This window comes from Kosakonia sp. HypNH10 (genome assembly GCF_029850615.1).
GTDB lineage: Bacteria > Pseudomonadota > Gammaproteobacteria > Enterobacterales > Enterobacteriaceae > Kosakonia > Kosakonia cowanii.
Map to the genome: position 1 here is coordinate 1 of NZ_JAOTIU010000010.1, position 57,671 is coordinate 57,671.

Sequence of the window (57,671 nt, forward strand, 5' to 3'; positions counted from 1 at the left end):
GGACATTAAGAATCCATGTCACCTGAGTGCCCACACAGATTGTCTGATAAATTGTTAAAGAGCAGTGCCGCTTCGCTTTTCGCAGCGGCGCGGGGTGTGCATATTACGCTTTCCCGCCGTGAAGTCAACTGATTATTTTCAGAATTCTTCACCTGACAGGCCGGTGTGTTTGCCGTTGTGCCGTGTCAGTGGAGGCGCATTATAGGGAGTTAATTCTCCCTGACAACCCCTAATTTCAAAAAACTTTTCAACCGTCTCTTTTTTGCTCAAAACAGCCCTAAACGGCCAGTTTTTCGAGCCTTTCGAAGCCATAGCGCTGCAAAACGGGCAGTAATTGCGCAGTTTCCGGCGTCAAAGCCATGCAATAGGCAATATTACTGTCAGACGATTTAGCCTCCGGCGCTTCATGCTCCAGCAGCCAGGCGGTACGCCGCGCAATAGCCGAACCGGAATCAATCAGCCGCGTCCCTTCCGGCAGCACCTGCAACAGCTCTTCTTGTAATAGTGGGAAGTGGGTACAACCCAGCACCACGGTATCCGGTGGCTCCTTCATCCGCAGCCACGGGCGCAGAATACGGCGCAACTCATCAAGCGGCACAGGTTCGCCGTGCAGTTTGCCCTCGGCCAGTTCCACCAGCTCAGCGGAACCCAGCATTTCGATCCGGCACTCATTGGCAAAGCGCGCGATCAATTCATGCGTATAAGGACGCTTCACCGTCCCGCGCGTCGCCAGCAGGCCCACGATGCCGTTTGCCGTTAACCGCGCCGCAGGTTTGATCGCCGGCACCACACCCACTACCGGGAAGGTGAACTTCTCACGCAGCGCGGGCAGCGAAACGGTGCTTGCCGAGTTACAGGCAATAATGGCCAGAGAGAGGGGATAACGTGCCTGAACGGCGGAAACAATCTCGACAACACGCTCAACGATAAACTCCTCGCTCTTCTCCCCATAGGGAAACGCGACGTTGTCGAAGGTGTAGATATAGTGCAAGTCCGGCAGGAGCTGCCGGATCTCGTCATACACGGAAAGCCCACCGACACCGGAGTCAAACACCAGCACGGTGGGCCGCGCGTCAGAAGGTGTAGCTGCCAGACAAGGTGTATTCCCGTCCTGCAGTTTGGTAACCATATGCTGTCTCGTACTCTTTATCGAACAGGTTGGCGATTTTACCACGAACTGTCAGGTGAGAGGTTACAGGATATGAGGCAGAAAAATCGACGGTGCTATAACTTGGCAGAATACGTTGCTGCGGATTGTAGGCTGACGAACCGTTATCGTAACGACGACCGAAATACTCCCAGGCCACGTTCATATCTACATTGAAGAGAGACCAGTCCAGCTCATACTTCGCCTGACGCTTGGCGCGGCGCGGTAACACTTCATTGGTCGCATCATCACGCGGATCTATATATTGCAGCGTAATACGGTGAGAGAAAATCCCCGTATCAATGTTGCCTGTCCATTCCACCCCTTTAATGGTGGCCGAGTTGACGTTGTAATAGGTCGTATTGCTATAACTAATGAGATTATCTATCTCATAGCGGTACGCCGAGAGGCGCCAGTCCAGCGGACCGGTAAGCCCTTCAATGCCCGCTTCCCACTGTTTCGACTCTTCCGGCTTCAGGTCTGGATTCGACGCAATGCCAAACCGCTTCGCGCCGAACTGCTGGCCCAGCGACGGCGCAAGGAAACCCGTGCCGTAAGAGAGAGTGAGACGATAGTCCGGTACAAACTCCCACCCTGCCGCCGTCTGCCAGGTGCCGTGCCAGCCAAACGTATCATCTTTATCTTCGCGACCGGACGCCTCAAGCGTCACATCGCCTAACTGCTTCATCCCCGTCAAATAGAGCCCGGTGTTATCGCGATCGTAGGCATCGCGGCTGGTCTCGTTGGACGACACCAGGCGCTCCTGCTTCCAGTCTACGCCTGCGCCAACCGAGCCTTTGCCGATATCAACGTTATTAGCCCACTGAATGTAGCGCTGCTCCAGCTCATCCAGCGTTGTACCCGTATGGTATCGGCCATAGATGCTGCTGTAGTTGTAGTCTTTGCTTTTTTGATAGCTCGCCAGCAGTTGAGAAGAGTAAATGCCCTGGCGGAAGTTGAGCCCGGTATCCCAGCCCTGGGCATAGAGCTGACGCTCATCGGCGCTGTACTCCGGCGAAAATGGCGGGCTGCCGAGGTCATAGTCCACGTTATTGCTGAAGTCATACCCGCGGAAGAAGCCGTCAAAATTGTCGTTAAACGTATGCTGAACGCTGCCCCAGAAGGTTTTGTTCCGGTAGCCGTCGCGATCCTCGTCATGATCCCAGCTTGAACCGGGCTGAACGTTAAACCCGCGCGTGCCGGTATAGGAGGCCGCACCGGTCACCACCGTGTCGCCAAAACGCTGGCGCACCGTACCGTCGTAGGTTTGATATCCCTTCGAACCGATGCCAGCGTTAATCTGAGATTTCTGATCGCCCGTCAGAGTAATGATGTTTACCACGCCACCAATCGCGCCGGAGCCATACACCGTCGAGCGCGGCCCGCGGATGTACTCCACGCGCTGCACCAGCGAGAGCGGGATCTGGTTGAGTTCGGGGCTGTTGCTGATACCGGAACGACCAACCGGCACACCGTCAATCATCAGCAGGAGATGTTTGGCTTCCGTACCCCGCACATAGACAGAAGAGAGCTGCCCAATACCGCCGCTTTGCGAAACATCGATGCCCGGAAGACGGCGCAGAACCTCTATCAATGAACGCGACTGCCAGCGATCGATCTCTTCACGCGTAACAATTTCCGTCGGCGCCAGCACGGTTTTAAGCGGTTGTTGAAAACGGTTTGCTGTCACCACTAACTGATCCTGACCGCTATCCTGCGCCCAGCCGGAAAACGCCGTGACGGAGAGCGCCGTCAGCAGCGAAGCTTTTTTTATCATTATGTAAGCATCCACATAATAAGAAGGATGCCGCAGGTTCCATCAATAGCTCGCGATGATGACAACCAGATGCGACGTATGCCGGCAGGTCTTCGGGCTCGGAGGTACTACGAAAGGCGACTTCCCACCCGCAGGCAGTGTCTGGCCTCTCACCTTTATCCTTACCGCTGCGCGTCAGCCCCAGATTTGCACTGGGTTCCCTTTTAACTCACAGGACCGGAAAAAGGATGCTACATTCCGTTACATATAGATGTCCAGACTGCCACGAGACTATTTCGTTACGCCGCGGGCTGGACATCCCGTGAGCAATCCCTACAATCCCCGCGTTATTCATAATCTCTCAGGAAGCATCATGACCCCAGAACACCTGCCGACAGAACAGTACGAAGCCCAGCTGGCCGAAAAAGTCGTACGTCTGCAATCGTTGATGACGCCCTTTTCCGCGCCGCTTCCGGAGGTGTTCCGCTCACCCGTCAGCCATTACCGCATGCGCGCCGAGTTTCGTATCTGGCACGATGGGGACGATCTCTACCACATCATTTTCGATCAGCAGACCAAATCGCGTATCCGCGTCGACAGCTTCCCGGCGGCCAGCGAGCTGATTAACCAATTAATGTCGGTGATGATCGAGGCGGTGCGCGACAACAAAACCCTGCGCCATAAACTCTTCCAGATTGATTACCTGAGCACCCTGAGCAACCAGGCGATCGTCACGCTGCTCTATCACAAGAAGCTGGATGCCGAGTGGCAGGAAGAGGCCACGCGCCTGCGCGATGCGTTACGCGCGCAGAACCTGAATGTGCAGATCATTGGCCGCGCCACCAAAACCAAAATCGAGCTGGATCAGGATTTCGTCGATGAGCGTCTGCCGGTTGGCGGTCAGGAAATGATCTACCGCCAGGTAGAGAACAGCTTCACCCAGCCGAATGCGGCGATGAATATTCAGATGCTGGAGTGGGCGCTGGATGTCACGCGTGGGTCGAAAGGCGATCTACTGGAGCTTTACTGCGGCAACGGCAACTTCTCGCTGGCGCTGGCGCGTAATTTCGATCGCGTGCTGGCAACAGAAATTGCTAAACCTTCGGTTGCGGCGGCGCAGCACAACATCGCGGCGAACCACATTGATAATGTGCAGATTATCCGCATGTCGGCGGAGGAGTTTACCCAGGCGATGAACGGCGTACGCGCCTTTAACCGCTTACAGGGCATTGATTTGCAGAGCTACCAGTGCGAAACGATTTTCGTCGACCCACCGCGCAGCGGGCTGGATGCGGAAACTGAGAAGATGGTGCAGGCCTACCCGCGCATCCTTTATATCTCCTGCAACCCGGAAACGTTGTGCAAAAACCTGGAAACATTAAGCCAGACGCATACGGTTTCACGCCTGGCGCTGTTTGACCAGTTCCCCTACACGCACCATATGGAGTGCGGCGTCCTGCTGACGCGCAAGTAATCGCGATGCCGGAGGTGATAAAACGCCCTCCGGCTTACCGCTTACTCGGAATCGGAAGCTTCGTACTGACGGCTGCGGTTGCGCAGGCGAAAGCCAATCCAGAAGACCAGAATTACCGCCAGCAGCGCGGGCAGGAAGTTGGAGCCCATATCCGGATACTCCGCGCGCACCACGGCGCTATAAAGCAGCACACCGAGAATAAAGCAGGCAGCTGAAAGACCCGGTAAACCTACCGGCATGGTGCGATTCTGGTAGCGCTGATGCAGACAGTAGATCGTCAGCACCAGCGAGATAATCGGAAAGAGCGAAAAGGGTACGAGGGAGCTAAACACGGCGGTAAACGTGCCGTTAATCGACAAACCGGCGATTAGCGCCAGCAGCAGCGTACCTTTCTCTTGACCTGACTGTTTCATCATTCATCCTTCACTCGTCGGTTGTTGCGCCATTTTTTCCTGTTCGCGGCGATACCAGTAATATGCGCCTTTTGAAATCATACGCAGCTGTAAAACCAGCCGCTCTTCCAGCTGTTTGCGCTGCTCAGCGCTCACGTCCAGCGCTTCCGCACCGGCGTTAAAGACGATGGTGACCATCGCTTCCGCCTGCGCTTCCGTAAAGGCGCGCGGCATGTGATTTTCGAGTTCTAGGTAATCGGCAAGTTCCGCAATGAAGTGCTGGATCTCGCGCGCGACCGCTGCACGAAACGCGGCTGACGTTCCGGAGCGTTCACGTAAAAGTAGCCGAAAGGCGTTCGGGTTATTGCCGATAAACTCCATAAAAGTGGAGACCGACGTGCGGATCACGCTGCCGCCTTTGGCAATTCGCTGACGCGCCTGGCGCATCAGCTGGCGCAGCATCAGGCCGCTCTCATCGACCATCGTCAGGCCGAGTTCATCAACGTCGCGGAAGTGCCGGTAAAATGACGTTGGCGCGATGCCCGCTTCACGAGCCACTTCCCGCAGGCTCAGGCTGGTAAAACTTCGCTCAGCGCTCAGTTGGCTGAATGCGGCTTCAACCAGTGACCGCCGCGTTCTCTCTTTTTGTTGCGCTCTTACACCCATCACGATGTTTGAATCCTTCCAGGGGCCCGCTGGCACTATACCAGAGAATAAATCCAAACCGATTGTACTGGATTGTGACGGATTGTTTACGCGCAGATTCTTCTTTTTCAGCGGAAAAAAGCACAGTGATAATTGGGTTATCCCGTGGTTAATGTTAGTATTATGTTGCTTTTATGTATAAGAACAGGTAAGCCTTACCATGCCACATTCCTACGATTACGATGCAATAGTGATAGGCTCCGGTCCCGGCGGCGAAGGCGCAGCCATGGGCCTCGTTAAACAGGGAGCCCGGGTAGCGGTTATTGAGCGCTACCACAATGTCGGCGGCGGCTGTACGCACTGGGGCACCATTCCCTCAAAAGCGCTCCGTCACGCAGTCAGCCGTATTATCGAATTTAACCAAAACCCGCTCTACAGCGACCATACCCGCCTTCTTCGCTCCTCTTTCTCCGATATCCTGAACCACGCCGAAAGCGTGATTAACCAGCAAACGCGTATGCGTCAGGGTTTCTACGAGCGTAACCACTGCGACATTCTGGAAGGCAACGCGCACTTTATTGATGACCACACGCTGGGGCTGGAGTGCCACGATGGCACCGTTGAAACCCTGACGGCGGAGAAGTTTGTCATCGCCTGCGGCTCGCGCCCTTATCACCCGGATGATGTCGACTTCGCGCACCCGCGCGTCTACGACAGCGACTCGATTCTCGATATGCACCATGAACCTCGCCACGTGATTATCTATGGCGCAGGGGTTATCGGCTGTGAATATGCGTCCATCTTCCGCGGTATGAATGTGAAGGTCGACCTGATCAACACCCGCGACCGCCTGCTGGCGTTTCTCGATCAGGAGATGTCCGACTCCCTCTCCTACCACTTCTGGAACAGCGGCGTGGTGATTCGCCACAACGAAGAGTATGAGCGCATTGAGCCATTAGATGATGGCGTCATCATGCATCTGAAATCGGGTAAGAAGCTGAAAGCGGACTGCCTGCTCTACGCGAACGGCCGCACCGGAAATACCGACAGCCTGCAGCTTGCCAATATCGGGCTGGAAGCGGATAGCCGTGGTCAGCTGAAGGTCAACAGCATGTACCAGACCGCGCTGCCGCATATCTATGCCGTAGGCGATGTGATTGGTTATCCGAGCCTGGCATCAGCGGCTTACGATCAGGGGCGTATCGCCGCGCAGGCGATGATCAAAGGTGAAGCCACCGCGCATCTGATTGAGGATATCCCGACCGGGATCTACACCATTCCGGAGATCAGCTCCGTCGGGAAAACCGAACAGCAGCTCACCGCCATGAAAGTGCCTTATGAAGTGGGCCGTGCGCAGTTTAAACACCTTGCGCGTGCGCAAATCGTCGGCATGAACATTGGTACGCTGAAGATCCTCTTTCACCGCGAAACGAAAGAGATTTTGGGGATCCACTGCTTTGGCGAGCGCGCGGCCGAGATTATTCATATCGGCCAGGCGATTATGGAGCAGAAAGGTGGCGGTAACACCATTGAGTACTTCGTTAACACCACCTTCAACTACCCAACCATGGCGGAAGCCTATCGGGTAGCGGCACTGAACGGCCTAAACCGCCTGTTTTAAGCCATTGTCGAAATGGCCATCCATCGCGCCGCGGATGGCCTCTGCCAGCTGCTCATAGCGGCTGCGCAGCGGCGAGCCCGGTCGATAAACCAGCCCAACCGTACGCTTCGGCTCCGGCTTAATGCACGGTAAGTAGACCACGCCGTCACGTTTACGCTCGCGCGGTACGGCAAGCGCAGGCAGCAGCGTGATGCCGCTCCCGGCGGCGACCATATTGCGCAGCGTTTCCAGGCTGGTTGCGCGGAAATGGGTATCCTCATCCGCGCCCGCTTCAAAGCAGAAGCCCATCGCCTGATCGCGCAGGCAGTGCCCATCTTCCAGCATCAGCAGCTTTTCACCCGCCAGATCGGCCATCGGCACGCAGTCGCGGTTCGCCCAGGCGTGATCTTCATAAATCGCCAGCATCATCGGCTCGTCAAACAGCGGCACTTCAATAAAAGCTTCACTCTCTTTGACCAGCGCGAGGATCGCGCAGTCGAGCTTGCCGCTATCAAGCTGCGCCAGCAGCTGCTGCGTCTGCGCTTCGTGCAGATACATCTCAAGTTTCGGGAAGGTTTGATGCAGCAGCGGAATAATATGCGGCAGCAGATAGGGGCCTACGGTCGGGATCAGCCCGATATGCAGCGGGCCGGACATGGCTTCACCCTGCTGGCTTGCCATCTCTTTCAGCACCTTGACCTCGCGCAGTACCGTGCGCGCCTGGTCCACCAGCAGCAATCCAGCCTGGGTAAAGAGAACTTTGCGGCTGGTGCGCTCAAGCAGCATTACGCCCAGTTCATCTTCCAGTTTGCGGATCTGCCCGCTCAGCGTAGGCTGGCTGACGTGGCACGAGTCGGCTGCACGGCGAAAATGGCGGTGTTCCGCTAACGCCACCAGGTATTCAAGATCACGAATATTCATCTTCATCCTCCGTCGCCACGATAGTTCATGGCGATAGATAGCATAGCAACGAACGATTATCCCTATCAAGCCTTCTGTACAATAATTGGCTCCAGGAAACGTAGCGGTACTGTGTTCTACCCTAACCAGTCACCCTTTTCACTACCGTTTCTCTCTGTACAACTAAAGCCAACGTGAACGTTTTGCGGACCCCGTGTCCGCTTTTTTTTGCATAAAAAAGCCCGGCGTTACGCCAGGCTCACTCTGTTTCCACGCTTATCTCACACCAGGCGCGCTTTCGCTTCAGCAATCGCCCGCGCAACCTGCGTCGGGGAAACGCCCCCTTTCGCCGCGCGTTTATCGAGGCACGATTGCAGAGCAAGGATTGGGTAAACATCGTCGCCAATCACCGCATTGAACTGTTGCAGGTCAGCAAGCGCCAGCTCCTCCAGCGGTTTACCCTGACGAATCGCCTCTACCACAGCCTCACCAACAATATGGTGCGCTTCACGGAACGGCACGCCTTTGGCGACCAGGTAATCTGCCAGCTCGGTCGCATTGGCGTAACCCTGCTGCGCCGCTTCCTGACAACGCGGGCGTTTCACCTGAATACCATCCAGTACCAGCGTCGCCATATGCAGGCAGTCAAGCCAGGTATCGAGCGCGTCGAACAGCCCCTCTTTATCTTCCTGCATATCCTTGTTGTAGGCCAACGGCAGCCCTTTCAGCGTCATCATCATGCCGGTCAGCGCGCCCTGAACACGGCCACATTTGCCGCGGATCAGCTCCAGCGCATCCGGGTTTTTCTTCTGCGGCATCAAAGATGAGCCGGAAGTAACGCGATCGGAAAGCTCAACAAAGCCCGCTTCGCCGGAGTTGAAGAAGATCAGATCTTCGGCAAAACGCGACAGGTGCACCATGCCAATCGAGGCATCGGAGAGCAGTTCAAGTACGTGATCGCGGTCGGAGACGCTGTCGAGGCTGTTACGGGTAGCCGACGCGAAACCTAACCAACCCGCCAGCTGTTCGCGATCGATCTCATAGGCGGTGCCCGCCAGCGCGCCGCAGCCCAGCGGGCTGACATCCAGGCGCTTCAGGGCATCCTGCAAACGGCTCTCATCGCGGGCCAGCATCTCAACGTAGGCCAGAGACCAGTGCGCAAAGGTAACCGGCTGGGCGCGTTGCAGGTGCGTATAGCCCGGCATGACGGCATCCTGATTGTTCTCTGCGGTCACTACCAGCGCGCTCTGCAACTGACGGTTCGCCAGCAGCAGTTCGCTGATGGTCTCTTTGCACCACAGTTTTAAATCCGTCGCGACCTGGTCGTTACGGCTACGGCCGGTGTGCAATTTCTTGCCCAGCTGGCCCACTTTGTCGATCAGCTTACCTTCCACCCAGCTGTGAATATCTTCCGCATCGCTTTGCAGGATCTGCTCCGGGTTGGCGCGCACCTCTTCCAGCAGGGTGTTCAGCGCCTCTTCCAGCTGCTGCTGTTCGGCTTCCGTCATCACGCCAACGGTGACTAACGCTTTGGACCAGGCCACAGAGCCAACGATATCCTGCTCCGCCAGGCGGTAGTCAAAGCGCAAAGAGTCGTTGAACTGTTTGAATCGTTGATCCGCTGCCTGAGTAAAACGCCCGCCCCAAAGTGCCATAATATGCTTCCTTCTTTTTCTACGTTTTGCCGGATGGCGCCTGCGCTAATCCGGCCTACATAAGTGTGTCTGTGATTAAGCCAGAATACGGGTGCCGATCGGCGTGCCGTTAAACAGCGCCGGCAGTTGCTCGGCGTGACGCCAGGAGGCGATATCCACCGGACGACCCAGCGTGCGCGCCGCATCCAGCGCTGCATTCACTTTCACGATCATGCCATCGGTAATAATGCCCTGCGCAATCAGCTGTTCAGCTTTAGCCGCGGTCATCTCGGCAATGCGCTGGCCTTTGCCATCAAGAATGCCGCTCACGTCGGAGAGCAGAATCAGATCCGCGCCAAGGGTCGCCGCCAGCGCCGTTGCTGCCTGATCGGCGTTAACATTCATCAGCTTGCCTTCATCGGTCACGCCGATGGAACTGACGACCGGCAGGAAACCGCCCTCCAGCAGGGTGTTAATCAGCTTCGGCGAGCCAGGCTGCGCTAAACCGACATGGCCAAGCTCTTCATCCAGCTGGGTAACGCTGACGCTGTCGCCATCGCCGAGGAACAGACCAACCGAGGCGATATGGTGTTTCTTCGCCCACGCCAGCAGCGTTTTGTTGGCGGTGCCCGCCAGCGCGCCGGTAATGATGTCAATCTGATCGGCAGGGGTTACGCGCAGGCCATTCTTCTTCTTCACCGGCAGATTGAGCTGCTTCATTAACTCATCCACCACGCAGCCGCCGCCGTGAACGATCACCAGCGGGCGCTGATGGGCTTCGCGGTACTGCACCAGGGCGGTAAATAAACGCTCCAGCGCTTCTTCGCTATCCAGCAGTACGCCACCGAGCTTAATAATTAATGGATTCATCATCACGCCTGTTCGATTAGATAAGAGACTGGGTTTCAGCATAGCCGAAACGAATATTGGCACACTGCATCGCCTGCGCCGCCGCGCCTTTCAGCAGGTTATCTTCCGTCGCCACCACAATCAGGTGCTCGCCCTGCACGGCAAAGCCGATGTCGCAGAACGGCAGGCCGACCACGTTTTTCAGCGCCGGGACACCTTTTTCATACAGACGCACCAGCGGTTTGCCATCGTAAGCCTGTTTGAACACGGCGGCGATTTGCGCATGGGTCACGCCCGGTTTTAAGCGGCAGGTGATGGTTTCCAGGATCCCACGCGGGAAGCTTGCCAGATGCGGCGTGAAGATCACGTCCGTACCGAGATGCGTGGCGATTTCCGGATGGTGGCGATGGTTGAAGATGCCGTACGGTTGCAGGCTCACTTCACAGAAGCTGTTAGAGAGCGCGGCTTTGCGCCCTGCACCGCTGACGCCGCTGGTGGCATTGATCACCGGCCACTGATTAAGATCCAGCAGGCCCGCATCGATCAGCGGTTTTAACGAGAGCTGCGCCGCTGTCGGGTAGCAACCCGGCACGGCAACCAGCTGCGCCTCTTTGATTTTGTCATGGTTCCACTCCGCCAGGCCGTAAACCGCTTTTTCGAGCAGATCGGCATGCTGATGGGTAAAGCCATAGAAGGTTTCATAAAACGCGGGATCGTTCACGCGGAACGCGCCAGAGAGATCGAACACCACGCAGCCAGCCGCCAGGCAATCCGGTACCAAATCGTGGCTCACTTCGTGGGCGGTTGCGAGGAACACCACATCCACACCGGTCAGAAAATCCTTGATATCGGCCATCGGCTGCAGCGGCAGATCGACAATGCCCTTCAGCTGCGGATGTAAATCGGAGAGACATTTTCCTGCATCATTACTTTGCGCAGAAACCGTCAAAGCGGTTATGTTCATATGAGGATGGCGATTTACATAGGACACAAGTTCTGCGCCGGCGTAACCGCTGGCACCCACAATTAATGTGTTCAACATCGGTGCGGTCTACCTTCTTACGTCATGTTCGGATCTGGAAGGGTGCGTTCTCCCTCCCGCGTCGCTGAGCAAAGTCGCCTTACGGGTTCCCATACGCTCAACATTATTGTATTTTTATGCACATTTACTGCATGAATATTGATACTATCACGAACTCAGGTATGTCAACAATGAAAATGAATTTGCCGCCATTTATCGAGATCTACCGCGCCCTGATTGCTACTCCGTCGATCAGCGCAACGGAAGAAGCACTCGATCAGAGTAATGCGTCTTTAATCAATCTGCTGGCAGGATGGTTTGGCGATCTTGGGTTCACTGTTGAAGTGCAGCCGGTACCCGGCACACGTAACAAATTCAATATGCTTGCCAGCGTCGGCAGCGGCGCAGGCGGGCTGTTATTGACCGGCCATACGGACACCGTACCGTTTGACGACGGGCGCTGGACGCGCGATCCCTTCACCCTGACCGAGCACGACAACAAGCTCTACGGCCTCGGCACAGCAGACATGAAAGGCTTCTTCGCCTTTATTCTTGATGCCCTGCGTGACGTCGATGTGACAAAACTGAGCAAGCCGCTCTACATCCTCGCCACCGCCGATGAAGAGACCAGCATGGCGGGCGCGCGCTACTTCTCTGAGAATACGCAGCTGCGCCCGGATTGCGCCATTATCGGCGAGCCGACCTCACTGCAGCCGGTTCGCGCCCATAAAGGCCACATCTCCAACGCCATTCGCATTCTCGGCCAGTCCGGCCACTCCAGCGATCCGGCGCGCGGCGTTAACGCTATTGAGCTGATGCACAATGCCATCGGCCATATCCTGACTTTGCGCGACAACCTGAAAGAGCGTTATCACTACGAGGCGTTCACCGTTCCCTATCCAACCCTTAACCTCGGTCATATTCATGGTGGTGATGCGGCAAACCGAATCTGCGCCTGCTGTGAATTACATATGGATATTCGTCCGCTGCCAGGGATGACGCTTGACGATCTCAACGGTCTGCTTAATGAAGCGCTGGAGCCGGTCAGTTCGCGCTGGCCGGGCCGCCTGAATGTCTTTGAACTCCATCCGCCAATCCCCGGTTATGAATGCCCGCCGGATCATCAGCTGGTGGAAGTGGTGGAAAAACTGCTTGGCGTTGAAACGGAGGTGGTGAACTACTGTACCGAAGCGCCGTTTATCCAGACTCTCTGCCCGACACTGGTCCTCGGCCCTGGCTCCATTAACCAGGCGCACCAACCGGATGAATACCTGGAAACGCGCTTTATTAAGCCAACGCGCGAGCTTATTACCCAGGTTGTGCACCATTTCTGTTGGCATTAAGCGCGACAAAACAGATGAATACTCCCCTCTGCTGAGGGGATTTTTATGCGCCAAAATAGTGCATTTCATAAGCGAAACTTATCTGCAGCGAAGGGTGTTAACTTTCATAAATTCCCGTGATTTATTCGTTTGCTGAACCGATTTCGCCGCAATTGACGTAGTGAGTTTTACGTGGCTTTATAAAAGACGGTGTCTTATATCTGCTCAACGGCGGGTATAACAAAACAAAATGAGATGGGGTGTCTGGGGTAACATGAACGAACAATATTCCGCGTTGCGTAGTAATGTCAGTATGCTCGGCAAACTGCTGGGAGATACCATCAAGGATGCACTGGGCGAGAACATTCTTGACCGCGTCGAAACAATCCGTAAGCTGTCCAAATCTTCTCGCGCCGGCAACGAAACCGACCGCCAGGCACTGCTCACCACCCTGCAGAATCTCTCTAATGATGAGCTGCTGCCGGTGGCCCGCGCATTCAGCCAGTTTCTGAATCTGGCGAATACCGCCGAGCAGTACCACAGCATTTCAGCGAAAGGCGAAGCGGCCAGCAACCCGGAAGTGATTGCCCGCACCATCAGAAAGCTGAAAGACCAACCTCATCTCAACGAATCCACCATTATCAATGCGATTGAATCCCTCTCGCTGGAGCTGGTACTGACCGCCCACCCGACGGAGATCACGCGCCGAACCCTGATCCACAAGATGGTGGAAGTGAACGCCTGTTTAAAACAGCTCGATAACAGCGATATCGCCGATTATGAGCGCCACCAGCTGATGCGCCGTCTGCGCCAGCTGATCGCCCAGTCCTGGCACACGGATGAGATCCGCCGCAACCGCCCAAGCCCGGTAGATGAAGCGAAGTGGGGCTTTGCGGTAGTGGAAAACAGCCTGTGGGAAGGGGTGCCGAACTACCTGCGCGAGCTGAACGAACAGCTGGAAGAGAACCTCAATTACAAGCTGCCGGTAGATTTTGTCCCGGTGCGCTTTACCTCCTGGATGGGCGGCGACCGCGACGGCAACCCGAACGTCACCGCCGATATCACCCGCCACGTTCTGCTGCTTAGCCGCTGGAAAGCGACCGATCTCTTCCTGAAAGATATCCAGCTACTGATTTCCGAGCTGTCGATGGTTGAGTGTACCGACGAGCTGCGCGAGCTGGCCGGTGCCGAAGGTGCCCGCGAACCGTATCGTTACCTGATGAAAAAGCTGCGCGGCGATCTGATCGCGACGCAGAGCTGGCTGGAAGCGCGCCTGAAAGGGCAGAAGCTGCCGAAGCCTGCCGGGCTGCTGACGCAAAACGAGCAGCTGTGGGAGCCGCTCTACGCCTGTTATAAATCCCTGCAAGCCTGCGGCATGGGCATTATCGCCAACGGCGAACTGCTTGATACCCTGCGCCGCGTGAAGAGTTTCGGCGTGCCTTTAGTGCGTATCGATATTCGCCAGGAGAGCACCCGCCACACCGAAGCGCTGGGCGAGCTGACCCGCTATCTCGGCATCGGCGATTACGAAAGCTGGTCAGAAGCCGACAAACAGGCCTTCCTGATCCGCGAACTCAACTCCAAACGTCCGCTGCTGCCGCGCCAGTGGGAGCCAAGCGAAGAGACGCGTGAAGTGCTCGACACCTGCCGGGTGATCGCCGAAGCGCCGCGCGGATCGATTGCCGCCTATGTGATCTCGATGGCGAAAACGCCGTCCGATGTGCTGGCCGTACATCTGCTGTTGAAAGAGGCCGGTATCGGCTTCGCGCTGCCGGTGGCACCGCTGTTTGAAACCCTCGACGACCTGAACAACGCCAATGACGTGATGAGCCAGCTGCTCAATATCGACTGGTATCGCGGCTTTATTCAGGGCAAACAGATGGTGATGATTGGCTACTCCGACTCCGCAAAAGATGCGGGCGTGATGGCTGCAAGCTGGGCGCAGTACCAGGCGCAGGACGCATTGATCAAAACCTGTGAGAAAGCGGGCATTGAGCTGACGCTGTTCCACGGTCGCGGTGGCTCTATCGGTCGCGGCGGCGCACCAGCGCACGCGGCGCTGCTCTCGCAACCGCCTGGCAGCCTGAAAGGTGGTCTGCGCGTCACCGAGCAGGGCGAGATGATCCGCTTTAAATATGGTCTGCCGGAAGTAACCATCAGCAGCCTCTCCCTCTATACCAGCGCGATTATGGAAGCCAACCTGCTGCCGCCGCCGGAGCCAAAAACCGAATGGCGTCACATCATGGATGAGCTGTCGGCCATCTCCTGCGAGATGTACCGTGGTTATGTGCGCGAAAACAAAGACTTTGTGCCCTACTTCCGCTCGGCAACACCGGAGCAGGAGCTGGGCAAGCTGCCGCTGGGATCGCGTCCGGCAAAACGTCGCCCAACCGGCGGCGTCGAGTCGCTGCGTGCTATTCCGTGGATCTTCGCCTGGACGCAGAACCGCCTGATGCTGCCGGCCTGGCTCGGCGCGGGCGCGGCGCTGCAAAAAGTGGTGGAAGATGGCAAACAGAGCGAGCTGGAGGCAATGTGCCGCGACTGGCCATTCTTCTCTACGCGCCTTGGCATGCTGGAGATGGTCTTCTCGAAAGCGGATCTGTGGCTGGCGGAGTATTACGATCAGCGCCTGGTGAAACCAGAGCTGTGGCCGCTGGGTAAAGAGCTGCGTAAGCTGCTGGCGGCCGACATTAAAGTGGTGCTGGATATCGCCAACGATTCGCATCTGATGGCCGATCTGCCATGGATTGCTGAATCTATCCAGTTACGCAATATCTACACCGACCCGCTCAACGTCCTGCAAGCCGAGCTGCTGCAACGCTCGCGTCTGGCAGAAGAGCAGCAAAAAGAGCCTGATAGCCGCGTCGAGCAGGCGCTGATGGTGACTATCGCGGGCGTCGCCGCCGGGATGCGTAACACCGGCTAATCCTCTTACGCCACTTTTGTTAACCGATTGCAGCATTTTTATCTTTTGGGTAAAAATGCTGCAAATTATGGTTGTCATATATCCTTCACATTCCTTATATTCCTCGCGACATTCTCACGCTTTGATGAGTTTCTCTACAACTTATCCGCCTGAATGATGAGATTCAGGTTTGCTTAAGCTTTAGCCGCTATGTTTTAGCGCTATTTATTCGCACAGGCACTTCGTATGCGCTCCACACAAACTCATGCTAAACAATCGTTTAGTGTGAAAGCCCTTGGATGGGCTCTGCTCTATTTTTGGTACTTCTCCACGGTTCTGCAGGTCGCTATCCTGGTTAGCGGATACAGCGGCACCAATGGTTTTCGCGACTCCATTCTCTTCAGCTCACTGTGGCTGATCCCGGTCTTCCTCTTCCCACGCTATACGCGCGCCATTGCCGCAGCCATTGGCGTGGTGCTGTGGGCCACCTCGCTGTCGATGCTCTCCTACTACGTCATCTACGGGCAGGAGTTCTCGCAAAGCGTGTTGTTTGTGATGTTCGAAACCAACACCCATGAAGCGAGCGAGTTTTTAGGGCAATACTTCAGCCTGAAGCTGGTGCTGATTGCGCTGGCCTACACTGCGGGCGCGATCTTCCTCTGGACTCGCCTGCGTCCGGTTTACATTCCTAACCCGTGGCGCTGGGTCGTCTCGTTCGCCCTGCTGTATGGGCTGATCCTCAACCCAATTGCGATAAACATGCTGAAATATAAGCAGGAGCTCGCTAAGGCTGCTTCAGGATTAGCCTCCAAGCTGGAGCCTGCCGCGCCGTGGCAGCTGGTGATGGGTTATGTGCAGTATCGTAACCAGTTGAGCAGCCTGAACAGACTGCTCGACAGCAACCACGCCCTGCCGCCGCTGGCAAACCTGAAAGATGAGTCGGGCGATGCACCACGCACGCTGGTGCTGGTGATTGGTGAATCGACGCAGCGTGGCCGCATGAGCCTGTATGGCTATCCGCGCGAAACCACGCCGGAGCTGGATGCGCTGCATAAAAGCGACCCGCGCATGAGCCTCTTTACTAACGTAGTGACTTCGCGCCCCTACACCATTGAGATCCTGCAACAGGCGCTGACGTTCGCCGATGAGCAGCATCCCGATCTCTATCTGACGCAGCCCTCGCTGATGAACATGATGAAGCAGGCCGGGTACAAAACCTTCTGGATCACCAACCAGCAGACGATGACCGAGCGCAACACCATGCTGACCGTCTTTTCAAAACAGACGGATGTGCAGTTCTACATGAACCAGCAGCGTACGCAGAGCGCCCGCGAATATGACACCAACGTGCTGAAGCCGTTTAAAACCGTGCTCGCCGATCCTGCACCGAAGAAGTTCATCATTGTGCACCTGCTCGGCACGCATATTCGCTACGACTTCCGCTACCCGCAGGGCTGGGGCAAGTTTACGGATAAGCACGACCATCAACCGCCGGGGCTGGATGCCGATCAATCCGAGACCTACAACAACTATGACGATGCTAACCGCTTTAACGATCATGTTGTCTCCTCGCTGATTAATGACTACAAGGCGACCGACCCGAATGGCTTCCTGCTCTACTTCTCCGATCATGGCGAAGAGGTGTATGACACGCCGCCGCACAACATTCAGGGGCGCAACGAAGCGGAGCCGACGCGGCATATGTACACCATTCCGTTTATCCTCTGGACTTCGGATAAGTGGCAAGCGGCGCATCCGCGGGATTTCTCCGCCGATCTCAACCGTAAATACAGCAGTTCGCAGCTGATCCACACCTGGTCTGATTTAGCAGGCCTGCGCTACGACGGCTATGACGCCACGCGCTCGGTAGTCAGCCCGCAGTTCGTTGAAGCGACGCGTTGGATCGGTAACCCGTATAAGAAAAACGCGTTACGGGATTACGACGCGCTGCCGTACGGCGATCTCCCCGCCAACCAGTAAGCGTGTAAAGCCATCCCATCGGGATGGCTTTTTTTTTAGCCTGGCGCTATGGTGAGCCTGTTTTTTTGTCGCAGGAACATCATGAGCCACGATATTGCGTCTCTCCTCTCCCGACTGATCCACGGCCCGACAACGGTTGGGCAGATTCGCTTTGCGGCTGTGAATGCAACCGCGCCTGCGCTTGCCTGCCAGGTTGATTTCCCACGCCTTGAAATTGTGCTTGAAGGGGCGCTGACCGATTCGGCGATCGCTGGCGAAACGGCATTAATGATGCAGCATGATGTGCTTTACGTTCCCGCTGGCGGCTGGAACTGCCCGCGCTGGCTGGCCCCGGCTAGGAGCTTAAGCGTGCTGTTTGGCAAACAGCAACTCTGCTTTAGCCTTACGCAGTGGGATGGCGCAGCACTGCAGACGCTGACCCGGCAGCATGTAGCCCGGCGCGGCCCGCGCGTAGGCTCCTTTCTGCTGCAAACGCTGCATGAAATGCAGATGCAGCCGGATGAGCAGCACACGGCGCGGTTGATTGTCACCAGCCTGCTGAGCCACTGCCACGACCTGCTCGGCAGCCAGATCCACACCGCATCGCGCAGCCAGGCGCTGTTTGAAGCCATTCGTGATTATATCGACGAACATTACGCCATGCCGCTCACCCGCGAGTCAGTCGCGCAGGCGTTCTACATCTCGCCCAACTACCTCTCCCATCTGTTCCAGAAAACCGGCGCGGTCGGCTTTAGTGAATATCTCACCCACACCCGGCTTGAGCATGCGAAAACGCTGCTTAAAGGCTACGACCTGAAAATCAAAGAGGTGGCGCACAGTTGCGGGTTTGTCGACAGCAACTACTTCTGCCGCCTGTTCCGTAAAAACACCGAACGCTCGCCCTCGGAGTATCGCCAGCACTACCACAGCCAGCTACGAAACAAATAACTCCTGCACTGGATTTTTGTACGCTTTTCTACCCGCTTCTGCTCTACGCTCCGCGCCTGAAGCCGCTTTTCATCAGGCTGCACTGCATTTTGTGAGCGCTGTCGCACTTCATCCGCATGCATACATTTGTCCAGTGTTTGGCAGAAATGTTATATAGCCGCCGCCGCCCCGCAGACCGTATGCTTTCGCCAGATCATATTGATGAGGAAGCAGGATGGAACTCTATCTGGATACGGCCGATATTGTGGAAGTGGAGCGCCTTGCGCGCATCTATCCGCTGGCTGGCGTTACCACCAATCCGAGCATTATCGCCGCTGGTAAAACCCCGCTCTGGGAGGTATTACCGCGCCTGCAACAGGCAATAGGTGCGAACGGGACGCTTTTTGCCCAGGTGATGAGCCGCGATGCAGAGGGCATGGTGAGCGAGGCGAAAAGGCTTCATCACGCGCTGCCGGGTATCGTGGTTAAAATCCCGGTGACGGGCGAAGGGCTGGCGTCGATTAAGCAGTTGAAAAAAGAGGGGATCGTTACGCTCGGCACGGCGGTCTATAGCGCTGCGCAGGGCTTACTGGCTGCGCTGGCCGGAGCCAAATATGTCGCGCCCTATGTTAACCGTGTCGATGCCCAGGGCGGCGATGGTGTGCGTATGGTGCAGGAGCTGCAAACCCTGCTGAGTTTGCATGCGCCGGAGAGCAAAGTGCTGGCGGCGAGCTTCAAAACCCCGCGCCAGGCGCTCGACTGTCTGCTGGCCGGGTGCGAGGCGATTACCCTGCCGGTCGATGTGGCGAAACAGATGCTCAATACGCCCGCCGTTGAATCCGCCGTCGAGAAGTTCGAGCAGGATTGGCAAAGCGCGTTTGGCAGCCTGAGCCTGTAATTTCTCCGTACTAGACGGCAACGTTACAGGCCGGGCGCACGCCGAGGGTGTGGCAAATGGCATAGCTCATTTCGGCGCGGTTCAGGGTATAGAAGTGGAAATCTTTAACCCCTTCGCGGCTGAGGATCTTCACCATATCCATCGCGATATTCGCGCCGACCAGCTTGCGGGTTTCCGCATCGTCATCCAGCCCGGCGAACATTTGCGACATCCACGCCGGGATGCGCACGTTGGTCATGTCGGCGAACTTTTTCGCCTGCTTAAAGTTGGAGACCGGCAGAATGCCGGGGATGATCTCGACGTCGATACCGGTTGAGGCGCAGCGATCGCGAAAGCGCAGGTAGCTCTCAACATCGAAGAAAAATTGCGTGATCGCGCGGCTGGCACCCGCATCGACTTTACGCTTCAGGTTGAGCAAGTCGGCCTGCGCGCTTTTCGCTTCCGGGTGCACTTCCGGGTAAGCCGCGACGGAGATATCAAAATCCGCCACCTCTTTTAACAGGCCCACCAGATCGGCGGCATACATTTCAGGCTTTCCGCCGCCCGGCGGTAAATCGCCGCGCAGGGCAACGATATGGCGAATGCCGTTGTTCCAGTAATCCTGCGCGATGTTGCGCAGTTCATCGCGGGTGGCGTCGATGCAGGTCAGGTGCGGCACCGCTTCCAGCCCGGTGCGATCTTTAATCCCTTTAATAATGCTGTGCGTGCGGTCGCGCTCGCCGGAGTTCGCGCCGTAGGTGACCGAAACGAATTTCGGCTTCAGGCTGCTTAAGCGATCGATGGAGCTCCATAAGGTCTGTTCCATTTCACTGGTGCGCGGCGGGAAAAACTCAAAGGAGACGTTAATCTGGCCGTGAACTTCCGCCAGGCTCTGATTCAGGGCTTCCCGCTGATTGGCGTGAAAAAAGCTCATACCTTACCTCATCAATCACAAGTCATTATTCAGGGTGAGTGAACTTCTATACGTTTAGACGTCCAGATGTAAAAATGACGGAAATCGTACAAAGCGTCAACAGAAATATCTCGATTGTGTGTGAGGAGTTTTCAGCGAAGATGAAAAAGATTCATGAGGCGGGAAAAACTCCTCTCCCGGTGCGGGAGAGGAGTTACAGCGAGGGCTACAGCAGCTGCGCGAGGCGGTTAATATCGGACTGAATAGCGCCCGCGGTGACATCCCGGCCTGCGCCCGGCCCGCGGATCACCATCGGGTTATCGCGATACCAGCGGCTCTCAATAGCAAAGACGTTATCGCACGGCAGCAGCGCGGCCAGCGGATGCTCCGGGCGCACCGCTTCAACGCCAACGCGCGCTTTGCCATTGGCATCGAAGCGGGCGACGTAACGCAGCACCAGACCCAGCTCGCGGGCGGCTTCAAGGCGCTGGAGCATCTGCTCATTTAACGCCTCGCCATTCTCAAAGAAGTGATCGACGGATTCTGCTTCGCAGCCCGGCGGCACCAGAGACTCGACGCGCACCTGATCCGGCTCGATGTCATACCCCGCTTCGCGGGCAAGGATCACCAGCTTGCGCATCACATCTTTACCGGAGAGATCGACGCGCGGGTCCGGCTCGGTCAGCCCCTGCTGCCACGCCTGATCCACCAGCTCGGTGAAGGGCACGCTGCCATCAAATTGCAGGAACAGCCAGGAGAGCGTACCGGAGAAGATACCGCTGATCGCCAGAATCGAATCGCCGCTGTCGCGCAGATCGCGCACGGTGTGGTTAACCGGCAGACCCGCGCCGACGGTGGCGTTATAGAGCCAGTGGCGGCCGGTTTTTTCAAAGGCGTCATGGATTTGGCGGAAGCGATCGCTTTTGCTCGCGCCCGCCAGCTTGTTAGCACTGATGACATGGAAACCGTGGCTGGCGAAATCGAGATACTGCTCCGCAAGCTGCTCGCTGGCGGTGACATCCAGCACCACTAAATCATCATACGGATGGGCGCGCATCCACAGGAATAGCGACTCCTCATCCTGCTCTACCGCTTCATCATTGAAGAAAGCAAGCGCGCGGCTGGCATCCAGCCCGTCGTAGCTCAACAGGCTGCGACGGCTATCAACCACGCCGGCCAGCACAAACTCAAACCCGGTGCGCGCCGAGAGCGCGCTCTGCTCGCGGGAGAAAAGCTCAAGCCAGCGCGAGCCGATATTACCTTTACCAAACAGCACCAGACCAATGCGTTTTTCCGCGCGGAACAGCGACTGGTGCAGGCCCTGGATCAGGCTCTCGGTCGGGCCGACGCGCAGCACGGCCACCAGGCTGATCCCTTCGTCCGATTGCCAGATAAACTCGACCGGCTGCCCTTTTAACTGCTGCCAGAAGCGGTGGCTGTGAAGCGGATTGCGGCATACGCCCGCACCGACCATCGCCACCAGCGCCAGGCCCTGGCGTAAACGCAGCTCGCCCGGCAGACCCGCCTCATCAAGCAGTTTAAAGACGCTGTCGACCACTTCGGAGGTGTAGCAGAGTTGCAGCAGATTGCGGTCAGAGTGAACACCGACCGCCAGCGGGCGCACCTGCGCGCGCTTGAGAATAATGTCGATCTCTCTGTGCGCCAGCTTAAAGTCCTGCCCTGACGGCACAAGGAACTCAATCAGGCAGACATCATCATGGCTGGTAACAATGCGCGCTCCGGTACCGGAAGCGAGCACGCGCTCAATGCGTGTTGACCCCTGCTCGGGGTTGTAACTGCAACGCAGTTGCAGATCGATATTGCTGCCGGAAACCGGCTGTAACGTGCGGGCATGCAGCACCGGCGCGGCCAGGCGCGCCAGCTCGCTTGCTTCATCAAGACGCAATAGCGGCAGCAGACAGGCATCTTTGACTTTGCGCGGGTCAGCGCTGTAGACCCCGGCGACGTCGCTCCAGATGGTCACACGCGAAACATCGCCCAGCGCACCAATTTGCGTTGCCGAGTAGTCGGAACCATTACGGCCAAGCAGTACGGTTTCGCCCGCGTCGTTACGGCTGATAAAGCCGGTCACCACAATTCGTTTACCCGGATGCTGCGCCAGCTGCTGCTGGAGTAAAGGGTAAGAGGCCCCTTCATTAACCTGCGGCTGCGCGCTGCGCTCGGCGCGCAGGAAGTCGCGGGCATCGAGCCAGGTAGCGTCAAGTTCCTGCTGATTCAGCACCGCCGCCATTAAGCGCGCGGACCAGATTTCACCGTGACCCACCACTTCGGCATAGACGGCATCGTTGATGCCGCTGTCGAGCAGCGCGGCGAGGTGCTCCAGATCGTGAATAAAGGCGCTGGTCAGGCCATCGGCTACATCGGCAGGCAACAGGCCGTTAATCAATTCGAGCTGATAGCGGCGCAGCGATTGCTGCACCTGATGCGCAGAGAGGCGATCGGTCTGGCTCAGTTTAAGCCAGCTGATCAACTGGTTGGTGGTGCTACCGGCGGCCGAAACCACCATCATGTCGCCCGGCTGCGAGTACTCCGCCATGATCCCTGCTACGCGCAGATAACACTTCACATCCGCCAGACTACTGCCACCAAATTTGTGCAGTTGACGAGCCTTCGTCCCTGCCTGCGCAATCACACTCATGTTTACCCCTCAGCGGCGATCCGGAAGCCATTTTCCAGATCGGCAATCAAATCTTCACTATCTTCAATACCGGTTGAGATGCGCAGCAGCGTCTCACCGATCCCGGCGGCGGCGCGTGCTTCCGGCGCCATGCCCGCGTGGGTCATGGTCGCGGCGTGGGAGATTAAACTCTCAACCCCGCCTAACGATTCCGCCAGTGTAAACAGCGACAATCCGCTCAGGAAACGACGCAGCGTCTGCTCATCGCCATCCAGTTCAAAACTCAACATCGCGCCAAAGCCCTTTTGCTGACGCGCCGCAATCTCATGCCCCTGGTTATCAGGCAGAGAGGGATGGTACAGCTTTTTCACCAGCGGCTGAGTCTGCAAAAAGTCGACAATCGCCTGCGCGTTACGCTGCGCCACTTCCATGCGCGGCGACAGGGTGCGCAGCCCGCGCAGCAGCAAATAGCTGTCGAAAGCGCTGCCGGTGACGCCAATATTATTCGCCCACCATGCCAGTTCGGTGACGGTCGCCTCATCCTTCGCAATCACCACGCCGGCTACCACATCGGAGTGGCCGTTGAGGTATTTGGTGCAGGAGTGCAGCACCAGATCCGCTCCCAGCGCCAGCGGGTTTTGCAACGCCGGGCTCAGGAAGGTGTTATCCACCACGCTTACCGCTCCCGCTTCCCGCGCAAGCCCACAGATTTTCGCAATATCTACGACGCGCAACAATGGGTTACTTGGAGTTTCTACCAGCACCAGCTTCGGTTTTTCCGCCAGCGCCGCTTTCAGCGCCTGCTCATCGCCCTGATCGACAAACTTCACGCGGTAGCAGCCGCGCTTCGCCAGGCTATCAAACAGACGATAGCTGCCGCCGTAACAGTCGTGCGGTGCCACCAGCAGATCGCCAGGCTTGAGGAACACCGTGGTCACCAGGTGAATTGCCGACATGCCGGTATTGGTCATCACCGCGCCTGCACCGCCCTCCAGCTCCGCCAGCGCGCGCTGCACCACATCACGCGTAGGATTACCGCGACGCGAGTAGTCGTGGGCGCGAGGTTCGTTAAAACCGGTGAAGTTATAGGTACTGGAGAGGTGAATCGGGGGGACAACGCAACCGTACTGCTCGTCATCGTTCAATCCGCTACGCACTGCGATGGTGGCCTGTTTACGCGTCATGGTGAAGGCTTCCTGGCTTAATGGATGAAAAGTCAGGTCACAGAGTAAACACTGGAATAATAGACGTCAATACATCTGGACATCTAAACTTCTTTGCGTATAGATTGAGCAATCGCATAATAGCCGTTAAAATTATATGCTTTCGTACGATATTGCAGAGCGATACACGGTGTCACCCCGATGACTCTACGGTAAACTACGCGCAATTACGGCCCGGCGCGACCGGGTATAGATCAATGACTGAGAGGATTAAAGGTATCTCATGGCTGAATGGAGCGGCGAATATATCAGCCCATACGCTGAGCACGGCAAGAAGAGTGAGCAAGTAAAAAAAATTACGGTGTCCATTCCTCTTAAGGTGTTAAAAATCCTCACCGATGAACGTACCCGTCGTCAGGTGAATAACCTGCGCCACGCCACCAACAGCGAACTGCTGTGCGAGGCGTTTTTACATGCGTTCACCGGCCAGCCTTTGCCGAATGATGAAGACCTGCGCAAAGAGCGCAGCGATGAGATTCCGGAAGAGGCGAAAGTGATTATGCGTGAAATGGGCATCGACCCGGATACGTGGGAATACTGATTGCAATAAAAAGGGCGGAAATCATATTCCGCCCTTTTTAACTTATCGCACCTGCTTATCAGAAACGCGTCACTTCCGGATGCACTTCTGCCAGTGAGAGCAGGTAAGACATAAATACGTTTTTCATTGCTGTCAGCATACAAATGTTCCTTTTACGCTCAAATAGTGTGAGGAGATGTATGGCGACAGAATATGCCTGTTTTTTGACCAGAGCAATATTTTTGTGAAACCCATCACAAAAATAGCGCCCCTGAGGCAAACCGCAGAGACAAAAAAAGCGCCTTTCGGCGCTTTTTTCTTTGGCAACTTACTTGCTGCCCGGGATGCTGAAGCGTTTGTTGAAACGGTCAACACGGCCACCAGTTGCAACATCACGCTGCTTACCGGTGAAGAACGGGTGGCATTTACCACACACGTCCAGGTTCAGATCGTGACCCAGAGTAGAGTGGGTTTCGATCACGTTACCGCAAGAACAGGTTGCAGTAATCGCTACGTAATTCGGGTGAATACCTTTTTTCATGGGGAAACCTCAGTTTAAGGCCGCGTCGCTCTTCCAGCCCTAACGCCAGACACCACGCGAGTTGATATGTAAGTGAATCTTTGACGCCGCAATGAGCATCAAAGGCGGCGAATCATACAGAAATTAACCAGCGTATGCAAACTGATCCGCTCGACCGTCTTAACAATGTGTATACTAACCCGCCACTTTTCAAGTCAGGATGATGAAATGCCCGTCGCCCACGTTGCGCTCTCTGTACCGCTGCCCCGCACTTTCGATTACCTGCTGCCGGAGGGAACACCCGCCAGCGCTGGTTTTCGCGTGCGCGTGCCGTTCGGTAACCAGACCCGCGTCGGGATTGTGGTGGCGGTCAGCGACAAAAGCGAGCTACCGCTGGCGGAGCTGAAAAGCGTCGAAGAGGTGCTCGACAGCGAGCCCGCGTTTTCAACGCCCGTCTGGCGAATGCTGCTCTGGGCAGCTGACTATTATCATCATCCAATTGGCGATGTGTTATTCAATGCCCTGCCCGTTCTGCTGCGCCAGACCAAACCGGCCAGCGCCGAGTTTCAGGGCTACTGGTTCGCCACCGAACAGGGGCAGGCAACCGATATCAACCGCATCAAGTCGCCAAAACAGCAGCAGGCGTTATCGGCGCTGCGCAAAGGCAAAGTGTGGCAGCATCAGTTAGCGGCGTTAGATCTGAAAAGCGTCACCCTGCAAGCGCTGCGCGCAAAAGGGCTGGTGGAGATGAACAGCGAAGCGCCGACGTTTACCGACTGGCGCAGCACCTTTTCCGTCAGCGGCGATCGCCTGCGGCTCAACACCGAACAGGCCACCGCCGTCGGCGCGATCCACAGCGCGGCGGATCGCTTCTCCGCCTGGCTGCTGGCGGGCGTCACCGGCTCCGGCAAAACGGAAGTCTATCTGAGCGTGCTGGAAAATGTGCTCGAACAGGGCAAGCAGGCGCTGGTGATGGTGCCGGAAATTGGCCTGACGCCACAAACCATCGCCCGTTTTCGCGAGCGGTTTAATGCCCCCGTTGAAGTGCTGCACTCTGGCCTTAACGACAGTGAACGCCTGACCACCTGGCAGAAAGCAAAGAGCGGTGAAGCGGCGATTGTCATCGGCACGCGCTCCTCGCTCTTCACTCCTTTTAAGAATCTTGGCGTCATCGTTATCGATGAGGAGCACGACAGCTCCTATAAACAGCAGGAGGGGTGGCGTTACCATGCGCGCGATCTGGCTGTTTACCGTGCGCACAGCGAGCAGATCCCGATAATCCTCGGTTCAGCGACGCCAGCGCTGGAGACGCTGCACAATGTGCGGGCGCGGAAATACCACATTCTGCGTCTGACCCGCCGCGCAGGCAACGCACGTCCGGCGATGCAGCACGTGCTGGATATGAAAGCCCAGCCGCTGCAGGCGGGTCTGGCCCCTGCCTTAATCAACCGCCTGCGTCAGCATCTGCAAGCGGGTAATCAGGCGATTCTTTTCCTTAACCGGCGCGGCTTCGCCCCGGCGCTGCTCTGCCATGATTGCGGCTGGATCGCCGAGTGCGCGCGCTGCGATCACTACTACACCTTCCACCAGGCGCAGCAGCATCTGCGTTGCCACCACTGCGACAGCCAGCGCCCGGTGCCGCGCCAGTGTCCGTCGTGCGGCTCCACCCACCTGCTGCCGGTTGGACTTGGTACCGAGCAACTGGAGCAGGCGCTGGCTCCGCTGTTTCCCGGCGTGCCGATTTCGCGCATCGACCGCGACACCACCAGCCGCAAGGGCGCACTGGAGCAACATCTTGCTGAAGTACACCGCGGCGGTGCGCGCATTTTGATCGGCACCCAGATGCTCGCCAAAGGACACCACTTTCCGGATGTCACGCTGGTAGCATTGCTCGATGTTGACGGCGCGCTCTTTTCCGCCGACTTCCGCGCCGCAGAGCGCTTTGCTCAGCTCTATACCCAGGTTTCCGGCCGCGCCGGACGCGCAGGCAAACAGGGCGAAGTGGTGCTGCAAACGCACCATCCGGAACACCCGCTGCTGCAAACGCTGCTGCATAAAGGCTACGACACCTTTGCCGAGCAGGCGCTGGCCGAGCGCCAGACACTGCAACTGCCGCCGTGGACCAGCCATGTGCTGATCCGCGCAGAAGATCAGAACAACCAGCACGCCCCGCTCTTCCTGCAACAGCTGAAAAACCTGCTGCAGGCGAGCCCGCTGGCAGATAACCAACTCTGGATCCTCGGCCCGGTTCCGGCGCTGGCGGCCAAGCGCGCCGGGCGCTACCGCTGGCAAATCCTGCTGCAACACCCCTCCCGCATTCGCCTGCAACACATTGTGCACGGCGCGCTGGCGCTGATTAACACCCTGCCCGATGCCCGACGCGTAAAATGGGTGCTGGATGTCGATCCGATCGAAAGCTAATGCTGCGAGCCAGCACGTAAAATAGAATGCTTGTCACATTTTTTGTGAAATTTCTGTAACCGATGCGCTTAACTATCTGATAAAAATGTGGCTACGCCTGCGCCGTGCATGCGAGGAGAACAAGGTGAAACCGAAAAATCAGGTTGCGGCAGCAACCATGAAAGATGTTGCCATGAAAGCAAAGGTTTCTACGGCAACCGTATCTCGTGCATTAATGAACCCGGAAAAAGTGTCACAGGCGACCCGCAACCGCGTTGAGCAGGCCGCCATGGAAGTGGGCTACCTGCCGCAGTCGATGGGCCGCAATGTGAAGCGCAATGAGTCCCGTACCCTGCTGGTGATTGTGCCGGATATCTGCGATCCCTTCTTCAGTGAGATTATTCGCGGCATCGAAGTGACCGCTGCGGAGCATGGCTACCTGGTGCTGATTGGCGACTGCGCCCATCAAAATCAGCAGGAAAAGACCTTTATCGACCTGATCATCACCAAGCAAATTGATGGCATGCTGCTGCTCGGTTCACGTCTGCCGTTTGACGCCAGTATTGAAGAGCAGCGCAATTTACCGCCGATGGTGATGGCTAATGAGTTCGCGCCGGAGCTGGAGCTGCCGACGGTGCACATCGACAACCTGACCGCGGCCTTCAACGCCGTCACTTATCTGCAAGAGCAGGGGCATCAGCTGATTGGCTGTATCGCCGGCCCGGAAGAGATGCCGCTCTGCCACTACCGTTTACAGGGTTACGTGCAGGCGCTGCGCCGCGCGGGTGCGACGGTGGATAAGGACTATATCACCCGCGGTGATTTTACCTTCGAAGCCGGAGCGCAGGCGCTGGAACAGCTTCTCAACCTGCCGAAACCGCCGACTGCTCTCTTCTGCCACAGCGATGTGATGGCGCTTGGTGCGCTGTCGCAGGCAAAACGCCGGGGCCTGAAGGTGCCGGAGGATCTGTCGATTATCGGCTTTGATAACATCTCGCTGGCGGAGTATTGCGACCCGCCGCTCACCACCGTTGCGCAGCCGCGCTACGACATTGGGCGCGAAGCGATGCTGCTTCTGCTGGAGCAGTTGCAGGGCCACACGGTAAGCAGCGGCTCGCGACTATTAGATTGTGAATTGATCCTGCGTGGCTCAACGCGAGCGCTAACGTAAAGCCGGGGGCTTTCGGACGCCCTCTTCTGGTCAAAACCCCGTCGCTTAAGTAACATGGCGGGCTGTTAAACGAATATGAATACAGCGAAACGATAGTGGCCCAACGAGATTATGTACGCCGCAGCCAGTCGACTCCTGCGCGGCGAAAGAAGAGCACCTCAAAGAAAAAGCAGCGCAGCGCGCCTGCGGTCTCGCCAGCAATGGTCGCGATAGCGGCCGCCGTGCTGGTCGCCTTTATCGGTGGTTTGTACTTTATTACGCATCATAAGAAAGAAGAGTCAGAATCCCTGCAGAACCAGAAAGTGACCGGTAACGGCCTGCCGCCGAAGCCGGAAGAGCGCTGGCGCTATATTAAAGAGCTGGAGAGCCGCCAGCCTGGCGTACGCGCGCCGACCGAGCCGACAGCCGGGGGCGAAGTGCAAAAACCGGAGCAGTTAACCGATGAACAGCGCCAGCTGTTAGCCCAGATGCAGGCAGATATGCGCCAGACGCCGACGCAGCTCAACGAGGTGCCGTGGAACGAGCAGACGCCGGAGCAGCGCCAGCAAACGTTGCAGCGTCAGCGCCAGGTTCAGCAGATGCAGCAACAACAGCAGCAGTCTCAGTGGACGCAAAGCCAGCCGGTTCAGCAACCGCGTACGCAGCCGCGCACCGTAGAACAGCAACCTGCGCGCGTCGCCACGCCGCCGCGCCAGACGCAGCAAGCGCAGCAGAAACCGGCCACAAATTCGCAGCCCTATCAGGATCTGCTGCAAACGCCGCCGCACAGCAACGCCGCGCAGCCAAAAACGCAGCAGGCCGCGCCGGTAACGCGCGAAGCGGAAACGGCGAAGGCGCAGCCGACAGAGAAAAAAGATGAGCGTCGCTGGCTGATCCAGTGCGGCTCATTCAAAGGCCAGGAGCAGGCGGAAACCGTCCGCGCGCAGCTGGCGTTTGAGGGCTTTGACTCGCGCATCACCAGCAATAATGGCTGGAATCGCGTTGTGATGGGCCCGCTGAAAGGCAAAGAGAGCGCTGAAGCCACCCTCGGCAAGCTGAAACTGGCCGGTCACGCAAACTGCATTCGACTTTCCGCCGGGGGTTGAAACCCCCAAAATCTCCCCCATCTATAAATGCATTCTGCCCCGTACGCTGTGCGGGGCGCTGTATGTGCTTTTGTAACCAAGGGGTCTGCTCGTGACAACAATCGTAAGCGTACGCCGTAACGGCCATGTCGTTATCGCCGGTGATGGCCAGGCCACACTGGGCAACACCGTGATGAAGGGCAACGTTAAAAAAGTTCGCCGTCTCTACAACGACAAAGTCATTGCAGGCTTTGCGGGCGGCACAGCGGATGCCTTCACGCTGTTTGAGCTTTTTGAACGCAAACTGGAAATGCACCAGGGTCATCTGGTGAAAGCCGCCGTCGAGCTGGCAAAGGACTGGCGTACCGATCGTATGCTGCGCAAGCTGGAAGCGCTGTTAGCGGTCGCCGACGAAACCGCGTCGCTGATCATCACCGGTAACGGCGATGTGATTCAGCCGGAAAATGACCTGATTGCCATCGGCTCCGGCGGACCATACGCCCAGGCCGCTGCCCGCGCACTGCTGGAGAACACCGAGCTTGGCGCGCGCGACATTGCTGAGAAGGCGTTGGGGATCGCAGGCGATATCTGCATCTACACCAACCACTTCCATACCATCGAAGAATTACCCGCTCAAGCGTAAGGATCTCCCATGTCTGAAATGACCCCACGCGAAATCGTCAGCGAACTGAATAAACACATCATCGGCCAGGACGCGGCAAAGCGCTCTGTGGCGATTGCTCTGCGTAACCGCTGGCGCCGTATGCAGCTCGATGAAGAGCTGCGTCACGAAGTGACCCCGAAAAATATTCTGATGATCGGCCCCACCGGCGTCGGTAAAACCGAAATCGCCCGTCGTCTGGCGAAGCTCGCCAACGCGCCGTTTATCAAAGTGGAAGCGACCAAGTTCACCGAAGTGGGCTATGTCGGGAAAGAGGTGGATTCGATTATCCGCGATCTGACCGATGCCGCCGTGAAAATGGTGCGCAGCCAGTCAATTGACAGAAACCGCTACCGCGCCGAAGAGATGGCGGAAGAGCGCATCCTCGATGTGCTGATCCCGCCGGCGAAAAACAACTGGGGCCAGCCGGAACAGGCGGCGGAACCCTCTGCGGCGCGTCAATCCTTCCGTAAAAAACTGCGCGAAGGCCAGCTGGATGACAAAGAGATTGAGATCGATCTCGCCGCTGCGCCAATGGGCGTCGAAATCATGGCCCCTCCGGGCATGGAAGAGATGACCAACCAGTTGCAGTCGATGTTCCAGAACCTCGGCGGGCAGAAGCAGAAGCCGCGTAAGCTGAAAATCAAAGACGCGATGAAGCTGCTGATCGAAGAGGAAGCAGCAAAGCTGGTTAACCCGGAAGAGCTGAAAGAGGAAGCGATCGAAGCCGTTGAGCAGCACGGTATCGTCTTTATCGATGAGATCGACAAAATCTGTAAGCGCGGCGGTAACACCTCCGGCCCGGACGTCTCCCGCGAAGGCGTACAGCGCGACCTGCTGCCGCTGGTTGAGGGCTGCACCGTGTCGACCAAACACGGGATGGTGAAAACTGACCATATCCTGTTTATCGCGTCCGGCGCGTTCCAGGTTGCCAGCCCGTCAGATTTGATTCCGGAATTGCAGGGTCGTCTGCCAATCCGCGTTGAACTGCAGGCGCTGACTGCGGAAGACTTCGAGCGCATCCTCACCGAGCCAAACGCCTCTGTGACCGTGCAGTACAAAGCGCTGATGGCAACCGAAGGGGTGAATATCGAATTTACCGACGACGGCATTAAGCGTATCGCGCAGGCCGCATGGCAGGTGAACGAAAGCACCGAGAACATCGGCGCACGCCGTTTGCACACCGTGCTGGAGCGTTTGATGGAGGATATCTCCTATGACGCCAGCGATCTGGGCGGCGAAACCATTACCATTGATGCAGACTATGTGAGTAAACACCTTGATGCTTTAGTGGCGGATGAAGATCTGAGCCGTTTTATCTTATAATCGCGGCCAGACTCTTTTCATCACACTCGATGGGGGCTTATGCCCCCATTTTTATTGGCCGGACTTATGAACGATACGCACTCTCTTAGCCTTACCCAGGCATGGCTGGAAAGCCTGCGACCGAAAACGTTGCCGCTGGCCTTTGCCGCTATCGTGGTGGGAACCGTGCTTGCCTGGTGGCAGGGCTACTTCGATCCGCTGGTCGCGGCGCTGGCGCTGATCACCGCCGGTTTGCTGCAAATCCTCTCTAACCTCGCAAATGACTACGGCGATGCCATCAAAGGCAGCGATAAGCCGGATCGCATCGGACCGCTGCGCGGGATGCAAAAAGGGGCGATCTCCCTTGGGCAGATGAAGCGCGCGCTGCTTATCGTCATTGTGCTGAGCTGCGTGTCCGGGCTCTGGCTGGTAAGCGCCGCGACCCAGACGATGGCGGATTTTGTCGGCTTCCTCGCACTCGGCGGGCTGTCGATTATCGCCGCCATCACCTATACTGTCGGCAAGCGGCCGTATGGTTATCAGGGGCTGGGCGATATTTCGGTGCTCACCTTCTTCGGCTGGATAAGCGTGATGGGAAGCTGGTATTTGCAAGCGCATACGCTGATTCCGGCGATCTTCCTGCCCGCGACCGCCTGCGGTTTGCTGGCGACGGCAGTGCTGAACATCAATAACCTGCGCGATATCGATAGCGATCGCGAGAACGGCAAACATACGCTGGTGGTACGTTTAGGCCCGGTAAATGCCCGCCGTTATCACGCCGGTTTGCTGGCGGGCGCGCTGCTCTGCTTTGCGCTCTTCAACCTGATTTCGCTCCACAGCCTCTGGGGCTGGCTGTTTTTGCTTGCCACACCGCTGCTGTTTAAACAGGCGCGTTATGTGCTGCGCGAGCGCGATCCGCGCGCGATGCCGCCGATGCTCGAACGCACCGTGAAAGGCGCGCTGCTGACTAATCTCCTGTTTGTACTGGGGATTATTTTGAGCAAGACGCTCGCCTGAGTGCCAAAAAACAATTAAAAATTGATGCTTTTGCCAACAGCGCGCGATGCGCGATATACTTACGGCTCTCGCAGCAACTGAACGTAAATCCTATGAAATACGATACTTCTGAGCTTTGTGACATCTACCAGGAAGAGGTCAACGTCGTCGAACCGCTGTTCTCCAACTTTGGCGGTCGCTCCTCTTTCGGCGGGCAAATCATCACGGTGAAATGTTTCGAGGATAACGGGTTGCTTTACGATCTGCTCGAACAGAATGGCCGTGGTCGCGTGCTGGTAGTCGATGGCGGCGGTTCTGTTCGCCGCGCCTTAGTCGACGCCGATCTCGCGCGTCTGGCGGCGCAAAACGAGTGGGAAGGGATGGTGGTCTACGGCGCGGTGCGCCAGGTGGACGATCTGGAAGAGCTGGATATCGGCATTCAGGCGATGGCCGCGATCCCGGTTGGCGCAGCGGGCGAAGGCATTGGCGAAAGCGATATTCGCGTCAACTTCGGCGGCGTCACCTTCTTCTCCGGTGACCATCTTTATGCCGATAACACCGGCATTATTCTCGCCGAAGATCCTCTCGATATCGAATAAACGAAAGGGCACCTGAGGGTGCCCTTTTTTGTCGCTGCCGAATGCAATGGCGCTTAACTATTTTGCTTAATACGCGAAAGATTTCGTGTTGTGGCAAGGCGGCAAGCAAGTGAATCCCCGGGAGCACAGATAACTATGTGACCGGGGTGAGCGCGCGCAGCCAACGCCGCTACGGCACGAAAGATAAAGCGTAATTACACTTCTTCCATGCGGCCCAGCAGCGCCTGCAGACGCTCCTGCCAGCCGTGCTGCTGCTCGCGCAGCTGTTGGTTTTCGCGCTCCAGCTCTTCACGGCTCTGGTGTGCAGAGTGAACGTCCTGCGACAGGCTGTTGTTCTTCTCTTTCAGTTCTTCGATTTCCATCTGCAGCAGCGTGATGGTATCAATCGCCTGCTGTACTTTTGCTTCCAGTTTCTCAAACACTTCTAATGACATAGTCATACTTCTCCTGAGTGGCAAGGCGTTGATGGACTTACACCTCATTATTCGCCAGACAAATAGGTAACCCCTCTGCCCGCTAAATTATGCGTGTCTTTAAGCGTCCTCGTCCCGCAGAGCGGCGACGCCTTAATACAATGAGCGGATTTCGCTTGTTAACGATTGTATGAATCGCGCCAGCCCCTGTCCAGCGTGGAGCGGCGCTGTTTGCGCTTTGCAACACTTTTCGTCCTCATCCTGGTGCAATCCGCTTCGCTACCCCGTAATTGTTAATGCCCGGGTTACAAAAATGATTCAGCTCTCATTTCGTATTGGTGCAAAAACGCGCGCCACCGCTCGTAAACGCTCATTTTATTGACGCAGTACACACATTTTGATTTCGATATTTCTCGTTTTTGCTCGTTAACGATAAATTAACACTATGTCTACACGACATCATGGGGGTGCTGTTTCCCTCATGCCTACAATAACCATTAAACTTCTGCAGGATCCGATTATGAGTCAGACACCAACCGTAAAAGGCCAGTGCATTGCCGAGTTTCTCGGTACCGGGTTGTTGATTTTCTTCGGCGTGGGATGTGTTGCAGCGTTAAAAGTGGCGGGTGCCACCTTTGGCCAGTGGGAAATCAGTATTATCTGGGGTTTGGGCGTGGCGATGGCCATCTACCTGACCGCAGGGGTTTCCGGCGCGCATCTTAATCCGGCTGTAACCATTGCACTTTGGCTCTTCGCGAGCTTTGACGGACGCAAAGTTGTTCCTTTTATTTTTTCTCAATTTGCCGGCGCGTTTTGCGCGGCTGCACTTGTTTACGGGCTTTACTACAATCTTTTCCTCGACTTCGAACAGACGCACAATATGGTACGCGGCAGCGTCGAAAGTCTTGATCTGGCTGGTATCTTTTCAACCTACCCCAACCCGCACATCAATTTTGTGCAGGCCTTCGCTGTTGAGATGGTAATTACCGCTATTCTGATGGGCGTGATTATGGCGCTGGGCGATGATGGCAACGGCGTGCCGCGCGGCCCAATGGCGCCGCTGCTGATCGGTCTGCTGATCGCGGTCATTGGTGCTTCCATGGGTCCGCTCACCGGCTTTGCCATGAACCCGGCGCGTGACCTGGGACCGAAGACCTTCGCCTGGCTTGCTGGCTGGGGTAACGTCGCCTTTACCGGCGGCAAAGATATTCCCTACTTCCTCGTGCCGCTGTTTGGGCCGATTGTAGGCGCGGCGCTTGGCGCGTTCAGCTATCGCAAACTGATCGCCCGCCATCTGCCGTCTGGAACCAGTGAGGCTGCGAAAGAGAAAGGCACCGCCTCCACCACGGCTCAACAAAAAGCTTCGCTGTAATGTGACTACGGGATCATAACCATGACTGACAAAAAATATATCGTTGCGCTCGACCAGGGCACTACCAGCTCCCGCGCCGTTGTGATGGACCACGATGCCAACATCATTAGCGTTTCACAGCGCGAATTTGAACAAATCTACCCGAAGCCAGGCTGGGTTGAGCATGACCCGATGGAAATTTGGGCATCACAAAGCTCCACGCTGGTCGAAGTGCTGGCGAAAGCGGATATCAACTCCGACGAGATTGCCGCCATCGGCATCACCAACCAGCGCGAAACCGCGATTGTCTGGGAGCGTGAAACCGGCAAACCGATTCATAACGCCATCGTCTGGCAGTGCCGCCGCACCTCTGAGATCTGCGAAAAGCTCAAACGCGACGGCATGGAAGATTACATCCGTAGCACCACTGGCCTTGTGATCGACCCCTACTTCTCCGGCACCAAGGTGAAGTGGATCCTCGACCATGTTGAAGGTTCGCGCGAGCGTGCTAAACGCGGCGAACTGCTGTTCGGCACCGTCGATACCTGGCTTATCTGGAAAATGACCCAGGGGCGCGTACACGTCACCGACTACACCAACGCCTCACGCACCATGTTGTTCAACATCCACACGCTGGAGTGGGACGACAAAATGCTGGAAGTGCTGGATATCCCGCGCGCAATGCTGCCGCAGGTGCGTAAGTCGTCCGAAGTGTACGGCCAGACCAACATCGGCGGTAAAGGCGGCACGCGTATTCCTATCGCCGGTATTGCGGGCGACCAGCAGGCGGCGCTGTTTGGCCAGCTCTGCGTAAAAGAGGGGATGGCGAAAAACACTTACGGTACCGGCTGCTTTATGCTGATGAACACCGGCGAGCAGGCAGTGAAATCCGATCATGGTCTGCTGACCACCATCGCCTGCGGCCCGAAAGGCGAAGTGAACTATGCGCTGGAAGGCGCAGTGTTTATGGCTGGCGCATCCATTCAGTGGCTGCGCGATGAGATGAAGCTGATTAACGACGCGTTCGACTCCGAATACTTCGCTACCAAAGTGAAGGATACCAACGGCGTCTACGTTGTTCCGGCCTTCACCGGCCTGGGCGCGCCGTACTGGGACCCGTATGCACGCGGCTCCATCTTCGGCCTGACCCGCGGCGTCAACGCAAACCACATCATTCGTGCAACGCTGGAGTCGATTGCCTTCCAGACCCGCGACGTGCTGGAAGCGATGCAGGCTGACTCCGGCATTCGCCTGCACGCGCTGCGTGTCGATGGCGGCGCGGTGGCGAATAACTTCCTGATGCAGTTCCAGTCAGACATTCTCGGCACGCGCGTTGAGCGTCCGGAAGTGCGCGAAGTGACCGCGCTGGGTGCCGCTTACCTGGCGGGTCTGGCGGTTGGTTTCTGGCAGAACCTGGATGAGTTGCAGGAGAAAGCGGTGATCGAGCGTGAGTTCCGTCCGGGCATCGAAACTACCGAGCGTAACTTCCGCTACACCGGCTGGAAAAAAGCGGTGAAACGCGCGATGGCGTGGGAAGAACACGAAGAGTAACCGCTCCACTTATGCCCTCTCCCTGCCGGGAGGGGGCATCTGCCTCACCCCCCTCCTCTTTTCACTGTGTTAAACTTCGCGCAATTTCTTTCAAAACTGAGTGTGTGATGAAACGAGAACTTGCCATCGAATTCTCCCGTGTTACCGAAGCTGCGGCGCTGGCTGGCTATAAGTGGCTGGGGCGCGGCGATAAAAACACGGCGGACGGCGCAGCGGTACACGCTATGCGCATTATGCTCAACCAGGTCAACATTGACGGCACGATTGTCATCGGCGAAGGGGAGATCGACGAAGCGCCGATGCTCTTTATCGGTGAGAAAGTGGGCACCGGCAAAGGCGACGCGGTGGATATTGCCGTCGATCCGATTGAAGGCACACGCATGACGGCGATGGGCCAGGCCAACGCGCTGGCGGTGTTGGCGGTCGGTGACAAAGGCTGCTTCCTCAACGCGCCGGACATGTATATGGAAAAGCTGATCGTCGGCCCCGGTGCCAGAGGCGCTATCGATCTCAACCTGCCTTTAGCCGATAACCTGCGTAATATCGCCGCCGCGCTCGGCAAACCGCTCAGCGAACTGACGGTCACCATTCTTGCCAAGCCGCGCCATGATGCGACCATCGCCGAGTTACAGGCGCTGGGCGTGCGCGTGTTTGCCATTCCCGATGGCGATGTCGCCGCCTCGATCCTCACCTGCATGCCCGACAGTGAAGTGGATGTGCTCTACGGGATTGGCGGCGCGCCGGAAGGCGTGGTGTCGGCGGCGGTGATCCGCGCCCTGGATGGCGATATGCAGGGTCGCCTGCTGGCGCGTCACCAGGTGAAAGGCGACAGTGAAGAGAACCGCCGTATCGGCGAGCAGGAGCTGAAACGCTGCCGCGGTATGGGCATTGAAGCGGGCAATGTGCTGCGCCTCGATGAGATGGCGCGCAGCGATAATGTTATCTTCTCTGCTACCGGCATCACCAAAGGCGATCTGCTGGATGGCATTACGCGCAAAGGCAATATGGCAACCACCGAGACGCTGCTGATCCGCGGTAAATCGCGCACCATTCGCCGGATTCAATCGATCCATTATCTGGATCGTAAAGACCCGGACGTACAACGACATATACTGTAAGTCTATTTGTTCAATTGAGCTTTCCGGCCCGCGCGGGCTGGAAATCTCAGGCGACAACCACCAGGATAAGGCAACGTTACAGAACAGGAGAGAACCATGGCGGATTGGGTAACAGGAAAAGTCACAAAGGTGGAATTCTGGACCGATGCACTCTTCAGCCTCACCGTACATGCCCCCGTTCAACCTTTCACTGCCGGACAGTTCGCTAAGCTTGGGCTGGAGATTGACGGCGAGCGCGTGCAGCGCGCTTACTCCTATGTCAACGCGCCGAGCAATCCCGATCTTGAGTTCTATCTCGTCACCGTTCCGGAAGGCAAACTGAGCCCGCGCCTGGCCGCCCTGCAACCGGGCGATGAGCTGTTAATTGTCAGCGAAGCCGCCGGCTTTTTCGTGCTGGAAGAGGTGCCGGAGTGCGAGACGCTCTGGATGCTGGCGACCGGTACGGCCATCGGGCCTTATCTGTCGATGCTGCAAGAGGGGAAAGATCTCGAACGGTTTAAAAATATCGTCCTGCTGCATGCGGTGCGCTACGGCGCGGACTTAAGCTACCTGCCGCTGATGCTGGAGCTGCAAAAGCGCTATGAAGGAAAGCTGCGCATTCAGACGGTGGTCAGCCGCGAGACGCTCTCCGGCTCTTTAACCGGGCGCGTTCCGGCGCTGATTGAGAGCGGCGCGCTGGAGGAAGCGGTCGGTCTGCCGATGAGCGCCGAGACCAGCCATGTGATGCTGTGCGGCAACCCGCAGATGGTGCGCGACACCACACAGTTACTGAAAGATACCCGGCAGATGGCCAAACACCTGCGCCGCCGTCCGGGGCATATCACCGCTGAGCACTACTGGTAATCAGCGGAACTTCACCTCAAGCGTCTCATTGCCAAAACGGTTTTTGCCCTGGGTGCCGAGCATCGCGCCCAGGTCGATCATCATTACCACGATAATCGCCACCGGGATCAGGCGTCCCACCGCCCACGCCAGCGTACCGTCGAGGATCGCCCAGTTACCTGACAGCAGCATCCACGCCAGCACCATCAGCAGCGCCCAGCCGCCGTGACGACCGCGATCGTGCAGCCGTTTGACCATCACGCAGGCGGTCGGCCAGATCAGGCAGACGAGGATAAACGCCGCCGTCTGAAAATCGAGCATGCCATTATTCGCCAGCACAAACAGCAGGGTCATGCTTATCACCCACAGCACCATCCAGATCCAGAAATCGCGGCGTCCAATGCGCCCCTTAAACGAAAACAACCACTGCTGTATGCCCATGTAAGGTTCCTTATTATCGTAATAGCGGCTAGTGTACCCTGGCGGCGGGAGTTTTTGACAAGGCCGCCCAATCTCGTTTTAATCGTCAGCACACTCTACAGAGGGCGATGTGAATGAAAGCACGGCGTTACCACTTTTGGCTGCTCTTTTCCGCGCTGGCGTTCTGCGCGCCGGGTTGGGCAGAGGAGGCGCCAGCCGCCGTCACTGCGCCCTACTTACTGCCGGGCGCGCCTACCTTTGATGAATCTATCAGCCAGTTCCGGGAGAAGTTTAATACCGACAATCCCACCCTTGCGCTGAACGAGTTCCGCGCCGTCGACAGCCGCAGCGATCGTGCCAACCTGACGCGCGCGGCGACGCGTATCAATGATTATCTCTATGCCTCCACGGCGCTGGAGCGCGGCACGTTAAAGATCAAATCGATGCAGATCACCTGGCTACCGGTGCAGGGGCCGGAGCAGAAAGCGACGAAAGCGAAGGCGCAGGAGTATATGAGCGCCTTTATTCGCGCCTTCTCTCCGACCATGACCGCAGCGCAAAGCATGCAGAAACTGCAAAAAGTGCTGACCAACGGCAAAAACAAGGCCTACTACGCTGAGACGGAAGGCGCGGTGCGCTATGTGGTGGCAGACAACGGGGAAAAGGGGCTAACCTTCGCGGTTGAACCGATTAAGCTAACGCTATCTGAACCTCTGGAAGGGAACAATAAATGACAAAAAGCAAAGCCTTTCAGGGGAGGGATCTCTATACTGTTTCTCAGACCATGCTGCCCTGAGGGGCGGCCATTTTCATTAATTCGCCAAGCGCGTGGAGAGTAAAAATGCGACATCCTTTAGTGATGGGTAACTGGAAGTTGAACGGCAGCCGCCACATGGTAAACGAACTGATTGCCAACCTGCGTACCGAACTGGCGGGCGTTTCAGGCTGCGGCGTGGCGATTGCGCCGCCGAACCTCTACCTGGATCTGGCAAAACACGCCGCTGACGGCAGCCACATCATCCTTGGCGCGCAGAACGTTGATACCAACCTCTCTGGCGCGTTCACCGGCGAAACCTCCGCTGAAATGCTGAAAGATATTGGCGCAAAATACATCATCATCGGCCACTCTGAGCGTCGTACTTACCACGCTGAATCCGATGAGCTGATCGCGAAAAAATTCGCCGTGCTGAAAGAGCAGGGTCTGGTTCCGGTGCTGTGCATCGGTGAAACCGAAGCGGAAAACGAAGCGGGTAAAACCGAAGAAGTGTGCGCTCGCCAGATCGACGCCGTGCTGAAAACGCAGGGCGCGAGCGCGTTCGAAGGCGTGGTTATCGCGTACGAACCCGTTTGGGCGATCGGTACCGGCAAATCCGCTACCCCGGCGCAGGCTCAGGCCGTGCACAAATTTATCCGTGACCACATTGCTAAAGCCGACGCGAAAGTGGCTGAGCAAGTGATCATCCAGTACGGCGGTTCTGTTAACGCCAGCAATGCGGCAGAACTCTTTGCCCAGCCGGATATCGACGGCGCGCTGGTTGGCGGTGCTTCCCTGAAAGCCGACGCCTTCGCAGTGATCGTTAAAGCTGCTGAAGCCGCTAAACAGGCGTAATGCTGCTACCCTCTCCCGCCCGGGAGAGGGTCTCTTCTACAATTTCCCCAGTACTTTAAACCACGCGTAATCAAGCGGCAGCAACAGCAGATAACTCACCAGCGCCAGTGCCAGACAGAGCAGCATCCCCGCGCGCGCAGGCACTTTACCGAGCGCCATCGCCACCACAATCGGCGAAGCCTGATAGGGCAACAGCGGCGTCGAATACCCCAGCACCTGAATCATAATCACCGACAGCAGCGGGAAACCGGTCGCGTCGGCAAAGCTTTGCGCCAGCGTGGTAAACAGCGCCGGGACGCCGTTGGCGGTCATAATAAAATTGAGCGCGGTGGTAATGCCGGTGAGCGCGAGAAAACTGGTGAACGGGCGTTCGGCATCAAGCGGCATCACATGCAGCAGCGCATCGCCCACCGCGCTACCGATACCGGTTTGCGTCACGGTGATCGCCAGCCCCAAAATCCCGGCGACATAGATGCAGGTGCGGATATTTACCCCGCTGGAGAACTCATCGCCGGAGATAAAGCCAACGCGCGGTAGCAGCGTAACGAAGGCGGCTGCCAGCCCGGTCCACGCCGGGCCAATGCCGTGCCAGCTCTCCGTTACCCACAGCGTCAACACCACTGCCAGCAGCCACGCGAGCCGCTTCTCATCCCCGCTCATCGGCGTAGAAGGCAGCGCTTCGCGCATCGCCTGCGGTTTACCGGGAAAGAGCCAGCAGATCAGGCCAATCAGAATTGCACCTTTCAGGATCCCCAGCACCGGCGTGTGCAGCAGCAGATAAGGCAAATAGTTGAGATGGATACCGTAGGAGCCTTCCGCCGCGCCGCTCATCACCAGATTGGGAACGTTGGCAGGCAGAATGGTTGCCGAAAGTTGAAAAGTGCCGAAGCCAACCGCCAGCGCCAGGCCATACCACGCGCGTGTGCCCTCATTGATGCCAGCGCGTGCCGCCATCGCCGCGACAATCGGCATTAACAGCGCAATTCGCCCCATGTTGGAGGGCATAACAAACGCCAGCGCATAGCTGAGCAGCACCACGCTTGCCACCATCTGCGGCCAGGAGCCGGTCATCTTTGCCGACAATGCCCGCGCCGCGCGATCCGCCAGCCCGGTTTTGCGAATGGCGACGCCAAGCACAAAACCGCTAAACACCAGCCAGAAAGCGGACGAGGCAAAGCCGCCAAAAATCACCTCCGGCGGCGCGATTTTCGCGATCATCGCAGCGGTGAAAAAGAGCAGCGCGGTGATGAACTCCGGCAACAGCGACGTCGCCCAGAGAATAATGGTGATACCGACAATAACAGAGGGAAGGAACAGAGGGTGTGAAAGCCAGAGCGACATGCCTGTCTCCTGTAGATTTTTTCAGCAAGTCTACGGGGACAGGCAGAGTGAGTAAATGCGAATTATGGTGGGGTTATTTGAGGATCTCGCACTGATGATCCTGAATCTCTTCCGCCGATGCGCGGTTTAATGCCAGCAGATTTCGCTCTGTCGCCAGCAGCACAAACGAGCCGTCCGACTGCTGCGCCAGCGCCAGTGCAAAGCGTCCCATATGCTCTTTCGCATCCGGCACCTCTTCCGCCAGCATCAGGAAGGGGCTGCGCTGCGCCAGCTCTGCCGCCGTTACGCGCCGGGCTAAATACTCATGGCCAAGCAGCCCGCCGGGGAAGACCAGCCACTGGCTGCTAATGCGCCCGGCATTCTCATTAAGCTTTTCGCGCACGTCGGTACGCAGGCAGGAGATATGAATATGGAAATGGTTCTGGGTGCGGCCAGAGCGGGAGTTAATCGCCAGCGAGACCGCCTCATCCGGGATCGGGCTGCCGCGCCGGGTGCTCATCACATCCCGTGATTGCCAGGACTGCCAGAAGAAGTTCGGCGTCGCAGGCTTAAGTAGTACCGGGCTTTCGGTGCCGTTAACCAGGTACGTGGGCATTAACAAGTACTGCAACGGGCCGTTGCGGTCCTTCATTAACACATAGCCGTTTTTGAAATTAACCTGCTCGCAGGGTGCGGGGTTGTTGTGATTACGCATATTGGGCAGGCACTGCTGAAAGACGATTTGGCGCAACGCGTCCGGGTTGCTGGTGAACTTCATCCAAATCCATACACCTGCGGCTGCAACAATAATCAGGACCAGCAGGGCAATCATAAGACGTTTAACAGTTTTCATTTTCCGCTTCCTTTGCTGAAAGAAACGGCATAATAGCGCAAAAATTAAACGAAGCGACACCCCGAATTTGCCGGATAGCACTGACGCCATCCGGCTGGTTTAACAGTAAAAATTAGCGTTTGCTGATCTCATCAAAGGTGCCGCCGTTGGCGAAGTGCTCTTTCTGCGCCTTGCTCCAGCCGCCGAACACATCATCAATGGTGAACAATTTCAGTTTCGGGAATTCGCTGGCGTACTTCGCCGCAACCTGCGCATCACGCGGGCGGTAGAAGTTCTTCGCGGCAATCTCCTGCCCTTCTGGCGAGTAGAGATATTTCAGATAGGCTTCCGCCACTTTCTGAGTGCCCTTTTTATCCGCGACTTTATCAACCACCGACACGGTCGGCTCGGCGAGGATAGATTCACTCGGGGTGACGATCTCAAACTTATCTTTGCCCAGTTCTTTGGTCGCCAGCAGCGCTTCGTTTTCCCACGCAATCAGCACATCGCCAATCCCGCGTTCCACGAAGGTGTTGGTCGCGCCGCGCGCGCCGGAGTCGAGCACTTCGACGTTTTTGTACAGCGCTTTAACAAACTCCTGCGCTTTAGCCTGATCGCCGCCGTTCTGATGCAGAGCGTAGCCCCAGGCCGCCAGGTAGTTCCAGCGTGCGCCACCGGAACTTTTCGGGTTCGGCGTGATAACGGAGACGCCCGGTTTTACCAGATCGTTCCAGTCATGAATCTGTTTCGGGTTGCCTTTACGCACCAGGAAGACAATGGTCGAAGTGTAGGGTGCAGAGTTGTCGGGCAGGCGTTTGATCCAGTTTTTGTCGATACGGCCGCGTTCGGCAATCGCGTCGACGTCATAGGCCAGCGCCAGCGTCACCACATCGGCGTCAATACCGTTGATAACCGATGTCGCCTGTTTGCCGGAGCCGCCGTGCGACTGGCGGATCACCACATTGTCGCCGGTCTCCTGTTTCCAGTGCGCGCTGAACGCTTTGTTGTACTGCTCGTACAGTTCACGCGTCGGATCGTAAGACACGTTCAACAGTTGGATATCTTTTGCCAGTAGGCTGCTGGAAGCCAGCAGCAGCGTTAAGCCCACGCCCCATTTATTCATTGCCCGCTCTCTTCGGTTGTCAATTTTGATAACACCAGCCTGCCAGAAAGGGATCCGATGATTAAAGAATAAAAAAAGATTGGCTATAACTTTGGGGAATATGTTGAGGTAAAAAAACGCCCTCAGCGGAGAGGGCGTATTGCGTACTAGTAGAGCTTTTTCGCGCAGTCCAGCCAGTCGCCTTTGAACGGACGTTTCATGTTTTCAATCGCGTCGATGATGTCGTGATGCACCATTTTTTCGTTCTGGATGCCGACGCAGCGGCCGCCGTAGCCCTGCAGCAGCAGATCGATAGCGTAGGAGCCCATGCGGGAGGCGAGAATGCGGTCGTAAGGCACCGGCGAACCGCCACGCTGGATGTGGCCCAGCACGGTCGCGCGAGTTTCGCGCTGCGTTTCGCTCTCAATGTACTTCGCCAGCTCGTCGATATCGCAGATGTGCTCGGTGATCGCCACAATCGCGTGTTTTTTACCTTTGGCGATACCGGCTTTGATCTCGGCGACCAGGTCTTCGCGGTTGAACTCCACTTCCGGCAGAACGATAAACTCACACCCGCCGGCAATGGCTGCGGCCAGGGTCAGATCGCCGCAGTAACGGCCCATCACTTCAACGATGGAGATACGCTGGTGTGAAGAGGAGGTGTCGCGCAGGCGGTCAATCGCTTCAACCACGGTTTGCAGCGCGGTGAAGTAGCCGATGGTGTAGTCGGTACCGGCAACGTCGTTATCGATGGTGCCCGGCAGACCGATGCACGGGAAGCCCATTTCGGTCAGGCGCTTCGCGCCCATGTAGGAGCCGTCGCCGCCGATAACGACCAGCGCGTCAATGCCGCGCTTTTTCATATTTTCGATAGCCACGGCACGGATATGCTCTTCGCGGAACTCCGGGAAGCGGGCAGAGCCGAGGAAGGTACCGCCGCGGTTGATCATGTCAGACACGCTGTAGCGGTCGAGCTGGATCATCCGGTCTTCATACAGGCCCAGGTAGCCGTCGTAGATACCTGCAACTTCCAGACCTTCTGTTAATGCTGCACGGACAACGCCGCGGATGGCGGCATTCATGCCTGGCGCATCACCGCCGCTTGTCAACACACCGATTTTTTTAATCATGACTACCTCTGAACTTAGGAATGCAAAATAAAATTCTGTGGCCCGAAGCAACTCCCACGGGGAGCGAACAACAATGCTGCAAATAGTATCTCAATCCACTACTGCTGAATTGATTCAGGTCAGGCGAAATGGGGGTATTTTATACACAACCTCACTGCCTGACCCACACTTAAAAAACGCGTTACGAAAGCCTCTGCGGGCTTATCGTCCTTGAGGAACAACTGAGCACGGATCCTGATGAATAATCACATCGGAGCCGGGGAAACGGCGCAAAATCGCCTGCTCTACCTGCTCAGCGACAAGATGCGCCTCAACCAGCGGCAGGTGATCGTCCATTTCCAGATGTATTTGAATAAAGCGGGTCGGCCCTGACTGCCGCGTGCGAAGATCGTGAGCGCCTCTGACGCCCGGCCAGGAAGTGACAATATCAACAATTTCCTGGCGCTCTCCATCGGGTAGTGCGCGATCTAGCAGCGCCTGTACCGCCTCATATCCCATACGCAACGCACTGTACAAGATATAGCCGCCGATACCCAGCGCAAACAGCGCATCCGCCCGGTGCCAGCCATACCACGCCAGCCCAAGCGCGATGAGAATAGCGCCGTTCATCATAACATCAGACTGATAATGAAGCATATCCGCGCGCACCGCCTGGCTGTGTGTTTTGCGCACAACCCAGCGTTGAAAGGTGACCAGAATCACAGTGCTGAGCAGCGCCACCAGCGTAACGGCAACGCCAATTCCCGCGGCCTGCAAAGGCTCCGGCCGGGCAAGATGCTGAATGCCGGTTAAAAAGAGGAACAGCGCGGAGCCGGAGATAAACATACTCTGCGCCAGCGCGGCTAACGACTCCGCTTTGCCGTGCCCGAACGTATGCTCCTCATCCGCCGGTTGCAGCGAATAGCGCACCACCAGCAGGTTGGTGAGCGACGCGGCGATATCCACCAGCGAATCGACCAGCGCCGCCAGAATACTGACCGAACCGGTATGCCACCAGGCGAAGATTTTAATCACCAGCAGCAGCGACGCCATGATGGTTGCCGCCATTGCCGCCCGTGTGACCAGCCGTCCATAAGATGCTTTCATACACGCTCCTGCTTGTCGTTGGCGGAATTATAACGGATAGCAAAAGGAGCAATGGAGAAAATAGGGGCCGGAATTGCGAGCAAAAAAAACCCCCACATCATGTGGGGGAAGACAGGGATGGTGTCTATGGCAAGGAAAAACAGGGGTTGTTACCTGGTACTGCTACTACTCATTACCGTCAACGGGGAGCTTTTTTGCATCTGCGCAACGTTACGCAGCTTTGCCATCCGTTGTTGGTGCTTCTGGTTTAAAACCGCTTGCTGCTCCGGCGTTAGCAGGTGGTACATCTGGTTGCGGACTTTCGCCATCTCAACCTGGCGAGCGACCTGCTCCTGCGCCATTTTTTCTGCCTGAGCGCGTACAGCGGTTTCATCAAATTTATCTGCGGTGACAAGGCTGTGCATTGTCTCCATTTCGCTAACATTAACAGGTGGCTGGTCGTGCCGCGCCTGTGTCATCAGATCCCGCATCTGCTGGCGCTGATGTTCGGTCAGATTAATACCGTCGAACATATGGCTCTGAACACTGCGCTGTGCAATCCCCTCAGTGGGGTGCCAGTTATCGCCTGTTACGGCTTCAGCAGCCTGGCTAACAGCGCTTAATGTCAGCGTTGAGGCCATGACGGCAGCGGTAACGATGCGCATCATTTACTCCAGTAACCTATTTGTCTCACGAGTGAACGAAAATCAGTCTACGATTCAGGCTGCAAACATGCGTCAGGGGGTGTAAAACAACGTAAAGTCATGGATTAGCGACGCTTGATGACGTAATTTCTGCCTCGGAGGTATTTAAACAATGAATAAAATCCTTTTAGTAGATGATGACCGAGAGCTGACTTCCTTGTTAAAGGAACTTCTCGACATGGAAGGTTTTAACGTGCTCGTTGCCCATGACGGTGAACAAGCGCTCGACCTCCTTGATGACAGCATCGATTTGCTTTTGCTCGACGTGATGATGCCGAAGAAAAACGGCATTGATACCCTTAAAGAGCTTCGCCAGACACACCAGACACCGGTAATCATGCTTACAGCCCGCGGCAGCGAGCTGGATCGCGTTCTCGGCCTCGAGCTGGGCGCGGATGACTATCTCCCGAAACCCTTTAACGATCGTGAACTCGTGGCGCGTATTCGCGCGATTTTGCGCCGCTCCCACTGGAGCGAACAGCAGCAGAACAGCGACAGCGGTTCGCCGACGCTGGAAGTGGACGCGCTCAGCCTTAATCCTGGCCGCCAGGAAGCGAGCTTTGACGGTCAGTCGCTGGAGCTTACCGGCACCGAATTTACCCTGCTCTACCTGCTGGCTCAGCATTTAGGCCAGGTGGTGTCGCGTGAACACCTGAGCCAGGAAGTGCTGGGTAAACGCCTGACGCCGTTCGATCGCGCCATCGACATGCATATCTCCAACCTGCGCCGCAAACTGCCGGAGCGTAAAGATGGGCATCCGTGGTTTAAAACCCTGCGCGGCCGCGGTTATCTGATGGTCTCCGCTTCATGATAGGAAGTTTGACCGCCCGCATCTTCGCCATCTTCTGGTTAACCCTGGCGCTGGTGTTGATGCTGGTATTGATGGTGCCCAAGCTGGACTCCCGCCAGATGACGGAGCTGCTCGACAGCGAGCAGCGCCAGGGTCTGATGATTGAACAGCATGTGGAAGCGGAGCTGGCTAACGACCCGCCGAACGATCTGATGTGGTGGCGCAGGCTGTTTCGCGCCATCGACAAATGGGCGCCGCCCGGTCAACGTCTGCTGCTGGTCACCAGCGAAGGGCGCGTGATCGGCGCGGAGCGCAGCGAAATGCAGATCATCCGCAACTTTATCGGCCAGGCCGATAACTCCGATCATCCGCAGAAGAAAAAGTATGGCCGCGTCGAAATGGTTGGCCCCTTCTCCATTCGCGACGGGGAAGATAACTACCAGCTCTATCTGATTCGCCCTGCCAGCAATTCGCAATCTGATTTTATCAACCTGCTGTTCGACCGCCCGCTGCTGCTGCTGATCGTCACCATGCTGATCAGTTCACCGCTGCTGCTGTGGCTGGCGTGGAGCCTGGCAAAACCGGCGCGTAAGTTGAAAAATGCGGCGGATGAGGTGGCGCAAGGCAACCTGCGTCAGCATCCGGAGCTGGAAGCCGGGCCGCAGGAGTTTCTCGCCGCTGGGGCCAGTTTTAACCAGATGGTGAGCGCGCTGGAGCGCATGATGACCGCGCAGCAGCGTCTGCTGTCGGACATCTCTCACGAGCTGCGCACGCCGCTGACGCGCCTGCAACTTGGCACCGCGCTATTGCGTCGTCGTAGCGGAGAGAGCAAAGAGCTGGAGCGCATTGAAACCGAGGCGCAGCGGCTGGACAGCATGATCAACGATCTGCTGGTGATGTCGCGCAACCAGCAGAAAAACGCGCTGGTCAGCGAAACGGTGAAAGCCAATCAGCTGTGGCATGAGGTGCTGGATAACGCCGCGTTCGAAGCCGAGCAGATGGGCAAATCCCTGACGGTCACCTTCCCGCCCGGACCCTGGCCGCTGTATGGCAACCCCAACGCGCTGGAGAGTGCGCTGGAGAATATTGTCCGCAACGCGCTGCGCTACTCCCACACCAAAATCGAAGTGAGTTTTGCGGTGGATAAAGAGGGCATCACCATCAACGTCGATGATGACGGCCCAGGCGTCAGCGCGGAAGATCGCGAGCAGATTTTCCGTCCCTTCTACCGCACCGACGAAGCGCGCGACCGCGAATCGGGCGGCACTGGCCTTGGGCTGGCGATTGTCGAAACGGCAATTCAGCAGCATCGAGGCTGGGTGAAAGCGGACGACAGCCCGTTAGGCGGTTTACGCTTAACCCTCTGGCTGCCGCTCTATAGACGCGCCTGATAATGCGCCCTCTCCCACCGGAGGGGGCGTTTTTTTATCCGCGCAGCCGCCGAGAGTTATCCTCAACTTTGCCGCTCAGGCGTCGCTTCTGCATCGTGCGCGTCCAGCTTGCCGATAACCCTGCCGCCGCCAGCAGGCGTTGATACTGCTCATCATCAAACGGTTGATACCAGGCGATCGCTGCCGCCTCATGAACGCTGACCTCACTTACCCTTGAGACAAGCTCTAACGGCGCGTCAGCGGCGACTTTACCTGCGGCAATCACCCGGTAGAGCCAGCCCACGCGGCCGCTCGCCTGCATCTGCGTGGCCATATCCTCAATGCCGAAGTGGTAGTTGAGCTTAAAGCAGGGCGAGCGCGGCTGCGTCACCTGAATCAGCGTCTCGCCCCAGCGAAAGATATCGCCGATAAAAACATTCTGCTCCGTCAGCCCGACGGTAGAGAGGTTTTCGCCGAAGGCGGGCGCGCAAAAAAGTGCGGCCTGTTGCGGGAAGGCTTGCGCCCAGTGCGTGTAGTGTTCACGCGGGTAGTGGCACAGCGCGCGATCCGCCCCGCCGTGGTAGCTTTTCTCTGCCTGCTCATCGCCGGCAAGGCCCAGTTCGGTCAGGGTCAGCTCGCCCTGCACCTGCAATTTGGCGATGGCGCTCGGTCGGCTGCCCTCATAATCCCTTATCTTGCCCCTGAAAACGTTAACCTGATGGCGCATCTTCCCTCCCGGAACTCCGTTGTTGGTCGCGTTATTAGAGCACACTTTTTTCTCACCCGAAGCGGCGAAAATGAGACATTAATGCGCGTGTCTGACGCCATGCCGTGTTATCACTTACTCTGAGTTTTGAAACGCAATTTCATTAAACGAGGAGAGAGCGACGTGGCCACTACAGTTCCATTTTCCGGCGTCTGGTGCCCTTCCATCACGCCGATGGATCGTGAAGGGAGTATCGATCTGGCAGGCTTAGCGCGACATATTGCCCGCCTGGACGCGGCAAAAGTCGATGTTGTGCTGCTGATGGGCAGCATTGGGGAGTTTGCCTCGTTCTCGCTGGAAGAGCGCTTAATGCTTATCCGCGAAGCGCGGGTGATGACGCCGGGCACGCTGGTAGCTAATGTCTCCTCCCCCTGCTTTTCTGATGTGGTGCGCATGGCGCAAGAGGCGAGGCGCGTCGGGTATGACGCAGTAATGGTGCTGCCACCCTATTACTACGGGCAGACCAGCGGGCAGTTATTGCACTATTTCCGCGCCATCGGCCAGGCGGTTGAGGGCAAGTGGTTCGCCTATAACTTCCCGGCGCGCACCGGCTGCGATTTAACGCCGGAACTGGTCGCCACCCTTGCCGCCGAGTTTCCTGCTTTCGTCGGCATCAAAGATACGGTCGATTGCCAGTCCCACACGCGGAATATGATCCTCGCCACCCAGGCGGTACGCCGAAATTTCGCGGTGTTGAGCGGCTACGACGAGTACTACATCCCGAACTTACTGGCAGGCGGCGCAGGGGTGATCTCCGGGTTGAATAACGTTATGCCAGAGCTGTTTGTGCAGGCGAGAGAAGCCTGGCGCACCGGCGATCTTGATGCCCTCAGCAAGGCACAGCAGGAGATCGGCAAGTTTATGGCGATCTACGCCATCGGGGATGATTTTGTCACCACCATCAAAACCGCGGTGTCACGCAAATTTGCCTACTCGACGCCCGTCTCGCGCAGCATCGGCGGCACGCTCAGCGACGCGCAGTGTGCCATTGTCGACCAGCTGTTTAATATCACCTCGCGAAGGTAAACCGCAGGCAATAAAAAACCCCCGACGGCGGAGCCGGACGGGGGTTGACCTCACGCAAGCGTGGAGGAGTGTGCGAACTTATTTTTTAGCGGCGAAACGCGCTGCTGCTTCGTCCCAGTTCACCACGTTCCAGAACTCTTTGATGTAGTCCGGGCGGCGGTTCTGGAATTTCAGGTAGTAAGCGTGTTCCCACACATCCAGGCCGATGATCGGGAAGCCGGATGCGCCAGAGATCGCTTCGCCCATCAGCGGGGAGTCCTGGTTTGCGGTAGAAACTACAGCCAGTTTGTCGCCTTTCAGCACCAGCCATGCCCAGCCGGAACCGAAGCGGGTTGCTGCTGCTTTTTCAAATTCAGCTTTGAAGTTGTCCACGGAACCGAAATCGCGCTCGATAGCCGCTTTCAGATCGCCCTGCAGGGTGGTGCCGACTTTCAGGCCTTTCCAGAACAAGCTGTGGTTAGCGTGGCCGCCCGCGTTGTTGCGCAGTACGGTTTTCTTGTCGGTCGGCAGCTGGTCCAGCTTGGTGATCAGCTCTTCAACCGGCAGGCTTGCGAACTCCGGCAGGTTTTCCAGCGCGGCGTTAGCGTTGTTTACGTAGGTCTGGTGATGTTTAGTGTGATGGATTTCCATCGTCTGCTTGTCGAAATGAGGCTCAAGGGCATCATACGCATACGGCAGAGCGGGCAGTGTATAGCTCATTTTCATCTCCATTTTTAGTCTGGCGGCGGATTTGTTAACGCCGCGTAAGCAGTTGGATCATTATAGTTAATTACGTGATATTGAAAATGTTTATCAATGCCGTAGTTTCTATAAGGTTATCTATTTTAGTTATGTTCTTGAAATTGTGAAGCTGCTCATTCCCATCATGCCCTGATTGCCAGCGCCAGGCGCAGCGCGGCAATCGTCTCAAGGTTAAATCGTTTACTGATTTTTACACTCTGCGAGTCGGCGACCTCTGTCCCGGCCATAAAAACAAAAGGAGTGCACAATGAGTAACGCGATTACGATGGGTATTTTGTGGCATTTGATAGGCGCGGCCAGTGCTGCCTGTTTCTATGCCCCGTTCAAAAAGGTCAAACAGTGGTCATGGGAGACGATGTGGTCGATAGGCGGCCTTGTCTCCTGGATAGTCCTCCCCTGGAGCATCAGCGCGCTGTTACTGCCCGATTTCTGGGCCTATTTCAGCTCGTTTAATGCCTCCACCCTGCTGCCGGTGTTTCTCTTCGGCGCGATGTGGGGCGTCGGCAATATCAATTACGGTTTAACGATGCGCTATCTCGGCATGTCGATGGGTATCGGTATCGCTATCGGCATCACGCTGATTGTCGGCACCCTGATGACGCCGGTGCTCAACGGCACTTTCGGCGTGCTGATCCATACCGATGGTGGCCGGATGACGCTGCTTGGTGTGCTGGTCGCCCTGATTGGCGTCGGCATTGTGACGCGCGCCGGCCAGCTGAAAGAGCGCAAGATGGGCATCAAAGCCGAAGAGTTCAATCTGAAGAAAGGGCTGGCGCTGGCGGTCATGTGCGGCATCTTCTCAGCCGGGATGTCCTTTGCGATGAACGCCGCCAAACCGATGCACGATGCCGCCGCCGCGCTGGGCATCGATCCGCTCTATACCGCGCTGCCAAGTTATGTGGTGATCATGGGCGGCGGCGCTTTGGTCAACCTTGGCTTCTGCATTATCCGCCTGGCAAAAGTAAAGAACTTATCGGTCAAAGCGGACTTCTCGCTGGCAACGCCGTTGATTATCAGCAATCTTCTGCTCTCCGCGCTCGGCGGGCTGATGTGGTATCTGCAATTCTTCTTCTACGCCTGGGGCCACGCCCGCATTCCGGCGCAGTATGACTACATCAGTTGGATGCTGCACATGAGTTTCTACGTGCTGTGCGGCGGCATTGTCGGGCTGGTGCTGAAGGAGTGGAAAAACGCCGGGCGTCAGCCGGTCAGCGTACTGAGCCTCGGCTGCGTGGTGATTATTATCGCGGCCAATATTGTCGGCCTCGGTATGGCGAGCTAATCAGGCGGCGGCGCGACTGCGATGACGCCACTGTCCTGGCGTCATCCCCACTTCGCGGCTAAAGACCACCGAAAAGTAGTTACTGTCCTCGAAACCGCACTGCATAGCGATTTCGCCAATCATCTGCTCCGAGTGCTGGAGCAGATATTGCGCGTGGCAGATGCGCAGCTGGCGCAGATAGTGATTGATGGTCATGCCGGTCTGGGAGCGAAACTGCTGGCGCAGGGCGCGCTCGCTGCACTGCTCCTGGTCGCAAAACTGCTCAAGCACAAAGCTGCGATTCAGGCTGCCGGAAAGGGCGGTGATCAGCTTATCCAGCAGCGCTTCGCTGTGAGTGGCGGCAAGATTATCGGCGGCGAAACGGTGGCGTTTTAAGGTCATCACCAGCTGGGCAAAGAGCGTTTCCGCCATTCCATTCGCCAGCGGGTCGCTCTTATTGCTCTCATGCTCCAGCTGGGCGATCACCTGGCGGGCCTGCGTCATGCCGCTGCTGCCGATGCGCCAGTGCGGGCTCCACGCTCCGCCGCTAAAGCCCGGGATCAGTCCCGCCCAGTCCAGATTGAGCGTCAGCCGCTCCGGGCAGTAGATGATGTTCTGCAACACCAGATCGTTAACCGAGGCGTAAGAGTGGCAATCTTCGGCGCGAATATAGAAGAGATCGCCGCGCGTAATGCGGTACGGGCGGTTGTTGAGCACATGCAGGCCATTGCCGCGCCACACCATCACCAGCTCATTAAACTCGTGGGTGTGTTCGGCAAACACATGTTGCGGGTAGCGATCCGCCACCGCCACCGCCTGACCGGCGCGCGGAAAGAAGTCGTCCCGACGAAGAATAAGCTGGCCTGTCACATCATCACCTCTGCGTGCACTAACCTGACATTATTAGCCAAAGCGCAGCCAAAAATCGGTGATTCTCTTCTCGTTACTGAAGCAGCGTATCGCGCCCCTGGCGGATCTCGCGCGGGGACCAGCTAAACTCGCGGCGAAACAGGGTCGAAAAGTGGTTACTGTCGCCAAATCCGCAGCGAAAAGCGATATCCGTTACGCTCTCATCGCTGTGACGCAACATATGGCGGGCTTTAATCAGTCGCAGGCGGTTCAGGTAGCGCTGCGGCGTCATGCCGGTGGTCTGTTTGAGCTGGCGATGCAGCGTGCGCAACGAGAGCGTGAAGCGCTCGGCGAGCGACGCCCAGCAGATATCCTCCGCAAAGTGATCCTCCAGCCACAGCAGCAATTGGTTAAGCCGTGCGTCGCTGTTGCCCATCTCCGCCTGCTGGCTGCTACGGCGCAGCAGCACCAGCAACTGCATAAAGAGCATTTCGCGGTTAGCAATATCGTGGGTTTCCAGCTCCGCGCCCTGCGCCTCCATCTGGCTGATAATGCCGCGCACCTGCCCCAGCGTCTGCTGGCTCACCCGCCAGTGCGACGGGTAGTGCCCCTCCTGCTCCTGCGGTAACAGCTGGTTTAACCCGGCAAGGAACTGGAAAGCGTCCGGCGAGCGGTAGAGCACGTTGGTCAGGCAGAGATTATCGGTGTGCTCATAGAGGTGGCGGTCGTGATCGCGCACAAAGCAGACCGTGCCGCCACTGATGGTGTAAGGCTGGCCGTTAAAGACATGAATGCCGGAGCCATGCTCAACAATCACAATCTCATGAAAATCATGATGATGCTCAGGGAAAGCCGCCTGCGGCAGCCGCGGCTCAATGGCAACCGGTGATTTACCTGGCGGAAAGAAATCAACGCTATGCAGTATGGTCATGATCGCCCCAGCAAATGAGAAACAGTCTCAAAATAGTAATTAAGGGCGGCCAACCTCACCTTTAATTTTCGACACCATTTCGCGCATAAGCTGCCCGTTTTTCAAGAAACGCCCGGAAAGATCGGGAAATGTGGCGAGAGTCACAATGGCGCAACGCCGCGTCATCACTGGAATATGTGAACTCTCTCACGTTCATCTTTGCTTTCTTGCCAGCGCCCCCTTGCCGCTGTCAGTAGCAAGAAGGTAGACCCCACGCCCGCTTTTTTAGACTGTCCGCAATGACTCTTTGAAGGACCTCATCATGACTTTTCGCCACTGCGTCGCGGTTGATTTAGGTGCCTCCAGCGGACGGGTAATGCTGGCGCGTTACGATCGCCAGAGCCGGGCGCTGACGCTTCAGGAAATTCACCGCTTTGTTAACTGCTTACAAAGAGTTGATGGATTTGACTGCTGGGATATCGACCGCCTGGAAGCCGAGATCCGCAGCGGGCTGCAAAAGGTATGCGAATCCGGCGTACAGCCTGACAGCATCGGCATTGATACCTGGGGCGTCGATTATGTGCTGATTAACCGCGCGGGCGAACGCGTCGGCCTGCCAATCGCCTACCGCGACAGCCGTACCGACGGCATTATGCAGCGCGCTTTCCAGCAGCCGGGCAAAGCCGATATCTATCGCCGCAGCGGCATCCAGTTTCTCCCCTTTAATACTCTCTATCAGCTGCGCGCGCTGGCGGAACAGCAGCCGCACACCGTAGCGCAGGTGGAGCACGCTCTGCTGATCCCGGACTACTTCAGCTTCCGCCTGACCGGGCAGCGCAACTGGGAGTACACCAACGCCACCACCACGCAGCTGGTCAATATCAACACCGACAACTGGGACACGACGCTGCTCGACTGGGCCGGGGTGCCCGCGAGCTGGTTTGGCACACCGACCCATCCGGGGAATGTGATTGGTGACTGGATCTGCCCGCAGGGCAACGCCATTCCGGTGGTCGCCGTTGCCAGCCATGATACCGCCAGCGCGGTGATCGCCTCGCCGTTGGCCGATAACGATGCGGCATACCTCTCTTCCGGCACCTGGTCATTGATGGGCTTTGAGAGCAAAACGCCCTACACCAGCGACGCCGCGCTCGCAGCCAATATCACCAATGAGGGCGGTGCCGAGGGGCGCTACCGGGTGCTGAAAAACATCATGGGTTTGTGGCTGCTACAGCGGGTGCTGAAAGAGCAGAAGATCAGCGACCTGCCCGCGCTTATCGCTCTCACTGAACAGATCGCGGTCTGCCGCTTCGTCATCAACCCGAACGATGAGCGCTTTATCAACCCGGAGAACATGAGTGCCGAAATCCAGGCCGCCTGCCGCGACGCGGATCAGCCGGTGCCGCAGAGCGCCGCCGAGCTGGCGCGCTGCATCTTCGACAGCCTCGCCCTGCTCTATGCCGATGTGCTGAGCGAGCTGGCAACGCTGCGCGGCAAGCCCTTTACCCGCTTGCACATTGTTGGCGGCGGCTGCCAGAACCAGTTGCTGAACCAGCTTTGCGCCGACGCCTGCGGTTTGCCGGTGGTTGCCGGGCCGGTTGAAGCCTCAACGCTCGGCAATATTGGCGTACAGCTAATGACGCTCGATGAGCTGACCAACGTCGATCAGTTCCGTCAGGTGGTGGCGGCTAACCACCCCCTGCTCACCTTTACCCCCGATTCTGATAATGAAATCGCCCGCTATGTCGCGCGTTTTCAGCAAAAACGACAGACAAAGGAGCTTTGCGCATGACCACTCAACTTGAACAGGCCTGGGAGATTGCCAGAGAGCGTTTTGCCGCGGTCGGCATTGATGCCGAGGAGGCGCTGCGCCAGCTGGATCGCCTGCCGGTCTCAATGCACTGCTGGCAGGGCGACGATGTGGCCGGGTTCGAAAACCCGGAAGGCAGCCTGACCGGCGGTATTCAGGCCACCGGCAACTATCCGGGTAAAGCGCGCAACGCCGCCGAATTACGCGCCGATCTTGAGCAGGCGCTGAGCCTGATCCCCGGACCTAAGCGCCTCAATCTGCATGCGATTTATCATGAAGCCGATGCGCCCGTGGCGCGTAACGAGATCAAACCGGAGCACTTTAAAAACTGGGTTGAGTGGGCGAAAGCCAACAAACTGGGGCTCGATTTTAACCCCTCCTGCTTTTCGCACCCGCTCAGCGCCGACGGTTTTACCCTCTCGCATGCCAATAATGAGGTTCGCCAGTTCTGGATCGATCACGTGAAGGCCAGCCGCCGCGTCTCCGCCTCGTTTGGCGAGCAGCTCGGCACGCCGTCGGTGATGAATATCTGGGTGCCGGACGGCATGAAGGATGTCACCGTCGATCGCCTGGCCCCGCGCCAGCGTCTGCTTGCCGCGCTGGACGAAGCGATGAGCGAGAAACTGAACCCGGCGCACCATATTGATGCCGTGGAGAGCAAGTTGTTCGGCATCGGTGCCGAGAGCTACACCGTCGGCTCGAATGAGTTCTATATGGGGTACGCCACCAGCCGCCAGACCGCGCTCTGCCTGGATGCAGGCCACTTCCACCCGACGGAGGTGATCTCCGACAAAATCTCCGCCGCCATGCTCTATGTGCCGCGCCTGCTGCTGCACGTCAGCCGCCCGGTGCGCTGGGACAGCGATCACGTGGTGCTGCTGGATGATGAAACCCAGGCCATTGCCAGCGAGATCATTCGCCACCAGCTGTTCGACCGCGTGCATATCGGCCTCGACTTCTTTGACGCCTCTATCAACCGTATCGCCGCGTGGGTGATTGGCACCCGCAATATGAAAAAAGCGCTGCTGCGCGCCCTGCTTGAGCCGGTTGAACAGCTGCGCCAGCTGGAAGCCGATGGCGATTACACCGCGCGCCTTGCGCTGCTTGAAGAGCAGAAATCCCTGCCGTGGCAGGCGGTGTGGGAGATCTATTGCCAGCGCCACGACACCCCCGTCGGCAGCCAGTGGCTTGAGAGCGTGCGGGCGTATGAGCAAGCGGTATTACGCCAGCGCCAGTGAAGCAGTGCCGGATGGCGGATTAAAGAGAAACCGATTCACGTAGGCCGGATAAGCG

General features: G+C 57.2%; 51 protein-coding genes and 1 riboswitch. Of the genes, 27 read left to right on the forward strand and 24 right to left on the reverse strand.

Annotation, left to right across the window (positions count from 1 at the left end):
- Positions 1-277: 277 nt before the first annotated feature.
- Positions 278-1,129 carry a glutamate racemase gene (gene murI, locus N7V53_RS20775; protein ID WP_270222546.1) on the reverse strand — a complete coding sequence of 284 codons (852 nt, stop codon included), beginning with the start codon at positions 1,127-1,129 and terminating at the stop codon, positions 278-280.
- Complete coding sequence (gene btuB / locus N7V53_RS20780) at positions 1,074-2,924, reverse strand: TonB-dependent vitamin B12 receptor BtuB (protein WP_023479338.1); 1,851 nt, start codon at positions 2,922-2,924, stop codon at positions 1,074-1,076. Before btuB ends, murI begins: the two co-directional genes overlap by 56 nt.
- 65 nt (positions 2,925-2,989) lie before the next feature.
- A riboswitch (cobalamin riboswitch) is annotated at positions 2,990-3,160 on the reverse strand.
- 116 nt (positions 3,161-3,276) lie between these two features.
- Here btuB and trmA point away from each other — a divergent pair.
- The gene (trmA, locus tag N7V53_RS20785; RefSeq protein ID WP_279794773.1) at positions 3,277-4,377 is read left to right on the forward strand and encodes a tRNA (uridine(54)-C5)-methyltransferase TrmA; all 1,101 of its coding nucleotides are present in this window, start codon (positions 3,277-3,279) and stop codon (positions 4,375-4,377) included.
- 41 nt (positions 4,378-4,418) lie between these two features.
- On the opposite strand, the gene N7V53_RS20790 is transcribed toward trmA, so the two are convergent.
- Positions 4,419-4,790, reverse strand: coding sequence for a YijD family membrane protein (locus N7V53_RS20790; protein ID WP_023479341.1), 372 nt, complete (start codon positions 4,788-4,790; stop codon positions 4,419-4,421).
- A gap of 3 nt (positions 4,791-4,793) precedes the next feature.
- On the reverse strand, positions 4,794-5,438 hold the full coding sequence (fabR, locus tag N7V53_RS20795; RefSeq protein WP_034812619.1) for an HTH-type transcriptional repressor FabR: 645 nt from the start codon (positions 5,436-5,438) through the stop codon (positions 4,794-4,796).
- 196 nt (positions 5,439-5,634) lie between these two features.
- Here fabR and sthA point away from each other — a divergent pair, with 196 nt between their 5' ends.
- Complete coding sequence (gene sthA / locus N7V53_RS20800; protein WP_023479370.1) at positions 5,635-7,035, forward strand: Si-specific NAD(P)(+) transhydrogenase; 1,401 nt, start codon at positions 5,635-5,637, stop codon at positions 7,033-7,035.
- Here sthA and oxyR read toward each other — a convergent pair.
- From oxyR to argC, 4 genes are all read right to left on the reverse strand, one after another.
- On the reverse strand, positions 7,018-7,935 hold the full coding sequence (gene oxyR, locus N7V53_RS20805) for a DNA-binding transcriptional regulator OxyR (RefSeq protein ID WP_279794776.1): 918 nt from the start codon (positions 7,933-7,935) through the stop codon (positions 7,018-7,020). The two genes, sthA and oxyR, sit on opposite strands and share 18 nt — an antisense overlap.
- A 260-nt stretch (positions 7,936-8,195) precedes the next feature.
- The gene (argH, locus tag N7V53_RS20810) at positions 8,196-9,569 is read right to left on the reverse strand and encodes an argininosuccinate lyase (protein ID WP_279794778.1); all 1,374 of its coding nucleotides are present in this window, start codon (positions 9,567-9,569) and stop codon (positions 8,196-8,198) included.
- Between the two features lie 75 nt (positions 9,570-9,644).
- Positions 9,645-10,421: an acetylglutamate kinase gene (gene argB, locus N7V53_RS20815; RefSeq protein ID WP_124970922.1), complete on the reverse strand. Its 777-nt coding sequence runs from the start codon at positions 10,419-10,421 to the stop codon at positions 9,645-9,647.
- 13 nt (positions 10,422-10,434) lie between these two features.
- Positions 10,435-11,439 (reverse strand): N-acetyl-gamma-glutamyl-phosphate reductase, encoded by a 1,005-nt coding sequence (gene argC, locus N7V53_RS20820; protein WP_054804431.1) that lies wholly within the window; start codon positions 11,437-11,439, stop codon positions 10,435-10,437.
- A 170-nt stretch (positions 11,440-11,609) separates the two neighbouring features.
- Between argC and argE the strand changes: the two genes are divergently transcribed.
- From argE to fsa, 5 genes are all read left to right on the forward strand, one after another.
- A complete protein-coding gene (gene argE, locus N7V53_RS20825; protein ID WP_279794780.1) occupies positions 11,610-12,761 on the forward strand; it encodes an acetylornithine deacetylase in 1,152 nt (383 codons plus the stop codon).
- Positions 12,762-13,014: 253 nt separating this feature from the next.
- The gene (gene ppc, locus N7V53_RS20830) at positions 13,015-15,666 is read left to right on the forward strand and encodes a phosphoenolpyruvate carboxylase (RefSeq protein WP_034812617.1); all 2,652 of its coding nucleotides are present in this window, start codon (positions 13,015-13,017) and stop codon (positions 15,664-15,666) included.
- Between the two features lie 225 nt (positions 15,667-15,891).
- Positions 15,892-17,625: a phosphoethanolamine transferase CptA gene (locus N7V53_RS20835; protein ID WP_279794781.1), complete on the forward strand. Its 1,734-nt coding sequence runs from the start codon at positions 15,892-15,894 to the stop codon at positions 17,623-17,625.
- A gap of 81 nt (positions 17,626-17,706) precedes the next feature.
- Positions 17,707-18,552 carry a helix-turn-helix domain-containing protein gene (locus N7V53_RS20840; RefSeq protein WP_279794782.1) on the forward strand — a complete coding sequence of 282 codons (846 nt, stop codon included), beginning with the start codon at positions 17,707-17,709 and terminating at the stop codon, positions 18,550-18,552.
- Between the two features lie 214 nt (positions 18,553-18,766).
- Complete coding sequence (gene fsa, locus N7V53_RS20845; protein ID WP_279794783.1) at positions 18,767-19,429, forward strand: fructose-6-phosphate aldolase; 663 nt, start codon at positions 18,767-18,769, stop codon at positions 19,427-19,429.
- Between the two features lie 10 nt (positions 19,430-19,439).
- Here fsa and metF read toward each other — a convergent pair whose 3' ends face one another.
- The 3 genes from metF to metB form a co-directional block, all read right to left on the reverse strand.
- Entirely contained in the window at positions 19,440-20,342 is a 903-nt protein-coding gene (gene metF, locus N7V53_RS20850) for a methylenetetrahydrofolate reductase (RefSeq protein WP_279794784.1), read from the reverse strand.
- Positions 20,343-20,547: 205 nt separating this feature from the next.
- Positions 20,548-22,980 carry a bifunctional aspartate kinase/homoserine dehydrogenase II gene (locus N7V53_RS20855; protein WP_279794785.1) on the reverse strand — a complete coding sequence of 811 codons (2,433 nt, stop codon included), beginning with the start codon at positions 22,978-22,980 and terminating at the stop codon, positions 20,548-20,550.
- 2 nt (positions 22,981-22,982) lie between these two features.
- On the reverse strand, positions 22,983-24,143 hold the full coding sequence (gene metB / locus N7V53_RS20860) for a cystathionine gamma-synthase (protein WP_023479372.1): 1,161 nt from the start codon (positions 24,141-24,143) through the stop codon (positions 22,983-22,985).
- Between the two features lie 262 nt (positions 24,144-24,405).
- Between metB and metJ the strand changes: the two genes are divergently transcribed.
- Complete coding sequence (gene metJ / locus N7V53_RS20865; protein ID WP_023479337.1) at positions 24,406-24,723, forward strand: met regulon transcriptional regulator MetJ; 318 nt, start codon at positions 24,406-24,408, stop codon at positions 24,721-24,723.
- Positions 24,724-25,030: 307 nt separating this feature from the next.
- Here the strand turns inward: metJ and rpmE are convergent, their stop codons facing one another.
- Positions 25,031-25,243 (reverse strand): 50S ribosomal protein L31, encoded by a 213-nt coding sequence (gene rpmE / locus N7V53_RS20870; protein WP_023479344.1) that lies wholly within the window; start codon positions 25,241-25,243, stop codon positions 25,031-25,033.
- 207 nt (positions 25,244-25,450) lie between these two features.
- On the opposite strand from rpmE, the gene priA reads away from it, so the two are divergent.
- The 7 genes from priA to rraA all read left to right on the forward strand — a co-directional run bounded on the left by priA (position 25,451) and on the right by rraA (position 33,418).
- Positions 25,451-27,643 (forward strand): primosomal protein N', encoded by a 2,193-nt coding sequence (gene priA, locus N7V53_RS20875; RefSeq protein ID WP_042717058.1) that lies wholly within the window; start codon positions 25,451-25,453, stop codon positions 27,641-27,643.
- Positions 27,644-27,767: 124 nt separating this feature from the next.
- On the forward strand, positions 27,768-28,793 hold the full coding sequence (gene cytR, locus N7V53_RS20880) for a DNA-binding transcriptional regulator CytR (RefSeq protein ID WP_279794786.1): 1,026 nt from the start codon (positions 27,768-27,770) through the stop codon (positions 28,791-28,793).
- Between the two features lie 95 nt (positions 28,794-28,888).
- A complete protein-coding gene (gene ftsN / locus N7V53_RS20885) occupies positions 28,889-29,878 on the forward strand; it encodes a cell division protein FtsN (RefSeq protein WP_124970956.1) in 990 nt (329 codons plus the stop codon).
- A 91-nt stretch (positions 29,879-29,969) separates the two neighbouring features.
- Positions 29,970-30,500 (forward strand): ATP-dependent protease subunit HslV, encoded by a 531-nt coding sequence (gene hslV, locus N7V53_RS20890; protein ID WP_023479345.1) that lies wholly within the window; start codon positions 29,970-29,972, stop codon positions 30,498-30,500.
- 9 nt (positions 30,501-30,509) lie between these two features.
- Positions 30,510-31,844 carry an HslU--HslV peptidase ATPase subunit gene (gene hslU, locus N7V53_RS20895; protein WP_023479328.1) on the forward strand — a complete coding sequence of 445 codons (1,335 nt, stop codon included), beginning with the start codon at positions 30,510-30,512 and terminating at the stop codon, positions 31,842-31,844.
- A 66-nt stretch (positions 31,845-31,910) separates the two neighbouring features.
- A complete protein-coding gene (gene menA, locus N7V53_RS20900; RefSeq protein WP_279794788.1) occupies positions 31,911-32,840 on the forward strand; it encodes a 1,4-dihydroxy-2-naphthoate polyprenyltransferase in 930 nt (309 codons plus the stop codon).
- A gap of 92 nt (positions 32,841-32,932) precedes the next feature.
- Positions 32,933-33,418 carry a ribonuclease E activity regulator RraA gene (gene rraA / locus N7V53_RS20905; protein WP_023479360.1) on the forward strand — a complete coding sequence of 162 codons (486 nt, stop codon included), beginning with the start codon at positions 32,933-32,935 and terminating at the stop codon, positions 33,416-33,418.
- Between the two features lie 194 nt (positions 33,419-33,612).
- On the opposite strand, the gene zapB is transcribed toward rraA, so the two are convergent.
- On the reverse strand, positions 33,613-33,858 hold the full coding sequence (gene zapB / locus N7V53_RS20910; RefSeq protein WP_023479321.1) for a septal ring assembly protein ZapB: 246 nt from the start codon (positions 33,856-33,858) through the stop codon (positions 33,613-33,615).
- Positions 33,859-34,351: 493 nt separating this feature from the next.
- Here zapB and N7V53_RS20915 point away from each other — a divergent pair, with 493 nt between their 5' ends.
- From N7V53_RS20915 to fpr, 4 genes are all read left to right on the forward strand, one after another.
- On the forward strand, positions 34,352-35,203 hold the full coding sequence (locus N7V53_RS20915; protein ID WP_023479322.1) for an MIP/aquaporin family protein: 852 nt from the start codon (positions 34,352-34,354) through the stop codon (positions 35,201-35,203).
- 21 nt (positions 35,204-35,224) lie between these two features.
- On the forward strand, positions 35,225-36,733 hold the full coding sequence (gene glpK / locus N7V53_RS20920; RefSeq protein WP_023479376.1) for a glycerol kinase GlpK: 1,509 nt from the start codon (positions 35,225-35,227) through the stop codon (positions 36,731-36,733).
- Between the two features lie 107 nt (positions 36,734-36,840).
- Positions 36,841-37,851, forward strand: coding sequence for a class II fructose-bisphosphatase (gene glpX, locus N7V53_RS20925; RefSeq protein WP_042717041.1), 1,011 nt, complete (start codon positions 36,841-36,843; stop codon positions 37,849-37,851).
- A 96-nt stretch (positions 37,852-37,947) separates the two neighbouring features.
- A complete protein-coding gene (fpr, locus tag N7V53_RS20930) occupies positions 37,948-38,694 on the forward strand; it encodes a ferredoxin--NADP(+) reductase (RefSeq protein ID WP_023479366.1) in 747 nt (248 codons plus the stop codon).
- Here fpr and N7V53_RS20935 read toward each other — a convergent pair whose 3' ends face one another.
- Positions 38,695-39,114 (reverse strand): DUF805 domain-containing protein, encoded by a 420-nt coding sequence (locus N7V53_RS20935; RefSeq protein WP_279794789.1) that lies wholly within the window; start codon positions 39,112-39,114, stop codon positions 38,695-38,697. It lies immediately after the preceding gene.
- Between the two features lie 113 nt (positions 39,115-39,227).
- Between N7V53_RS20935 and N7V53_RS20940 the strand changes: the two genes are divergently transcribed.
- Positions 39,228-39,827, forward strand: a complete 600-nt coding sequence (locus N7V53_RS20940; protein WP_023479319.1) for a DUF1454 family protein — start codon at positions 39,228-39,230, stop codon at positions 39,825-39,827.
- 107 nt (positions 39,828-39,934) lie between these two features.
- Positions 39,935-40,702, forward strand: a complete 768-nt coding sequence (tpiA, locus tag N7V53_RS20945) for a triose-phosphate isomerase (RefSeq protein WP_023479339.1) — start codon at positions 39,935-39,937, stop codon at positions 40,700-40,702.
- A gap of 36 nt (positions 40,703-40,738) precedes the next feature.
- On the opposite strand, the gene N7V53_RS20950 is transcribed toward tpiA, so the two are convergent.
- The 6 genes from N7V53_RS20950 to cpxP form a co-directional block, all read right to left on the reverse strand.
- On the reverse strand, positions 40,739-42,043 hold the full coding sequence (locus N7V53_RS20950; RefSeq protein WP_054804132.1) for an SLC13 family permease: 1,305 nt from the start codon (positions 42,041-42,043) through the stop codon (positions 40,739-40,741).
- Between the two features lie 73 nt (positions 42,044-42,116).
- A complete protein-coding gene (locus N7V53_RS20955; RefSeq protein WP_023479314.1) occupies positions 42,117-42,875 on the reverse strand; it encodes a CDP-diacylglycerol diphosphatase in 759 nt (252 codons plus the stop codon).
- 112 nt (positions 42,876-42,987) lie between these two features.
- A complete protein-coding gene (locus N7V53_RS20960) occupies positions 42,988-43,977 on the reverse strand; it encodes a sulfate ABC transporter substrate-binding protein (RefSeq protein ID WP_279794791.1) in 990 nt (329 codons plus the stop codon).
- Between the two features lie 146 nt (positions 43,978-44,123).
- Entirely contained in the window at positions 44,124-45,086 is a 963-nt protein-coding gene (gene pfkA / locus N7V53_RS20965; RefSeq protein ID WP_023479317.1) for a 6-phosphofructokinase, read from the reverse strand.
- Positions 45,087-45,287: 201 nt separating this feature from the next.
- Positions 45,288-46,172, reverse strand: coding sequence for a CDF family cation-efflux transporter FieF (fieF, locus tag N7V53_RS20970; RefSeq protein WP_076768848.1), 885 nt, complete (start codon positions 46,170-46,172; stop codon positions 45,288-45,290).
- A 149-nt stretch (positions 46,173-46,321) separates the two neighbouring features.
- The gene (gene cpxP / locus N7V53_RS20975; protein WP_023479354.1) at positions 46,322-46,816 is read right to left on the reverse strand and encodes a cell-envelope stress modulator CpxP; all 495 of its coding nucleotides are present in this window, start codon (positions 46,814-46,816) and stop codon (positions 46,322-46,324) included.
- A gap of 151 nt (positions 46,817-46,967) precedes the next feature.
- On the opposite strand from cpxP, the gene cpxR reads away from it, so the two are divergent.
- Together cpxR and cpxA are read left to right on the forward strand one after the other, a co-directional pair.
- A complete protein-coding gene (cpxR, locus tag N7V53_RS20980; RefSeq protein ID WP_034812606.1) occupies positions 46,968-47,666 on the forward strand; it encodes an envelope stress response regulator transcription factor CpxR in 699 nt (232 codons plus the stop codon).
- Entirely contained in the window at positions 47,663-49,036 is a 1,374-nt protein-coding gene (cpxA, locus tag N7V53_RS20985; protein WP_023479308.1) for an envelope stress sensor histidine kinase CpxA, read from the forward strand. The genes cpxR and cpxA overlap by 4 nt, the downstream gene beginning before the upstream one ends.
- Before the next feature lie 34 nt (positions 49,037-49,070).
- On the opposite strand, the gene yiiM is transcribed toward cpxA, so the two are convergent.
- A complete protein-coding gene (gene yiiM, locus N7V53_RS20990; protein ID WP_279794796.1) occupies positions 49,071-49,742 on the reverse strand; it encodes a 6-hydroxyaminopurine reductase in 672 nt (223 codons plus the stop codon).
- A 162-nt stretch (positions 49,743-49,904) separates the two neighbouring features.
- Here yiiM and N7V53_RS20995 point away from each other — a divergent pair, with 162 nt between their 5' ends.
- The gene (locus N7V53_RS20995; protein WP_279794798.1) at positions 49,905-50,807 is read left to right on the forward strand and encodes a dihydrodipicolinate synthase family protein; all 903 of its coding nucleotides are present in this window, start codon (positions 49,905-49,907) and stop codon (positions 50,805-50,807) included.
- 78 nt (positions 50,808-50,885) lie between these two features.
- Here N7V53_RS20995 and sodA read toward each other — a convergent pair whose 3' ends face one another.
- A complete protein-coding gene (gene sodA, locus N7V53_RS21000) occupies positions 50,886-51,506 on the reverse strand; it encodes a superoxide dismutase [Mn] (RefSeq protein ID WP_023479369.1) in 621 nt (206 codons plus the stop codon).
- 289 nt (positions 51,507-51,795) lie between these two features.
- Between sodA and rhaT the strand changes: the two genes are divergently transcribed.
- Positions 51,796-52,830 (forward strand): L-rhamnose/proton symporter RhaT, encoded by a 1,035-nt coding sequence (rhaT, locus tag N7V53_RS21005; protein WP_279794799.1) that lies wholly within the window; start codon positions 51,796-51,798, stop codon positions 52,828-52,830.
- On the opposite strand, the gene rhaR is transcribed toward rhaT, so the two are convergent.
- On the reverse strand, positions 52,831-53,679 hold the full coding sequence (gene rhaR, locus N7V53_RS21010; protein ID WP_279794801.1) for an HTH-type transcriptional activator RhaR: 849 nt from the start codon (positions 53,677-53,679) through the stop codon (positions 52,831-52,833).
- Positions 53,680-53,752: 73 nt separating this feature from the next.
- Positions 53,753-54,589, reverse strand: coding sequence for an HTH-type transcriptional activator RhaS (gene rhaS, locus N7V53_RS21015; RefSeq protein ID WP_023479306.1), 837 nt, complete (start codon positions 54,587-54,589; stop codon positions 53,753-53,755).
- Between the two features lie 301 nt (positions 54,590-54,890).
- Between rhaS and rhaB the strand changes: the two genes are divergently transcribed.
- Both rhaB and N7V53_RS21025 read left to right on the forward strand, forming a co-directional pair.
- Positions 54,891-56,360, forward strand: a complete 1,470-nt coding sequence (rhaB, locus tag N7V53_RS21020) for a rhamnulokinase (RefSeq protein WP_279794803.1) — start codon at positions 54,891-54,893, stop codon at positions 56,358-56,360.
- Positions 56,357-57,616 (forward strand): L-rhamnose isomerase, encoded by a 1,260-nt coding sequence (locus N7V53_RS21025; protein WP_279794805.1) that lies wholly within the window; start codon positions 56,357-56,359, stop codon positions 57,614-57,616. The genes rhaB and N7V53_RS21025 overlap by 4 nt, the downstream gene beginning before the upstream one ends.
- The last annotated feature ends 55 nt before the right edge of the window (positions 57,617-57,671 follow it).

Coding starts and splice junctions, on each gene's coding strand:
- yiiM (WP_279794796.1), bottom strand. CDS start 49,742: ATGCGCCATCAGGTTAACGTTTTCAGGGGCAAGATAAGGGATTATGAG.
- ppc (WP_034812617.1), top strand. CDS start 13,015: ATGAACGAACAATATTCCGCGTTGCGTAGTAATGTCAGTATGCTCGGC.
- zapB (WP_023479321.1), bottom strand. CDS start 33,858: ATGACTATGTCATTAGAAGTGTTTGAGAAACTGGAAGCAAAAGTACAG.
- btuB (WP_023479338.1), bottom strand. CDS start 2,924: ATGATAAAAAAAGCTTCGCTGCTGACGGCGCTCTCCGTCACGGCGTTT.
- trmA (WP_279794773.1), top strand. CDS start 3,277: ATGACCCCAGAACACCTGCCGACAGAACAGTACGAAGCCCAGCTGGCC.
- N7V53_RS20960 (WP_279794791.1), bottom strand. CDS start 43,977: ATGAATAAATGGGGCGTGGGCTTAACGCTGCTGCTGGCTTCCAGCAGC.
- oxyR (WP_279794776.1), bottom strand. CDS start 7,935: ATGAATATTCGTGATCTTGAATACCTGGTGGCGTTAGCGGAACACCGC.
- N7V53_RS20935 (WP_279794789.1), bottom strand. CDS start 39,114: ATGGGCATACAGCAGTGGTTGTTTTCGTTTAAGGGGCGCATTGGACGC.
- cpxA (WP_023479308.1), top strand. CDS start 47,663: ATGATAGGAAGTTTGACCGCCCGCATCTTCGCCATCTTCTGGTTAACC.
- metJ (WP_023479337.1), top strand. CDS start 24,406: ATGGCTGAATGGAGCGGCGAATATATCAGCCCATACGCTGAGCACGGC.
- pfkA (WP_023479317.1), bottom strand. CDS start 45,086: ATGATTAAAAAAATCGGTGTGTTGACAAGCGGCGGTGATGCGCCAGGC.
- rhaS (WP_023479306.1), bottom strand. CDS start 54,589: ATGACCATACTGCATAGCGTTGATTTCTTTCCGCCAGGTAAATCACCG.
- menA (WP_279794788.1), top strand. CDS start 31,911: ATGAACGATACGCACTCTCTTAGCCTTACCCAGGCATGGCTGGAAAGC.
- cpxR (WP_034812606.1), top strand. CDS start 46,968: ATGAATAAAATCCTTTTAGTAGATGATGACCGAGAGCTGACTTCCTTG.
- fsa (WP_279794783.1), top strand. CDS start 18,767: ATGGAACTCTATCTGGATACGGCCGATATTGTGGAAGTGGAGCGCCTT.
- glpK (WP_023479376.1), top strand. CDS start 35,225: ATGACTGACAAAAAATATATCGTTGCGCTCGACCAGGGCACTACCAGC.
- argB (WP_124970922.1), bottom strand. CDS start 10,421: ATGATGAATCCATTAATTATTAAGCTCGGTGGCGTACTGCTGGATAGC.
- N7V53_RS21025 (WP_279794805.1), top strand. CDS start 56,357: ATGACCACTCAACTTGAACAGGCCTGGGAGATTGCCAGAGAGCGTTTT.
- priA (WP_042717058.1), top strand. CDS start 25,451: ATGCCCGTCGCCCACGTTGCGCTCTCTGTACCGCTGCCCCGCACTTTC.
- N7V53_RS20915 (WP_023479322.1), top strand. CDS start 34,352: ATGAGTCAGACACCAACCGTAAAAGGCCAGTGCATTGCCGAGTTTCTC.
- N7V53_RS20855 (WP_279794785.1), bottom strand. CDS start 22,980: ATGAGTGTGATTGCGCAGGCAGGGACGAAGGCTCGTCAACTGCACAAA.
- argH (WP_279794778.1), bottom strand. CDS start 9,569: ATGGCACTTTGGGGCGGGCGTTTTACTCAGGCAGCGGATCAACGATTC.
- metB (WP_023479372.1), bottom strand. CDS start 24,143: ATGACGCGTAAACAGGCCACCATCGCAGTGCGTAGCGGATTGAACGAT.
- fpr (WP_023479366.1), top strand. CDS start 37,948: ATGGCGGATTGGGTAACAGGAAAAGTCACAAAGGTGGAATTCTGGACC.
- N7V53_RS20950 (WP_054804132.1), bottom strand. CDS start 42,043: ATGTCGCTCTGGCTTTCACACCCTCTGTTCCTTCCCTCTGTTATTGTC.
- hslU (WP_023479328.1), top strand. CDS start 30,510: ATGTCTGAAATGACCCCACGCGAAATCGTCAGCGAACTGAATAAACAC.
- N7V53_RS20955 (WP_023479314.1), bottom strand. CDS start 42,875: ATGAAAACTGTTAAACGTCTTATGATTGCCCTGCTGGTCCTGATTATT.
- sthA (WP_023479370.1), top strand. CDS start 5,635: ATGCCACATTCCTACGATTACGATGCAATAGTGATAGGCTCCGGTCCC.
- sodA (WP_023479369.1), bottom strand. CDS start 51,506: ATGAGCTATACACTGCCCGCTCTGCCGTATGCGTATGATGCCCTTGAG.
- glpX (WP_042717041.1), top strand. CDS start 36,841: ATGAAACGAGAACTTGCCATCGAATTCTCCCGTGTTACCGAAGCTGCG.
- murI (WP_270222546.1), bottom strand. CDS start 1,129: ATGGTTACCAAACTGCAGGACGGGAATACACCTTGTCTGGCAGCTACA.
- argC (WP_054804431.1), bottom strand. CDS start 11,439: ATGTTGAACACATTAATTGTGGGTGCCAGCGGTTACGCCGGCGCAGAA.
- argE (WP_279794780.1), top strand. CDS start 11,610: ATGAAAATGAATTTGCCGCCATTTATCGAGATCTACCGCGCCCTGATT.
- rhaB (WP_279794803.1), top strand. CDS start 54,891: ATGACTTTTCGCCACTGCGTCGCGGTTGATTTAGGTGCCTCCAGCGGA.
- N7V53_RS20790 (WP_023479341.1), bottom strand. CDS start 4,790: ATGAAACAGTCAGGTCAAGAGAAAGGTACGCTGCTGCTGGCGCTAATC.
- N7V53_RS20840 (WP_279794782.1), top strand. CDS start 17,707: ATGAGCCACGATATTGCGTCTCTCCTCTCCCGACTGATCCACGGCCCG.
- rpmE (WP_023479344.1), bottom strand. CDS start 25,243: ATGAAAAAAGGTATTCACCCGAATTACGTAGCGATTACTGCAACCTGT.
- fieF (WP_076768848.1), bottom strand. CDS start 46,172: ATGAAAGCATCTTATGGACGGCTGGTCACACGGGCGGCAATGGCGGCA.
- N7V53_RS20835 (WP_279794781.1), top strand. CDS start 15,892: ATGCGCTCCACACAAACTCATGCTAAACAATCGTTTAGTGTGAAAGCC.
- N7V53_RS20940 (WP_023479319.1), top strand. CDS start 39,228: ATGAAAGCACGGCGTTACCACTTTTGGCTGCTCTTTTCCGCGCTGGCG.
- tpiA (WP_023479339.1), top strand. CDS start 39,935: ATGCGACATCCTTTAGTGATGGGTAACTGGAAGTTGAACGGCAGCCGC.
- rraA (WP_023479360.1), top strand. CDS start 32,933: ATGAAATACGATACTTCTGAGCTTTGTGACATCTACCAGGAAGAGGTC.
- cpxP (WP_023479354.1), bottom strand. CDS start 46,816: ATGCGCATCGTTACCGCTGCCGTCATGGCCTCAACGCTGACATTAAGC.
- metF (WP_279794784.1), bottom strand. CDS start 20,342: ATGAGCTTTTTTCACGCCAATCAGCGGGAAGCCCTGAATCAGAGCCTG.
- rhaT (WP_279794799.1), top strand. CDS start 51,796: ATGAGTAACGCGATTACGATGGGTATTTTGTGGCATTTGATAGGCGCG.